At 71.6% G+C, this 54,919-nt stretch carries 57 protein-coding genes and 2 pseudogenes (2 of these 59 running past the window's edge); 22 read left to right on the top strand and 37 right to left on the bottom strand.

The genetic code is table 11. The annotated features are described in order from the left end of the window. From AB0F88_RS30710 to AB0F88_RS30700, 3 genes are all read right to left on the bottom strand, one after another. On the bottom strand, positions 1-135 hold the 5' end (the start) of the coding sequence (locus tag AB0F88_RS30710) for a BTAD domain-containing putative transcriptional regulator (RefSeq protein ID WP_362691797.1). 2,952 nt of this gene lie to the left of the window's left edge; the window shows 135 of its 3,087 coding nt (coding positions 1-135); it begins with the start codon at positions 133-135; its stop codon lies beyond the left edge, outside the window. Between the two features lie 273 nt (positions 136-408). Next, positions 409-975, bottom strand: a complete 567-nt coding sequence (locus AB0F88_RS30705) for an Ig-like domain-containing protein (RefSeq protein WP_362691794.1) — start codon at positions 973-975, stop codon at positions 409-411. Between the two features lie 341 nt (positions 976-1,316). Then, on the bottom strand, positions 1,317-2,033 hold the full coding sequence (locus tag AB0F88_RS30700) for a polyprenol monophosphomannose synthase (RefSeq protein WP_362691943.1): 717 nt from the start codon (positions 2,031-2,033) through the stop codon (positions 1,317-1,319). Positions 2,034-2,286: 253 nt separating this feature from the next. Between AB0F88_RS30700 and AB0F88_RS30695 the strand changes: the two genes are divergently transcribed. Continuing rightward, positions 2,287-3,393, top strand: a complete 1,107-nt coding sequence (locus AB0F88_RS30695) for a DUF3800 domain-containing protein (protein WP_362691791.1) — start codon at positions 2,287-2,289, stop codon at positions 3,391-3,393. A gap of 102 nt (positions 3,394-3,495) precedes the next feature. Here AB0F88_RS30695 and AB0F88_RS30690 read toward each other — a convergent pair whose 3' ends face one another. From AB0F88_RS30690 to AB0F88_RS30670, 5 genes are all read right to left on the bottom strand, one after another. Further along, positions 3,496-4,992 (bottom strand): aldehyde dehydrogenase family protein, encoded by a 1,497-nt coding sequence (locus AB0F88_RS30690; protein ID WP_362691788.1) that lies wholly within the window; start codon positions 4,990-4,992, stop codon positions 3,496-3,498. Between the two features lie 321 nt (positions 4,993-5,313). Continuing rightward, positions 5,314-6,117, bottom strand: coding sequence for a (2Fe-2S)-binding protein (locus AB0F88_RS30685; RefSeq protein WP_362691785.1), 804 nt, complete (start codon positions 6,115-6,117; stop codon positions 5,314-5,316). Between the two features lie 87 nt (positions 6,118-6,204). Then, entirely contained in the window at positions 6,205-7,578 is a 1,374-nt protein-coding gene (locus AB0F88_RS30680; protein ID WP_362691782.1) for an FtsX-like permease family protein, read from the bottom strand. Next, positions 7,575-8,237 (bottom strand): ABC transporter ATP-binding protein, encoded by a 663-nt coding sequence (locus AB0F88_RS30675; protein ID WP_362691779.1) that lies wholly within the window; start codon positions 8,235-8,237, stop codon positions 7,575-7,577. Before AB0F88_RS30675 ends, AB0F88_RS30680 begins: the two co-directional genes overlap by 4 nt. Beyond that, positions 8,230-8,754, bottom strand: coding sequence for a PadR family transcriptional regulator (locus tag AB0F88_RS30670; RefSeq protein WP_362691776.1), 525 nt, complete (start codon positions 8,752-8,754; stop codon positions 8,230-8,232). Before AB0F88_RS30670 ends, AB0F88_RS30675 begins: the two co-directional genes overlap by 8 nt. Positions 8,755-9,352: 598 nt before the next feature. On the opposite strand from AB0F88_RS30670, the gene AB0F88_RS30665 reads away from it, so the two are divergent. Next, a complete protein-coding gene (locus AB0F88_RS30665) occupies positions 9,353-10,180 on the top strand; it encodes a nitroreductase/quinone reductase family protein (RefSeq protein ID WP_362691773.1) in 828 nt (275 codons plus the stop codon). Positions 10,181-10,229: 49 nt separating this feature from the next. Here AB0F88_RS30665 and AB0F88_RS30660 read toward each other — a convergent pair whose 3' ends face one another. Beyond that, entirely contained in the window at positions 10,230-10,820 is a 591-nt protein-coding gene (locus tag AB0F88_RS30660; protein WP_362691770.1) for a helix-turn-helix transcriptional regulator, read from the bottom strand. 83 nt (positions 10,821-10,903) lie between these two features. On the opposite strand from AB0F88_RS30660, the gene AB0F88_RS30655 reads away from it, so the two are divergent. Continuing rightward, entirely contained in the window at positions 10,904-12,592 is a 1,689-nt protein-coding gene (locus AB0F88_RS30655) for an FAD-dependent oxidoreductase (RefSeq protein ID WP_362691767.1), read from the top strand. An 87-nt stretch (positions 12,593-12,679) separates the two neighbouring features. Here AB0F88_RS30655 and AB0F88_RS30650 read toward each other — a convergent pair whose 3' ends face one another. After that, positions 12,680-13,432 carry a siderophore-interacting protein gene (locus AB0F88_RS30650; RefSeq protein WP_362691764.1) on the bottom strand — a complete coding sequence of 251 codons (753 nt, stop codon included), beginning with the start codon at positions 13,430-13,432 and terminating at the stop codon, positions 12,680-12,682. A gap of 222 nt (positions 13,433-13,654) precedes the next feature. On the opposite strand from AB0F88_RS30650, the gene AB0F88_RS30645 reads away from it, so the two are divergent. Then, entirely contained in the window at positions 13,655-14,386 is a 732-nt protein-coding gene (locus tag AB0F88_RS30645; protein ID WP_362691761.1) for a TetR/AcrR family transcriptional regulator, read from the top strand. 211 nt (positions 14,387-14,597) lie between these two features. Further along, entirely contained in the window at positions 14,598-15,521 is a 924-nt protein-coding gene (locus AB0F88_RS30640; RefSeq protein ID WP_362691758.1) for an alpha/beta hydrolase, read from the top strand. 56 nt (positions 15,522-15,577) lie between these two features. On the opposite strand, the gene AB0F88_RS30635 is transcribed toward AB0F88_RS30640, so the two are convergent. Then, complete coding sequence (locus tag AB0F88_RS30635) at positions 15,578-17,104, bottom strand: MDR family MFS transporter (RefSeq protein WP_362691940.1); 1,527 nt, start codon at positions 17,102-17,104, stop codon at positions 15,578-15,580. 146 nt (positions 17,105-17,250) lie between these two features. On the opposite strand from AB0F88_RS30635, the gene AB0F88_RS30630 reads away from it, so the two are divergent. The 3 genes from AB0F88_RS30630 to AB0F88_RS30620 all read left to right on the top strand — a co-directional run bounded on the left by AB0F88_RS30630 (position 17,251) and on the right by AB0F88_RS30620 (position 18,663). Further along, positions 17,251-17,865, top strand: a complete 615-nt coding sequence (locus tag AB0F88_RS30630; RefSeq protein WP_362691755.1) for a TetR family transcriptional regulator — start codon at positions 17,251-17,253, stop codon at positions 17,863-17,865. 218 nt (positions 17,866-18,083) lie between these two features. After that, entirely contained in the window at positions 18,084-18,461 is a 378-nt protein-coding gene (locus AB0F88_RS30625; protein WP_362691752.1) for a hypothetical protein, read from the top strand. Beyond that, entirely contained in the window at positions 18,454-18,663 is a 210-nt protein-coding gene (locus AB0F88_RS30620; protein WP_362691749.1) for a hypothetical protein, read from the top strand. The genes AB0F88_RS30625 and AB0F88_RS30620 overlap by 8 nt, the downstream gene beginning before the upstream one ends. Positions 18,664-18,707: 44 nt before the next feature. Here AB0F88_RS30620 and crcB read toward each other — a convergent pair whose 3' ends face one another. The 4 genes from crcB to AB0F88_RS30600 form a co-directional block, all read right to left on the bottom strand. Further along, entirely contained in the window at positions 18,708-19,094 is a 387-nt protein-coding gene (gene crcB / locus AB0F88_RS30615) for a fluoride efflux transporter CrcB (protein ID WP_362691746.1), read from the bottom strand. Then, positions 19,091-19,432 carry a DUF190 domain-containing protein gene (locus AB0F88_RS30610; RefSeq protein ID WP_362691744.1) on the bottom strand — a complete coding sequence of 114 codons (342 nt, stop codon included), beginning with the start codon at positions 19,430-19,432 and terminating at the stop codon, positions 19,091-19,093. The genes crcB and AB0F88_RS30610 overlap by 4 nt, the downstream gene beginning before the upstream one ends. Next, positions 19,429-20,013 (bottom strand): CrcB family protein, encoded by a 585-nt coding sequence (locus AB0F88_RS30605; RefSeq protein ID WP_362691741.1) that lies wholly within the window; start codon positions 20,011-20,013, stop codon positions 19,429-19,431. Before AB0F88_RS30605 ends, AB0F88_RS30610 begins: the two co-directional genes overlap by 4 nt. Before the next feature lie 326 nt (positions 20,014-20,339). Then, positions 20,340-21,908, bottom strand: coding sequence for an acetyl-CoA acetyltransferase (locus AB0F88_RS30600; RefSeq protein ID WP_362691738.1), 1,569 nt, complete (start codon positions 21,906-21,908; stop codon positions 20,340-20,342). Positions 21,909-22,305: 397 nt separating this feature from the next. Between AB0F88_RS30600 and AB0F88_RS30595 the strand changes: the two genes are divergently transcribed. Together AB0F88_RS30595 and AB0F88_RS30590 are read left to right on the top strand one after the other, a co-directional pair. Further along, positions 22,306-22,929: an RNA polymerase sigma factor gene (locus AB0F88_RS30595; protein WP_362691735.1), complete on the top strand. Its 624-nt coding sequence runs from the start codon at positions 22,306-22,308 to the stop codon at positions 22,927-22,929. Continuing rightward, positions 22,929-23,900, top strand: a complete 972-nt coding sequence (locus AB0F88_RS30590) for a CU044_5270 family protein (RefSeq protein WP_362691732.1) — start codon at positions 22,929-22,931, stop codon at positions 23,898-23,900. Before AB0F88_RS30595 ends, AB0F88_RS30590 begins: the two co-directional genes overlap by 1 nt. A 44-nt stretch (positions 23,901-23,944) precedes the next feature. On the opposite strand, the gene AB0F88_RS30585 is transcribed toward AB0F88_RS30590, so the two are convergent. The 3 genes from AB0F88_RS30585 to AB0F88_RS30575 are packed head-to-tail and all read right to left on the bottom strand — an operon-like array spanning position 23,945 to position 26,809. Further along, positions 23,945-24,505, bottom strand: coding sequence for a GNAT family N-acetyltransferase (locus AB0F88_RS30585; RefSeq protein WP_362691729.1), 561 nt, complete (start codon positions 24,503-24,505; stop codon positions 23,945-23,947). Between the two features lie 17 nt (positions 24,506-24,522). Further along, the gene (locus tag AB0F88_RS30580) at positions 24,523-25,710 is read right to left on the bottom strand and encodes a hypothetical protein (protein WP_362691726.1); all 1,188 of its coding nucleotides are present in this window, start codon (positions 25,708-25,710) and stop codon (positions 24,523-24,525) included. Beyond that, positions 25,700-26,809 carry a helix-turn-helix transcriptional regulator gene (locus AB0F88_RS30575; protein ID WP_362691723.1) on the bottom strand — a complete coding sequence of 370 codons (1,110 nt, stop codon included), beginning with the start codon at positions 26,807-26,809 and terminating at the stop codon, positions 25,700-25,702. The genes AB0F88_RS30580 and AB0F88_RS30575 overlap by 11 nt, the downstream gene beginning before the upstream one ends. Before the next feature lie 413 nt (positions 26,810-27,222). Between AB0F88_RS30575 and AB0F88_RS30570 the strand changes: the two genes are divergently transcribed. After that, positions 27,223-27,435 carry a hypothetical protein gene (locus AB0F88_RS30570; RefSeq protein ID WP_362691720.1) on the top strand — a complete coding sequence of 71 codons (213 nt, stop codon included), beginning with the start codon at positions 27,223-27,225 and terminating at the stop codon, positions 27,433-27,435. Positions 27,436-27,558: 123 nt separating this feature from the next. On the opposite strand, the gene AB0F88_RS30565 is transcribed toward AB0F88_RS30570, so the two are convergent. The 3 genes from AB0F88_RS30565 to AB0F88_RS30555 form a co-directional block, all read right to left on the bottom strand. Next, positions 27,559-28,290, bottom strand: a complete 732-nt coding sequence (locus tag AB0F88_RS30565; protein ID WP_362691717.1) for a response regulator transcription factor — start codon at positions 28,288-28,290, stop codon at positions 27,559-27,561. A 73-nt stretch (positions 28,291-28,363) separates the two neighbouring features. Then, positions 28,364-28,648, bottom strand: coding sequence for an ATP-binding protein (locus AB0F88_RS30560; RefSeq protein ID WP_362691937.1), 285 nt, complete (start codon positions 28,646-28,648; stop codon positions 28,364-28,366). A 569-nt stretch (positions 28,649-29,217) separates the two neighbouring features. Next, entirely contained in the window at positions 29,218-30,060 is an 843-nt protein-coding gene (locus AB0F88_RS30555) for an NmrA family NAD(P)-binding protein (protein ID WP_362691714.1), read from the bottom strand. A 62-nt stretch (positions 30,061-30,122) separates the two neighbouring features. Between AB0F88_RS30555 and AB0F88_RS30550 the strand changes: the two genes are divergently transcribed. Further along, complete coding sequence (locus tag AB0F88_RS30550; RefSeq protein WP_362691711.1) at positions 30,123-31,100, top strand: YafY family protein; 978 nt, start codon at positions 30,123-30,125, stop codon at positions 31,098-31,100. Between the two features lie 358 nt (positions 31,101-31,458). Then, positions 31,459-31,662 carry a hypothetical protein gene (locus tag AB0F88_RS30545; protein WP_362691708.1) on the top strand — a complete coding sequence of 68 codons (204 nt, stop codon included), beginning with the start codon at positions 31,459-31,461 and terminating at the stop codon, positions 31,660-31,662. Positions 31,663-31,798: 136 nt separating this feature from the next. On the opposite strand, the pseudogene AB0F88_RS30540 reads toward AB0F88_RS30545, so the two are convergent. Both AB0F88_RS30540 and AB0F88_RS30535 read right to left on the bottom strand, forming a co-directional pair. After that, a pseudogene (locus AB0F88_RS30540) lies at positions 31,799-33,042 on the bottom strand (IS256 family transposase). Between the two features lie 361 nt (positions 33,043-33,403). Continuing rightward, positions 33,404-33,802 carry a helix-turn-helix domain-containing protein gene (locus tag AB0F88_RS30535; RefSeq protein ID WP_362691705.1) on the bottom strand — a complete coding sequence of 133 codons (399 nt, stop codon included), beginning with the start codon at positions 33,800-33,802 and terminating at the stop codon, positions 33,404-33,406. Between the two features lie 103 nt (positions 33,803-33,905). On the opposite strand from AB0F88_RS30535, the gene AB0F88_RS30530 reads away from it, so the two are divergent. Next, positions 33,906-34,808, top strand: coding sequence for an NADP-dependent oxidoreductase (locus AB0F88_RS30530; RefSeq protein WP_362691702.1), 903 nt, complete (start codon positions 33,906-33,908; stop codon positions 34,806-34,808). A gap of 148 nt (positions 34,809-34,956) precedes the next feature. Here AB0F88_RS30530 and AB0F88_RS30525 read toward each other — a convergent pair whose 3' ends face one another. The 5 genes and pseudogenes from AB0F88_RS30525 to AB0F88_RS30505 all read right to left on the bottom strand — a co-directional run. Next, the gene (locus AB0F88_RS30525) at positions 34,957-35,304 is read right to left on the bottom strand and encodes a hypothetical protein (protein ID WP_362691699.1); all 348 of its coding nucleotides are present in this window, start codon (positions 35,302-35,304) and stop codon (positions 34,957-34,959) included. A gap of 125 nt (positions 35,305-35,429) precedes the next feature. Next, the gene (locus tag AB0F88_RS30520) at positions 35,430-35,750 is read right to left on the bottom strand and encodes a hypothetical protein (RefSeq protein WP_362691696.1); all 321 of its coding nucleotides are present in this window, start codon (positions 35,748-35,750) and stop codon (positions 35,430-35,432) included. Continuing rightward, positions 35,747-35,887, bottom strand: coding sequence for a hypothetical protein (locus AB0F88_RS30515; protein ID WP_362691693.1), 141 nt, complete (start codon positions 35,885-35,887; stop codon positions 35,747-35,749). Before AB0F88_RS30515 ends, AB0F88_RS30520 begins: the two co-directional genes overlap by 4 nt. A gap of 822 nt (positions 35,888-36,709) precedes the next feature. Beyond that, a complete protein-coding gene (locus AB0F88_RS30510; RefSeq protein ID WP_362691934.1) occupies positions 36,710-37,042 on the bottom strand; it encodes a DUF6461 domain-containing protein in 333 nt (110 codons plus the stop codon). A gap of 292 nt (positions 37,043-37,334) precedes the next feature. After that, a pseudogene (locus tag AB0F88_RS30505) lies at positions 37,335-37,499 on the bottom strand (LamG-like jellyroll fold domain-containing protein); the annotation flags it as partial. Here AB0F88_RS30505 and AB0F88_RS30500 point away from each other — a divergent pair. Next, positions 37,465-39,027 carry an adenylyl cyclase gene (locus AB0F88_RS30500; protein ID WP_362691690.1) on the top strand — a complete coding sequence of 521 codons (1,563 nt, stop codon included), beginning with the start codon at positions 37,465-37,467 and terminating at the stop codon, positions 39,025-39,027. The pseudogene AB0F88_RS30505 and the gene AB0F88_RS30500 overlap by 35 nt on opposite strands. Before the next feature lie 110 nt (positions 39,028-39,137). Here the strand turns inward: AB0F88_RS30500 and AB0F88_RS30495 are convergent, their stop codons facing one another. Then, a complete protein-coding gene (locus tag AB0F88_RS30495; RefSeq protein WP_362691687.1) occupies positions 39,138-39,869 on the bottom strand; it encodes a helix-turn-helix domain-containing protein in 732 nt (243 codons plus the stop codon). A 279-nt stretch (positions 39,870-40,148) separates the two neighbouring features. Here AB0F88_RS30495 and AB0F88_RS30490 point away from each other — a divergent pair, with 279 nt between their 5' ends. Beyond that, positions 40,149-41,333 (top strand): globin domain-containing protein, encoded by a 1,185-nt coding sequence (locus AB0F88_RS30490; protein ID WP_362691684.1) that lies wholly within the window; start codon positions 40,149-40,151, stop codon positions 41,331-41,333. Positions 41,334-41,485: 152 nt separating this feature from the next. Here AB0F88_RS30490 and AB0F88_RS30485 read toward each other — a convergent pair whose 3' ends face one another. Together AB0F88_RS30485 and AB0F88_RS30480 are read right to left on the bottom strand one after the other, a co-directional pair. Continuing rightward, positions 41,486-41,836: a PRC-barrel domain-containing protein gene (locus AB0F88_RS30485; RefSeq protein WP_362691681.1), complete on the bottom strand. Its 351-nt coding sequence runs from the start codon at positions 41,834-41,836 to the stop codon at positions 41,486-41,488. A 157-nt stretch (positions 41,837-41,993) separates the two neighbouring features. Further along, positions 41,994-42,482, bottom strand: a complete 489-nt coding sequence (locus AB0F88_RS30480; RefSeq protein ID WP_362691678.1) for an NUDIX domain-containing protein — start codon at positions 42,480-42,482, stop codon at positions 41,994-41,996. Between the two features lie 119 nt (positions 42,483-42,601). Here AB0F88_RS30480 and cobF point away from each other — a divergent pair, with 119 nt between their 5' ends. The 3 genes from cobF to AB0F88_RS30465 all read left to right on the top strand — a co-directional run bounded on the left by cobF (position 42,602) and on the right by AB0F88_RS30465 (position 45,591). After that, positions 42,602-43,387, top strand: coding sequence for a precorrin-6A synthase (deacetylating) (cobF, locus tag AB0F88_RS30475; RefSeq protein WP_362691675.1), 786 nt, complete (start codon positions 42,602-42,604; stop codon positions 43,385-43,387). A 310-nt stretch (positions 43,388-43,697) separates the two neighbouring features. After that, positions 43,698-44,669, top strand: a complete 972-nt coding sequence (locus AB0F88_RS30470; RefSeq protein ID WP_362691672.1) for a putative protein N(5)-glutamine methyltransferase — start codon at positions 43,698-43,700, stop codon at positions 44,667-44,669. Between the two features lie 82 nt (positions 44,670-44,751). Next, a complete protein-coding gene (locus AB0F88_RS30465) occupies positions 44,752-45,591 on the top strand; it encodes a pentapeptide repeat-containing protein (RefSeq protein ID WP_362691669.1) in 840 nt (279 codons plus the stop codon). 88 nt (positions 45,592-45,679) lie between these two features. On the opposite strand, the gene AB0F88_RS30460 is transcribed toward AB0F88_RS30465, so the two are convergent. Then, positions 45,680-46,870: an MFS transporter gene (locus tag AB0F88_RS30460; RefSeq protein ID WP_362691666.1), complete on the bottom strand. Its 1,191-nt coding sequence runs from the start codon at positions 46,868-46,870 to the stop codon at positions 45,680-45,682. Between the two features lie 60 nt (positions 46,871-46,930). On the opposite strand from AB0F88_RS30460, the gene AB0F88_RS30455 reads away from it, so the two are divergent. Further along, positions 46,931-47,893, top strand: a complete 963-nt coding sequence (locus AB0F88_RS30455) for an ArsR family transcriptional regulator (protein ID WP_362691663.1) — start codon at positions 46,931-46,933, stop codon at positions 47,891-47,893. A 49-nt stretch (positions 47,894-47,942) separates the two neighbouring features. Here the strand turns inward: AB0F88_RS30455 and AB0F88_RS30450 are convergent, their stop codons facing one another. Then, positions 47,943-48,881: an NADP-dependent oxidoreductase gene (locus tag AB0F88_RS30450; RefSeq protein WP_362691660.1), complete on the bottom strand. Its 939-nt coding sequence runs from the start codon at positions 48,879-48,881 to the stop codon at positions 47,943-47,945. A gap of 189 nt (positions 48,882-49,070) precedes the next feature. On the opposite strand from AB0F88_RS30450, the gene AB0F88_RS30445 reads away from it, so the two are divergent. Then, complete coding sequence (locus AB0F88_RS30445; protein WP_362691657.1) at positions 49,071-49,979, top strand: alpha/beta hydrolase; 909 nt, start codon at positions 49,071-49,073, stop codon at positions 49,977-49,979. A gap of 17 nt (positions 49,980-49,996) precedes the next feature. On the opposite strand, the gene AB0F88_RS30440 is transcribed toward AB0F88_RS30445, so the two are convergent. Together AB0F88_RS30440 and AB0F88_RS30435 are read right to left on the bottom strand one after the other, a co-directional pair. Beyond that, positions 49,997-50,422 (bottom strand): nucleoside deaminase, encoded by a 426-nt coding sequence (locus tag AB0F88_RS30440; RefSeq protein WP_362691654.1) that lies wholly within the window; start codon positions 50,420-50,422, stop codon positions 49,997-49,999. Beyond that, positions 50,419-51,270, bottom strand: a complete 852-nt coding sequence (locus AB0F88_RS30435) for an LLM class flavin-dependent oxidoreductase (RefSeq protein WP_362691651.1) — start codon at positions 51,268-51,270, stop codon at positions 50,419-50,421. The genes AB0F88_RS30440 and AB0F88_RS30435 overlap by 4 nt, the downstream gene beginning before the upstream one ends. A 111-nt stretch (positions 51,271-51,381) precedes the next feature. On the opposite strand from AB0F88_RS30435, the gene AB0F88_RS30430 reads away from it, so the two are divergent. After that, positions 51,382-51,837, top strand: a complete 456-nt coding sequence (locus tag AB0F88_RS30430) for an Lrp/AsnC family transcriptional regulator (protein ID WP_362691648.1) — start codon at positions 51,382-51,384, stop codon at positions 51,835-51,837. A gap of 150 nt (positions 51,838-51,987) precedes the next feature. Here AB0F88_RS30430 and AB0F88_RS30425 read toward each other — a convergent pair whose 3' ends face one another. Further along, positions 51,988-53,172 (bottom strand): ice-binding family protein, encoded by a 1,185-nt coding sequence (locus tag AB0F88_RS30425; protein WP_362691645.1) that lies wholly within the window; start codon positions 53,170-53,172, stop codon positions 51,988-51,990. Positions 53,173-53,506: 334 nt separating this feature from the next. Beyond that, a protein-coding gene (locus tag AB0F88_RS30420) for a hypothetical protein (RefSeq protein WP_362691642.1) crosses the window boundary here: on the bottom strand, positions 53,507-54,919 show its 3' portion. Its footprint extends 891 nt past the window's final position; only the last 1,413 of its 2,304 coding nucleotides appear in the window; its start codon lies beyond the right edge, outside the window; its stop codon occupies positions 53,507-53,509.

Genomic DNA, 54,919 nt, shown 5'->3' with positions numbered 1-54,919 from the left:
CCGCTCCACGGTGACCACCCGGTCCGCGTCCATCAGCAGCAGGGCGAGCAGCGCGCGCAGGCTCGGCCCGCCGACGGAGACCAGGTCTCCCGCGTCGGACCGCACTTCCACCGGGCCGAGGACACCGAACAGCACATCGCAGATTATCTCCCACGGAAGGCGGCCGGACCGGAGCCTCAACGCCGTGGCGACCGTGGGCAAGGCACCCGCGCCGCCCTGAACCGACACGCCCTGGGCCGACACGCCCTGAACCGGCGCGCCCTGAACCGACACGCCCTGAACCGACACGCCCTGGGCCGAAAGGCCGATCAGGAGGAAAGGCCGACCAGGGCGGGAGACCGATCGGCGGCGAGTCCGGGTGGGGGTCGCCGCCGATCGGTGTACGGGCCGCAGGTGCCGGTCGCCCGGCTACGCGCTCCTGCCGAACACGATCCGGGTGCGAACCCTCTCCCCCGGGGCCGGGCTCCTGGTCTCCCCGTTGACCCGCACCCGGACCTGGCCCACCTGGCTCCCCGGCGTGCACGGGCAGCCGAGGCCGACACGCTGGATCAGCAGCGGCGTGTTGCTGGGATCGAACTGGGCCGTACCCGGGTAGTAGGCGACGACGCGGTACACGCCCGTGGGGAGGCTCGACATCGTCAGGGTGGCGACGCCGTCCACGAGCAGGGCCCTGCCCAGGGTCACCCCGTCGGTGGCGAAGGTGACCCTGCCCGTGGGGATGCTCCCGTCCTCCGCCGTCACCGTCGTGGTGAAGGTGATCGGGCCGCTGTCGTTCCCCGCGCCGCACGTCGAGACCAGCCCGCTCGTGGTGACCGTTCCGCACACCGCGGACGCGGGCGAGACGGCCGTGCCGGGGTCGGGACTCGGGCCGGCGTCGTTGTGGGCGGCGGCCGCGGCGGCCGCGGCGCCGGGGACGGCGGCGACCCCCATCGAGATCAGGGCCGCGAGAATCCCGGCCAGCCCCGAACGCGCCATGTTCCGCACCGTCACACGAGATCGATTGGTATATATCATAATATCGTTCTTTTCTTTGGTTATTGTGCCGTCCAGACGCATTGGGATGATGCGCCACACCTTTCGACATTACTGATCCGCGGCACGACACTCGCCATATGACATACCGATGGATCCCAGCGGAGCGAATTCGTCCATGACGAATGACAGCCCGCCCGACGGAGCAGGATGATCGTGAATGAAGACGGCATCCGATGCGTTCCCCGACCCGGCGGCGCGCTCTTCGCGACCGCCGAGGGAACCCTCGCCCCCGGCCCCCGGGCGCGGAAGGCGCGCGGAACCGGTGCCCCGCGCGGGCTCCCTCAACGTTTGAAGATCAACCGCCACGGCATCAGGGCCGACTCCAGTTGCACCCGAAGGCTCATCTTCGAACTGCCCGCCCGGCGGTCGGAGAAATGGATCGGGATCTCGATGATCGTCATCCCCGCCCTGACCGCCCGGTAGTGCATCTCCACCTGGAAGCTGTAGCCCCCCGAGGAGATCGCGCCGAGATCCAGAGCGGCGAGGCTTTCCACCCGCCAGATCTTGAACCCGGCGGTCACGTCCCGCAACCCGACGCGCAGGATGGTGCGGACGTAGAGGTTCGCCCACCTCGACAGGGCCCGCCGCCGCAGGCTCCACTCGACCGCCAGCGTCCCGCCCGGTACGTACCGGCTGCCGATCACGCACGCCGCCCCCGTGGCCAGCGCGGTGTCGAGCAGGCGCGGCACGGCGTCGACGGGATGCGAGAAGTCGGCGTCCATCTGCACCACGAAGTCCGTCCCGGCCGCGAGGGCGGTCTCCATGCCGTCGACGTAGGCGCGCCCGAGCCCTTCCCTGACCCGCCGGTGCACCACGCCGACCCGGCCGGGATGCGCGGCGGCCAGCTCGTCGGCCACCTTCCCCGTGCCGTCCGGGGAGTCGTCGTCGACGACCAGGACGCGCAGGCCGTCGAGCGGCAACGCCAGCAGCGCCTCCGCGATCGGCGGAAGGTTGCCCACCTCGTTGAACGTCGGGATCACGACGGTGACGGTGGCCATGTTCGAGGTCAGGGCCTTCCGGGCTCGGCGGTCGGATGTTCTCACCGCGGAACGGTGCGGCGTTCGCGTCCGGTGATCTCGAACACCGGAAGCGGCAAAGATCACCCCATGCTAGCGGCCGGCGGGGCGGCCGTGCCGGTCTCCTCCGAGATGGAGGCCACCGGCGCGGCACGGCGTACCGCCGGCGGCGCGGACCGGAAAATCCGTTGCGCGGATATCAAGGTGACGTATCCTAAAGAATCGTCCATTGAGTATGGAACCGGGCACTTACCAATATCGCAAGGACATTATGCGGGCACAATTCGTATCGGCCGATCAACCCGTAGAAATCAGCTGCGATGAGTCCGGCTCGGAGGGCGAGAAACTCATCGGTGGAAACACCGATGTCTTCACCCACGCCAGCCTGTGCATGGACGTCGAGTCGGCGGCGAGCTGTATTCGGGGAATACGGGCCAGGGGCCCCTCCCCGGCAGAGGAATACAAGGCGAACGTCCTGCTCCGCGAGAAGAACAGGTCCGCCCTCACGTGGCTGCTCGAGCCGTCGGGGCCGATCCACGGGAAAGCCCACGTGCATCTGACCGACAAGACGTTCCTCGTCGTCCGCAGACTCGCCGGACTGGTCGCCGGGGAGACCGCTCACGTGCCGGACACGGGCCCGCGACGGGACCGGCAGGCCGGCGACATGGCCGGCGACATGGCCGCCGTCCTGTACCGCGAGGGCCGGCGCACGTTCGGGCACGAACGGTGGCAGCCCTTCCTGTCCTCGTTCAACGACCTGATGCGCGCCGGGAACGGCCGGGGCGCGGGGACGTCCGCCGAAGCGTTCTTCGACATGGTCGACGTCCTGTGCCTCGCCGGCGCGGGGAGCGAGGTCGGCGAGATCATGGGGCTGCTCCGGCGGGCCAGGCCCCGGGTGGAATCGTTCCTGACGCGGCTCCTCGACGATCCGCGGGTGATTCCGACGCTCGATCCCCTGATCCCGGCCATCGTCCGGGCCGTCGACTTCTGGGGTGAGGGCACCAGGCCCGTCTCGATCGTTCACGACCGGCAGACCACGCTGACGGAGGAGCGCGTCGCGCGGATCAGGGAGATGCTGGGCGAGCCACGGCCCGACGGTCTCCCCCGGTCGCAGGGGAGCCGGCTGGCGGGCCTGAGGTTCGTCGCCTCGCACTCGGACGCGCGGATCCAGGTCGCCGACCTCCTCGCCGGAGCGGCGAGGAAGATAGCGTCGGACGAGCTCAACGGCCGGGGCGACGCGGAGCTCACCGCCCTGCTGCGACCGTACGTGGACGCGTTCTCGATCTGGGGAGACGACCGGAGCCGGTCCCTGCTGGAGTCCGCCTCCTGCACCCGGCCATGAGGCCTCCGCGGCCGCCCCGCGCCGCCCCGCGCCGCCCCTCGCGAACCGGCGTCACCCGGCGCGCGGGGCACGGCGCGGACACCTGCCCGGTGTGTGGCGTGGTCAGGTCTGCAGCTGGGTGCAGACGGACTTCACCTCGGTGTAGGCGTCGAGTGCCTGGTGGCCCATCTCGCGACCCCAGCCCGACTGCTTGTAGCCGCCGAAGGGCAGGGCGGCGTCGAAGACGTTGTAGCAGTTGATCCAGACGGTGCCCGCGCGGATCTTGCCGGCGAGCGCGTGCGCCTTGGAGATGTCCCGGGTCCAGATGCCGGCCCCCAGCCCGAAGTCGGTGGCGTTGGCCTGCGCGGCGATCTCGTCCAGGTCGGAGAACGGTGAGGCGACCACCACCGGCCCGAAGATCTCCTCCCGGACGACCTTCATCTCCGGGCGTACGTCGGTGAGCACGGTGGGCTGGACGAAGTAGCCCCGGTCTCCGTGCCGGTTGCCGCCGGCCAGCGTCTGGACGCCGTCCTCGCGCCCCGAGTCCAGGTAGCCGGTCACCCGGCGCAGCTGCTCGTCGGAGACCAGGGGACCCATCTGCGTGTCGGGTTCCATGCCCGGACCGAGCCTGATGCCCCGGGCGATCTCGGCGACGCCTTCCACCACCTGGTCGAACCGGTCGCGCTGGACGAACAGCCGGGATCCGGCCACGCAGCACTGGCCGTGGTTGAAGAAGATCGCGTTCGCCGCGCCCTGGATGGCGATGTCGGGGTCGGCGTCGTCGAAGACGATGTTGGGGCTCTTGCCGCCGAGCTCCAGGGTGACCTTCTTCAGGTTGCCCGCCGCGGCATGCACGATCAGCTTGCCGACCTCGGTGGAGCCGGTGAAGGCGATCTTGTCCACGCCGTCGTGCGCGGCGAGCGCCGCACCGGCGGTCTCGCCGTACCCGGGCAGGACGTTGACCACGCCGTCGGGCACCCCGGCCTCGGCGATCAGCTCCGCCAGCCGCAGGGCGGACAGCGGGGTCTGCTCGGCGGGCTTGAGGATCACGACGTTCCCGGTCGCGAGGGCGGGCCCGAGTTTCCAGGCGGCCATCAGCAGCGGGAAGTTCCACGGGATGATCTGGCCGACCACACCGACCGGCTCGCGCAGGGTGTAGGCGTGGAACGCGGCGCCCGGCATGTACGGCACCGACAGCGCGATCGTGTTGCCCTCGATCTTGGTCGCCCAGCCCGCCATGTAGTGGAACAGGTCGGCCGCCAGCGGAACGTCCGCGGCCCGTGCCACGGCCACCGGCTTGCCGTTGTCCAGCGATTCGAGCTGGGCCAGTTCCTCGACGTGCTCCAGGATCAGGTCACCGATCCTCCAGATGATCCGGCCCCGCTCGGAGGCGGTCATCCGTGACCAGGGCCCCTGCTCGAAGGCCTTGCGAGCGGCGCGCACCGCCCGGTCGACGTCCTCGGCGTCGGCTTCGGCGACGTGCGCCAGGGTCTGCCCGGTAGCGGGGTTGGGAGTCGCGAAGGTCTTTCCGGACGCCGCGTCCACCCATTGCCCGCCGATGAACAACTTGTGCGGGGTGGTGATGAAGTCCTCGACGCTCTTTTCCAGGGTCACCGTCATCAGCGTCGGCTCCCTTCCTGTTCAGAGACGCTGTGCCGGACCGCGCACCCGCCCGCACCGCGAAACCGCCCGGGGTACGCGAACGCTCGGCCCGATGAACAATTCCTCCCAATCAGACTACGGACGAAGTGAGAGCACAAGGACTCTCCTCCGCCCGGCCTCGGTCGCGTGGCGTCCTTCGTGCCGCCGTCGTCCGCGGGCCGCCCGTAACCTCTCATGGCTGCTTCCCCGCCTCGTGGTGAACCGCCCGGCCGGTCCGCGGCGCAGGCGATCCCCGTACGGCAGGTCCGCAAGGCGAGGGTCCGGAGGGCACGACTACGGTCACCGGCCGGACTCACGTACGGCTCGCGCCCACCGCTCGCGACGGATCCCGGGATCGACCAGAACGCAGTCGCCGCACATGCCGCCGCCGGGCAGGCGGTAGAACAGGCAGCAGCTGCGCCGGGTGAAGACGGGATGGCCGGGGGCGGGTTCGGCCAGCTCGCCGGTACCGCGCAGCAGGCCCGTGTCCAGCAGTTCGCGGCCCAGCGCCACGGCCTTGGCGGCGAGCCCGGGGCGGCGGCGGCCCAGTTCGAGGAGGGTGCCCGCCAGGGCGGAGGCCGCGTTGCCCCACAGCAGGCCGGGGGCCGTCGGCACGATCCGCCGGACCGTCCCGGCGAGTGGCTCCAGCAACCCGGTCACCACGGTGCGGTACAGCGGTGCGGCGATCCGCGCGGGACCGCGGACCTCCCACCCTTCCAGGTGGGCGGCCCGCAGCGGCAGCGGGCCCTCGGCCGCCGCCCGCCAGCGCACGTGCCGGGGGGCCAGGTCGATGAGCAGGTCGTGGGCGACCGCGGCGCCGAGGGCCGGCGACCAGAAACGGGCGGCCAGACCCTGGAAGAGGATGGAGGCGGCCACCCGTGTCTCCGCGGTGCCGAGCCGCCCGGCCGTGTCCGCGATCCGGGCCTCCACGGTGGCGGGGTCGGCGAGCAGGTCGGCGAGCGGCCGCCAGCCGGGCTCGCGGGGAACCGGGCCGAGATCGAGGCCGAAGTAGCCCCCGATGGCGGCCACGTCCGCGACCGCCGCGGCGACGACGGCCGGGGAGGCGGGAAACGGTCCCGGCGCCCCGGGCCGGACGGACGGCACGGCGACCACGTCCTCTCTGGAAGAGCCCGGGGAGACTCAGGGAGCGCCTCCCCCGCCCCCATGTTCACACAACGACCCCGCTCCCCCTCACTCGTCCCGGAGTTCCTCCGGCCGCAGCGTCCGGCGCAGGATCGGCCGGGCGGCCCGCGCCACCAGCGCCGCGGCCAGCACCCCGATCCCCACCATGAGCACCGCCCGGACGGCGGCGACGGCGAGCGCCTGCGGCACCTCGCGGTAGATGTCCCACCCCGTCGAGAGGACCACTCCCACCCCGGCGACGGCGGCCACGACGCACACCGGCAGCGCCGCGATGAGCGCCTGCCGGGTGAGGACCCGGCCCAGCGCGGGACCGGACGCGCCCGAGGCCGCCAGTGCCGCGAACGAGTGCCGGTGATCCAGCAGGTCCTCCGCCTGGTGCACCACGAGGGCGGCGGCAGAGGTGACCAGCGCGACCAGCAGGGCGAGGTCCACGAGCAGGTAGGCCACGGCCCAGGAGGGATCGAGGTCGCCCCGGAGAAAGATGGGCCCCTGCTGGGCCCCGACCCCGGCGCCGAAGAACACGGTCAGCCCCACCACCGACAGCGCGCGAGCCCACCCCCGGGGGTCGGCCCCGACCATCCGGGCGGCCAGCAGGGTCTCCGCCGTCCCGGTACGGTCACCGACCCGCCGGGCGGCCACCCTGATCAGCCACGCGGCGCCGAGGACCAGGCCGAACAGCAGGAGCACCATGCCGGCCGTCATGGACAGCACCGCGGCGTACGGCCCGCCGGGGAGCCTTCCCTTGCCGGCGAGCCCGGCGACGAGCAGCCCGGCACCCACCGCGACCAGCGCCAGGTCGCGCGCCCTGGGACCGGCGGCGGGCGTCCGCCGGACCACGCCCAGCGGGGAGGTCACCACGTGCCGCCCCGCCGTCAGCCCGGACACCGTCCCGGCGAGCGTCACCGCGACGAGGATCGCCAGGATCTGCGCCGGCGGGACCAGGGGCACCGGGCCCTCCAGCGCCCCCGCCAGCGCCAGGTTCGCCGCCAGGTACAGCGCGACGCCGCACACCCCGCCCAGCAGGGTCCGCCACCCGCTCTCGTACGCCCCGAGCAGGCGCACCTCGCGCGGTGTGGCCCCGGCCAGCCGGAGCGCGGCCAGCCGCCGCTCCCGCGTCGCGGTGGCCAGGCGGCTCACCTGGTAGACGAAGGCCATGGTGGGCACGACCAGCAGGGCCAGCGCCAGCGCGGTGATCAGCCGCGCGTCCCGTCCGGAGAAGAAGCCCAGATAATCGATCCGCGTCTGGACGAGGAAGCCCTCGGGGTGAACCGAGAAACCGAGCCCGAACGCCAGCAGGTTCGCCGCCACGCACAGCAGGAAGGTCGCGAGCGCCGCCCCCGCGGTCATGAGACGCCCCCGTACCCGCTCGCGCCGCGAACCGCCCCTGGCGAGCATCCGCATCACGGTGATCACGGCGATCACACGGTCACCCCGGACAGCCTGCCGTCGCGCAGCGCGATCTCCCGGTCGGCGTAGGCGGCCACCCGGTTGTCGTGGGTGACGATCACCAGCGTGGTGCCGTCCGCGCGGGCCGCGCCGACGAGCTCGTCCATCACCCGCTCACCGGCCAGCGAGTCGAGCGCGCCGGTCGGCTCGTCGGCGAAGACCACCCGCGGACCGGTGACCAGAGCGCGGGCCACGGCGACCCGCTGCAGCTGGCCGCCGGACAGCTCGCCGGGCCGCCGGTCCGCGCAGCCGGCCACGTCCAGCCTCTCCAGCCGGGACCGGGCGGCCAGCATCGACTCCCGGCGCCCGTGCCGGTTGAACAGCAGCGGCAGCGCCACGTTCTCCTCGGCGGTCAGTTCGGGGACCAGCCCGCCCGACTGGAAGACGACGCCGAAGCTCTGCCTGCGCAGCCTCGTGCGGTCGGCGTCGCCGAGGGTGTCGACGCGCCGCCCGTCGAAGTGGACCTCCCCCGACTCGGGACGGATGATCCCGGCCAGGCAGTGCAACAGCGTCGACTTGCCCGAACCGCTCGGCCCGGTGATCGCGACGATCTCCCCGTCGCCGATCTCCGCGGACACGCCGTCCAGCGCGACGGTCCTGGCGAAGGTCTTGCGCAGCGCGCGTGCCTCAAGCATCCATCTCCTCCTTAAGATCCGCGAGTCGTTCCATGGCCGTCTCGATCCAGCGCAGGTCGGCGTCGAGGTGCTGGAGCGCGTAGTCGGCGGCGAGCACCTGCGCGGGCGACCCCGAGGCCCGTTCCGCGGTGAGCTCGCGCATCCGCGCCAGATGGGCGGCGCGCTGCCCGGCCAGGTAGCCGTCGGCGGCGCCCCCGGCGACGATCGCCACCACCACGCGCGAGACGAGCGCGCTGGAGACGTGCGGCGCGGGCGTCTCCACCTGTTCCAGCCATCGGGCCAGCTCGGCCAGCCCCTCCTCGGTGATGGCGTACACCGTGCGCTCGGGACCGCCCTCCCGCACGGTCTCCGCCACCTCGGCGAACCCGTCCCGCTGCAGGCGCTGCAACGTCGCGTAGACCTGTCCGTACGCGAGCGGCCTGGCGCCCGGCAGGCGCTGGTCGTGCTCGCGTTTGAGCTCGTACCCATGTTTGGGCCGCTCGGAGAGCAGCCCGAGCATGACGTGTCCGGTAGACATGATCGGGACTATACATCCGGTATATACATCAAGCGAATAGTCGGATGCCGATCATCCCGGCATCGCGGGGCATGACCGGGCGCGGCAGGGGCGAGCCCGGCGGCTCGCCCTGGCGTCGCGACGTTGCCCTGGCGCGTTCGTGGCACTACGGTTGAGTTTGTGACTGCCGGGTCGGCCTTGGGCCAACAGCGAGTAGGGCACCCGGCCGAGGCGTGAGCCCCGGGCGGGCCAGAGGCCCCCCTTTACTCTTCTCTTCCGCGCGTTCGGCGCGACGTTTCTCCGTGGATCTCCCCTCCGTGGTCTCCACGTCTCATGTGACTTCCGCGTGTGGTCTCCACCTCCCCGTGGCTTCCACGCCCGCGTGACGCCCGCATGCCTTCGCGGTGCCGGTCGTCGCCGGTCACCGCGTGTTTCGCGCCTTTCACGAACCGGCCCCGGCGGTAGGTCGCCGGCCCGGCCGGTCGTCCGGCGTACCTTTCCCCGTTTCCCGCACCACGGTCGCGGTCGCCCCGTGGTGATTTCGTTCTGCCCTCAGGCGGCCCTTCGTCATGCCCGCGAACAATCGCGGGACCATCGATCCTGGAGAAGAAAACAGAGAATGCCCAATGAATTCAACCAGCAGATCATCGAGGAGTTCCGCGCCAACGGCGGGAAGGTCGGTGGTCCCTTCGAGGGAGCCCGGCTGCTCCTGCTGACCACCGTCGGGGCGCGCTCCGGCGCCCGGCACACGACCCCGCTCGGCTACCTTCCCGACGGCGGCGGGCGGGTCCTGGTCATCGCCTCGGCCGGTGGCGCGCCGAACCACCCCGCCTGGTTCCACAACCTGGTGGCCAACCCTCTCGTCACGGTCGAGGACGGCCTCTTCACCTACGAGGCACGAGCCGCCGTCCTGGAGGGCGCCGAACGCGACCGCGTCTTCGCCCGAGCGGTCGAGGCCGACCCCGGGTGGGCCGACTACCAGGCCAGGACGGCGCGCGTCATCCCCGTGGTCGCCCTTCAGGGGGTCGACGGCGGGCCGCCGAAGGCGTCGTCGGCGGGCGAGACCCTCAAGCTGGTCCACGACGTGTTCCGGCGGGAGCTCGCCCTGATCCGCAAGGAGGTCACCGAGTCGGGCGCCGGCCTGGGCGCCCAGCTGCGGGTGAACTGCCTCACCCTCTGCCAGGGGCTGCACAACCACCACACCGGCGAGGACATCGCGATGTTCCCCTTCCTCGCCGGGCACCGTCCCGAACTCGCCCCGGTCCTGGAGCGGCTGGGCCGGGAGCACGAGAGGATCGCGGTCCTCATCGAGGAGCTGCGGGAGGTCCTCTCCGCCGAGGGCGCGGATCCCCCGCTCGTGCTCGCCGAGGTCGAGCGGCTCACCGACGAGCTCGAAAGGCATCTGACCTACGAGGAGGAGCAACTGCTCCCGGTCCTCGGCACGTAGGCCCCCGCCGCCCGCGTACCGGTGACGGCCACCGCCACCGGTGCGCGGGTCACCTGCCGGCGATGCCGGCCCGCACGCGGATTCGCTCGCCCTGCGGCCCGAACAGGCCAAGGAGCTCGACCGGCTCCGGACCGGCGGCGGCCCACCCGTGCGGGGTGCGGGTGTCGAACTCGGCCACCTCGCCGACTCTGAGGACGAGGTCGTGCTCGCCCAGGCGCAGCCGCAGCCGGCCGGACAGGGTGTAGAGCCACCCGTAGCCCTCGTGCGTCCGCTGTTCCAGCGGCGCGTCCCCGTCCGGCCTGCCGGGGATTATCTGCTTGTAGGAGCGCAGGCCGCCGAGATGGCGGGCGAGCGGCACGAAGGTCATGCCGTACCGGGTGAAGGGACGCATGTGCACGCGGGGGTCACCGGTCGCCGGCGCGCCGACCAGCTCGTCCAGCTGCACGCCGTACGCCTTCGCCAGGGGCAGCAGGAGTTCCAGGGTCGGTTTGCGCTGCCCGCCCTCCAGGCGAGAGAGGGTGCTGAGCGAGATCCCGGTCGTCTCGCTCAGCTGGGCGAGGGTGGTGCCGCGGGTGCGGCGCAGCGCCCGCAGCCGTGGGCCCACGGCGGTCAGCACACTCGCGAAGGTGTCGTCTGCCATGCCTCTATTTGCTGTTCCGGCAAGGAATTTTGTCAAATTCGGGGGTGGGGGCGGACCATTTGCGGTGAACGGAGGTATCCCACATGACCGAACGAACGGAACAGACGGTGGCCGCCACCCCCTCGGCGTCCTCGGCCTCCCCGGACGGGGAACGGCGTTACGAGGTGGTGGTCGTCGGCGGTGGCGCCGCCGGGTTGAGCGGGGCGCTGACCCTGGCACGGGCACGGCGCTCGGTGCTGGTGATCGACGCGGGCCGGCCGCGCAACGCTCCGGCGGCCCACGTGCGTTCCTACCTGACGCGCGACGGCGTGCCCCCTGCGGAGCTGCTGGCCACGGGGCGCGCGGAGGTGACCGGCTACGGCGGTGAGGTCGTGCGGGGCGACGTCGTGGCGGCCGAGCGGCTGGAGGCCGGGGACTTCCGCGTCGTCCTCGAAGACGGTTCCTCGGTCATGGCGGACCGGCTGCTGGTGACCACCGGCCTGGTCGACGAACTGCCCCGTGTGGCCGGGCTCGCGGAACGGTGGGGGCTCGACGTCCTGCACTGCCCCTACTGCCACGGCTGGGAGGTGCGCGACCAGGCGATCGGCGTCCTGGCCACCGGACCGCTCGCGGTCCACCAGGCCCTGCTGTGGCGGCAGTGGAGCGAGGACGTCACCCTCTTCCCGCACACCGCGCCCGGATTCGGCGCCGAGGAGTACGAGCAGCTGGCCGCCCGCGGCATCGCCGTGGTGGAGGGGCGGGTGGCGGCGCTGGAGGCGGCGGACGACCGGCTCACCGGCGTACGCCTGGCCGACGGCCGGGTGATCTCCCGCCAGGCCATCGTGGTGACCCCGCGCCTCACCGCCCGCTCCGGCCTCCTCACCGGCCTGGGTCTTGAGACGACCGACCAGGAGATGGGCGGGCACGTGGTCGGCAGCCACATCGCCGCCGACCCGTCCGGGGCGACGGCTCTGCCCGGGGTGTGGGTGGCCGGAAACGTCGCCGCCCTGACAGAGCAGGTCATCGGCGCCGCCGCCGCGGGCGTGCGCGCCGGCGCGGCGATCAACGCCGACCTGGTCGCCGAGGAGACCCGCCGGGCCGTGGCCGCCCGCCGCTCCGGCCGGCACGAGCACGAACACGCGCGGGGCGGTACCTCCACGAAGGACGGCGCCCTCCCGGAGGAGGAGTTCTGGGACCTCCGCTACGGTGAGAGCGACCAGATCTGGAGCGGGAACCCCAACGTCGTCCTGGTCCGCGAGATCACCGGCGTGGAGCCGGGCAGCGCCCTGGACCTGGGATGCGGCGAGGGAGCCGACGCGATCTGGCTCGCGCGGCAGGGATGGCGCGTCACCGCCACCGACATCTCCGGCGTCGCCCTGGAGCGCGCCGCCCGGCACGCCGCGGCCGCGGACGTCGCCGGCCGCGTCGACTGGCAACGGCACGACCTGGGAGCCTCCTTCCCCGACGGCGTCTTCGATCTCGTCTCCGCCCACTTCCTGCACTCCCCCGGCGACATGCCGCGAGAGAAGATCCTGCGGACCGCCGCCTCGGCGGTCGCGCCCGGCGGGACGCTCCTCGTCGTCGGGCACGCGGGGTTCCCCGCCTGGGAGCACAATCCCCACCCCGACGTGCACCTCCCCACGCCGGAGGAGGTCCTGGAAAGCCTGGAGCTCCCGGAAGGGGAGTGGGAGGTGCTGCTCTGCGAGGAACACGACCGGATCCAGAACGACCCCGACGGGCGGCCCACCACCCGCAGGGACAACGTCCTCAAGGTCCGGCGGTCGAGCGGATGAACGGCTGAGCCCGCCGGGCCCGGGTTCCGTACGGCGACCTGGCGGGGCGGCCTCCGGCGGGCCGGCGGACTCCACCGGTGCGGCGCGTCAGTGCAGCCCGCGCTTGCCCGGTGTCCAGAACGGCTTGACCTTGATCGAGGTACGCGGCCAGTTGCGCTCGCGCACGAGGTGGTCGCGGACCATCTGGCAGGTCCTGGCCTCCCCCGCCACGTAGGCCGCCCCCGCGCCGCCGGGAAGGTCGAGACCGGCCACCGCCGCGAGCAGCGTCCGGGAGGCGGCGGCCGGCGCCCCGGCACGGTGTACGCGGCGCAGCCGGTGGGGGCCGGGCACCGACACGTCGTGCTCGGCGGACTCGCTTTCCAGCACACCGTGGACCCGCGCCGAAGGCCCCAGTTGCCTGATCATCGGCCCGAAGGCGGCGCTCGCGGTCTCCTCTCCGACGAACAGGTGGAAGGGGGCGTCGCGGACGAAGAAGTCTCCCTGGGGCCACCAGAACGTCACCGGCTCGCCCGGACGTACCTCGCGAGCCCACTTCAGGCCGATGCCCTCGCCCTCGTACAGGTGCACGCGGAGCTCCAGTGCCCGCTCCTCGGGAACGAACTCCCAGATCGTATAGGTGCGCAGCGTCTCCGCCGGGCGCAGGATCCCGTACACCGACAGCGGGTCGTTGATCTGGATCCTGATGTGCTGGCCGGGGGCGTAGGGGAAGGTGATCGGCCCGTCGGCGACGAGACGGATGCGGCGCAGCGTGGGGGTGACCGGTTCGGCCTCGGTGACGGTCGCCTCCGCGACGTACTTGGCGAAGGCGCTCGCCAGCGGGTTACGCGTTCGCCGGCTCATGTCAGGACCCCTCCCCGCGCCCGCCGTGCCGCACGTGGGCGGACCCGGCGATTCCCCACCGCGCGCACCCCGCGATCGGGATCGACAACGCGCGGATGATCCACCGTCGACGCTCCATCACCATCTCCCTTGATGCTCTAGTTTTGTTTAGAGGCTCTAAGGAAACATAGATGGCCTAGAGTGTCAACGTCGCCGGGTCACCGGGAAGAACGAGGGGGAACGATGGCCGCGCGGACCACCGATCGACGGGACAGGCTCAGGCGGGCCACCGTGGCGGAGATCCACTCGGCCGCGCGCACGTTGCTGATCACACACGGGGCCGCGGCCGTGACGATCAACGCCGTCGCCCGCGAGATGGGGATGAGCGGCCCCGCCCTCTACCACTACTACTCCAGCCGCGACGAGCTGGTCGGAGCGGTGACCGCCGACTTCTTCCGGGAACTGACGGCGACGTTGCAGGCCGCGCGTGACGCCCACGCCTCGTCGTCTCCCGCCCGCCGGCTGCTCGCCACGAGCCGGGCCATGCGGAACTGGGCGATCACCCATCCCGCGGAGTTCGGCTGGGTGTTCGCCAGCCCGATCCCGGCCTCGCAGGAGCGGCGCCCCGGCTCACCCCGGTATCTGGCCGGGCGGGACTTCGAGGAGGTCTTCCTGGAACAGGTCGTCGACCTGTGGGAGACCGCGCCGTTCCCGGTGCCGCGGCCGGAGGACCTGGCGCCCTCCCTGCGCGCGCAGGCGCGCGACTACGCGGCCGAGATCGGCGGGCGCCTGCCCCCCGAGGCCGTGCACGTCTTCCTGTCCTGCTGGATCCGGCTGTACGGGCTGCTGTGCATGGAGGTCCTGAAGCAGCTGGACTTCGTCTACTCCGACCTCGAACCGGTCTTCGAGGAGTGCCTGCGGGACATCTGCCCCACGCTGGGCCTGGAGTACGAGCCCCCGGCACCCGCCCGGTGATCCGCCCGGTCCCCGCGGACCGGCCGCCGCCGATGAGCCGCGAACCAGACATGACGATCACGACCTACCGCCGGAGTACCGGACCGTGGCCTGTGAGGGCACGCGGGATCTCCCGGGAAATCCTGCGCGAGGATGTCGAGAACGCGGCCGCGACTCCGACCCCTCGGTGACCGGCCGAACCGAGACCGGCGATTTTCGAGGAGACACGAGCATGCGGCCCACGAAGACGAGCACCCTGAAGGTGCCCGGCGCGACCCTTCACCACGAGATCCGCGGCTCGGGCCCGATCCTGTTGCTGATCTGCGGCGGGGTCTACGACGCCGCCGGATACGCCGAACTGGCCCGGCGGCTCGCCGACCGCTACACGGTGGTGACCTACGACCGGCGCGGCAACTCGCGCAGCCCCCTGGACGGGCCGCCGGAGCCGCAGAGCATCGAGACGCACGCCGACGACGCGCACCGCGTGCTGGTGGAGGCGGGCGTCACCGCCGGCGAGCCTGCGTACGTCTTCGGCAACAGCTCCGGTGCGATCATCGGGCTGGAGCTGGCCGCCCGCCACCCCGAGCAGGTGCGCGTCCTGGTCGCCCACGAGCCGCCGCTCTTCGAGCTGCTGCCCGACCGCGACCGCTGGCGCGACGTCGTCCGGGACGTGGAGGAGGCGTTCGCCAAGGAGGGGGCCGGCGCCGCCATGCAGGCCCTCTCCGCCGCGTTCGCGGCGAGCGACGACGAGCGGGCGGAGAGCGAGCGGACGGAGGACGCGCCGGCGGGGGGTGACCCGGCGGCCGAGGGGCCGGAACGCGTCCCGGGAGGCGCGCAGGCACCGCAGGGGGCACCGGACCAGGAGACGATGGAGATGCTGGCGCGGCTGGAGAGGAACGCGGAGTTCTTCATCGGCTACGAGGTGCCGCCGTTCTCCCGCTACACCCCCGACGGCGCGGCGCTCGGGGCGTCCTCGGTGCGCGTCGTGGCCGCGGTGGGCGAGGAGTCGCAGGGCGAGCCGCCGTACCGGGCCACCGCCGCCGTGGCCGACCTGCTGGGCACGCGGCCCACGGCGTTCCCCGGCGACCACGGGGGCTTCGGCTCCGAGCCCGAGGCGTTCGCCACCAGGCTCCACCAGGTGCTCTCGACCACCTGAGAAGGCCCGCGCGACGATCGCGGCGCCGTCCCGTGCCCGGGCCGGCGGATCCCGGGTCAGTCGACCAGGGCGTCGCTTCCCCGCGTGTCCGGCAGGTCCAGGCTGTCACGGAGCCCGGTCGGCTTGAGGAAGAGCGCGGCGACGACGCCCACCGCGGCGATCCCCGCGGAGACCAGGAAGATGTGTCCGGTGGCGTCGCCGTACGCCACCCGCACGACGGTCCTCGCGGCTTCGGGCAGTGCCTGGAGGTTGAGGGTGCTGCCCCCCGAGCCGGACGGCCGGATGCCCGCCTTCGCGAAGCCCTCGGCGATGCCGGTGGCCACCCGGTTGGCCAGGATCGCGCCCAGGACCGAGACCCCGATCGTGCCGCCCAGCGAGCGGAAGAAGGTGATGGCACCGCTGGCGGCGCCCAGTTCCCGCAGCGGGACGACGTTCTGGATGACCAGCACCAGGTTCTGCATGGACATGCCGACGCCGATGCCGACCAGCAGCATCGCGGCCGACACGAGCACCAGCGAGGTCTCGTGGTCGATCACGGACAGGCCGAGGAATCCGACGGTGAGCACGACGGCACCCGCCACGATGTACGGCTTGACCTTGCCGCTCCTGGACACGAGCGCGCCGGAGACCGTCGAGGACAGCAGCACGCCGAGCATCAGCGGGATGGTCAGCAGGCCGGCCTCGGTGGGGCCGTACCCGCGGCCGATCTGGAAGTACTGGCCCAGGAAGACCGATCCGCCGAACATCGCCATGCCGACCGCGAGGCTGGCCAGGATGGCCAGGGCGGGGTCACGCCTGCGGACGATGTGCAGCGGCACGACCGGCTCCTTGACCCGCGACTCCACCAGCACGGCGACGGCCAGGACGACGATCCCGCCACCGACCATGGCCCCGGTCTGCCAGGAGATCCAGTCGAAGGAGTTGCCGACGAAGGTGATCCAGATGAGCAGGACGCTCACGCCCGCGGCGATCAGCGTGGCGCCCGCGTAGTCGACCTTGGCGTCCGGCCGCCGGACCGTGACCACGTGGAGCGTCTTGTGCAGCAGGACGAAGGCGACGACCGTGAACGGCACCGCGACGAAGAAGCACCAGCGCCAGCCCAGCCACGAGGTGTCGGCGATCAGGCCGCCGAGGAGCGGGCCCGCCACGGTGGCCACGGCCATCACGGCGCCGAGGTAGCCGTTGTAGCGTCCCCGTTCCTTGGGGGTGATCATCGCGGCGATGATGACCTGGACCAGGACCTGCAGGGCGCCCATGCCGAGGCCCTGAACGGCGCGGAAGGCGATGAGCTGGCCGGTGTTCTGCGCGAATCCGCAGGCCAGCGAGCTCACCATGAAGATGACAATGGAGATCTGGATGAGCAGTTTCTTGCTGAACAGGTCGGCGAGCTTGCCCCAGACCGGGGTGGACGCGGTCGCGGCGAGCAGCGACGCGGTGACCACCCACGTGTACTGGGACTGGGTGCCGTCGAGCGCGCCGATGATCTGCGGCAGCGCCACCGACACGATCGTGGCACTGATCATCGCCACGAACAGGGCGAGAAGCAGACCGCTCAGTGCCTCGAGGATCTCGCGATGGGTCATCGGTTCCGCGCCGGATGGCGCGACCGCTTGCGTGCTCACGCACGACCTCCGATACAGATAATCAGGACAGACCGTGACAAGATACATGCCCACTGAGAAACTTTGCGCACTGGGCATGGTTATCCGAGCAGTAGGCTGTTCCTGTCATGGAGATCACAGCGGGGTTGCGCGAGCGCAAGAAGGCCGAGACGCGGCTGGCGGTCCACGAGGCCGCCCTACGGCTGACCGCCGAGCACGGCCTGGAACACGTCACCGTCGAGGCCATCGCCGACGCCGCCAACATCTCGCGGCGGACCTTCTCCAACTACTTCGCCAGCAAGGAGGACGCCGTCCTCTACGGCGACGAGCAGCGCATCCGCCTCCTGGTCGAGCGGATCCGCACCCGTCCCGCCGGGGAGCCGGCCTGGCGGGCGCTGCACGCGTCCGTCCACGACTTCTACTGCGAGCTGGGCGGGCCGGACAGGCAGTGGGCGATCCGCGCCAGGCTCGCCAAGAGGCACCCCACGCTCCTGGCCAGGCAGCTGGCCAACCACACCAACCTCGAACGCGAGCTCGCCCAGGTCATCGCCGAACGCGACGGCGGCTCCGGCCCGCGTCCCCAGGTGATGGCCGCGGCCTTCCTGGTCGCGCTGCGCATCGCCACGCACATGTGGACCGACGAACACGAGTCACGCCCGCTGAGCGAGATCATGGACGACGTTCTCGGCGAGATGGCCCGGCCCTTCGACAGCGAAGAAAGGCCCGCGCGACAGGACGCCTGACGCGGCGGCACGACCGGCACGACCAATGCAGGCAGGCACGACCGGTGCGGCCGGTGCGGCCGGTGCGGCCGATCGTGGCAATTCGGCTGCCCGGTCGGGGCTGATATCGGCCGAACAGCCGATGCACCGGATTCCGCCGCCGGGAAATCCTCGGGAAGCGCGCCGGACGGCGCGCTCACGCCCTCGGCCCATCCCTGGAGGATCCGTTGAAATCGCCCGTGACGACGCGCGTTCTGGTGTGCTGTGCGATCACCACGCTGATCGGCGGCCTGACCGCCTGTTCGGTGAACGCCAAGAACGCGACCCCCGAGGAGAAGACCTTCGCCTTCAGCGGCAGGACGCTGAACGTGAAGTCGCACGAGATCCCGACGGACCTGGTCGCCACCGACCGCGAGGACGTCAAGGTCACCCGCTGGTTCGACACCAAGGCGGGCAGCTCGAAAACGCTCCGGTGGGATCTCAGGGGCGGCGTCCTCGATCTGGAGGCGGGCTGCACCGGGCTCGCGCTCTGCGACGCCCGGTTCAGGGTGGAGGTGCCGCGCGGCGTCAAGGTGCTGCGCGACGGTCGCAGGACGGACCTTCGAGGCGGTGGGTGACGGCGTCCGCCCGCGCGAGCCCGGGCACCGCGAGCCCGGGCACCGCGAGCCCAGGCACCGCGAGCCCGGGGTGACCGAGGTGACCGAGGTGACCGAGGTGACCGAGGTGACCGAGGTGACCGAGGTGACCGGGGTGACCGGGGTGACATCGCACCGGTCCTCCCCCTCCTCCCCCGCCTTCCGGGACCGGGCGCCTTCCTGACCTCCGTTTCCTGACCTCCGTTTCCGGACCTCCCCGGAAGGAGGTCACGCGAAGATCGTCTGAGCGAGGGCGAGACCGAGGAACACCGCCCCCAGGCCGGTGACGATCGAGGCGACGACGTTGGTCACCGCGAAGAGGATCGCGCCGGTCTCGGCCAGCCGCAGCGTCTCGTAGGAGAACGTCGAGTACGTGGTCAGCGCCCCGCAGAACCCGGTGCCGAGCAGCAGCCGCACGTCGGCGCCCACAGCGCCGGACAGTGCCGCCCCGGTCAGGACGCCCAGGATCAGCGAGCCGGCCACGTTGACGGTGAAGGTCCCCCAGGGGAAGACCGTGTCGTGGCGAGCCTGCACGGCCCGGTCGGTCAGATAGCGCAGTGGTGCCCCGACGGCACCGCCGAGCAGCACCGGAAGCCAGTTCTGCGGCCCGCTCACGCCGGCCGCCCGCCCCGGTGGCGAACGACCTCGACCTCGTCCAGGATGGCCAGCCCCTCGGTGAGGAGGTCGTCCAGCTGCGGCAGGAAGGCGCGGATCCGCTCCTCGGTGTCGACGATCGTGACGGCCACCGGCAGTTCGTCGGCCATCGACAGCAGCCGGGTGGTGTGCACGATCGAGGTGGTGCCGAAGCCCTCGAGGCCGTGGAAGACCGACGCCCCGGCCAGCCCGGCGGCGTGGGCACGGTGCACGATCTCGGTGTACAGGGGCCGGTGGTGCCAGGTGTCGGTGTCGTCGACGAAGATCGTCAATCGCAGCGCCCGTCCGGCTGGAATCATCGCGCTCTCCTCCTCGCGCTCCTCGTTCTCGCCGTCCCGGTCGTCCTCGCCCTTTTCGCCAGGAGCCGGCGGGTGGTCCACGTGCCGGCCACCACCGCGGCCAGCGCCGCCAGGACCGTCGCCACCAGATAACCGAACGCCAGGCCGGGCCGGCCGGCGGAGACCAGGCGCTCGATGTCCAGGCAGTAGGTGGAGAAGGTGGTGAAACCCCCCAGCACGCCGGTGGCCAGGAACGGGCGTACCCAGGTCGGCGCGGCCCACGCCTCGGTGAGCACGACCAGGAGAACGCCGATGAGCAGGCAACCGGCCGCGTTCACCGCCAGCGTGGTCCACGGGAAGGAACCGTCCGCGGCCGGCCACAGCAGGATGGCGCCGTAGCGGGCCCCCGTGCCGATCGCGCCTCCGGCGGCGACCACCGCCAGGACAGCGTGACGGGAGCGACGCGACCCGCCGCGCCCGCGTACACCGGCCGGACCGGGTGAACCGGCCGGACCGGCCGGACCGGGTGGATCCGCCTCGGGGTCGACGTCGGGGTCGATGGGCTCGGTCGCCACCGTGAACCTCGCCTGGTTCGTACGCATGCCTCTCCCTACACGCGGTGGGTGCCCGGCACGGCTGCGCGGGCACGACCTGTCACGGGTAGGGACCGTTGGCGGCAGCGGGTGCCGCGGTCGGGTGCGGCGGGCCCCACCGCCGCGGGGACCCCGGCATCGGCGGGACCCTCGCCACTCAGCCTAGCGCGGCCGCTCCACGACCACCTCGGCCGCTCTCCGGAACCCGCGGCCGCGGGAGACGGGACGACGGGACGACGGGACGGAGGCGCGGTTCCGGGAAACACGCCTCGATGGAGCCTGTTCCCGATCATGAGCTCGTCCCGTGCCCCCGGCGGCGGCGATCGTGCCCGCTGTCAGCCGCCCGTCCCTGCGTCGCCGGCGGTCACCCGGTTGCCGAACTCGAAGGAGCGGGCGTGGACGCGCCGGCCGATGGGCTCGCCGTCGCCGAGCAGGGCGAGCGTCTCCTCGTCACCGTCGGCGGTCGTCGCCAGGAAGCGGCGGCCGTCGGCCTCCAGCCGCCCGATCACGATGCCGAAGCGGGTGCCGTCACGCCGGTGCCTGACGGTGTAGGTCTCGATCGTGCCCCACCCGTCGGCCCGGACGGCCTGCCGGACGGCGGGCCAGGCGTCGATCTCGGCCTGCAGCGCGGCGCTGCGGTCCTGGCGCCACCCAGCGGGGGTGGTCGAGTAGACGCCGACCGAGTACTTGCTCAGCATCCCGCCGTTGGCCCCCACCATGCCGTACGAGCCGGGCCTGGCGCGGAGCCGCTGGACGATCTCGGCTATCGCGTGCGCCGAGTAGTTGTTGCCCGCTCCGCCGAAGAAGGGCAGGCCGCCGGTGACCGTCAGCCCGCGCGGGTCGTCGGCGGCCAGGCCGAGGCCGTCGCAGATGTTGGAGACGGCGATCGGGAAGCAGCTGTACAGGTCGATGGCGCGCAGGTCCTCCACCCCGATGCCGGCCAGGTCCAGGGCGTGTCCGGCGGCCATGACGGAGGCCGGCCCCCTGCTGAGGTCGGCCCGGTCCAGCAGGTCGCGCTCGCGCAGGTCGGCGTGGCCGTGCAGGAAGACCCACTTCTCCCCGGGGACGCCGAGACGCCGGGCGCCGGCCACGGACATCAGCAGGACGGCCGCCCCCTGGTTGACCTTCTCGCGCGCGACGAGGTAGCGGGTGTAGGGCTCGGCGATGAGCCGGTTGCCCCCGGTCGGGGTGACCAGTTCCGCGGGGCCGCGCTCGACGGGGGCGGCGGCGTGCGGGTTGGCGGCGGCGATCCTGGTGAAGGGGGCGAACAGCGCCCCCATCCCGGCCGCGTACTCCTGCCTCGTCTGCCCGAGGCGGGCCCGGCGCGCGTTGTCGAGCAGCGCGTACTGGCTCGGCGCGCCCGCCAGCCCGTGCGCGGCCAGGAACGGGGAGACCATGCCCTCGAGTCCGTGGCCCCGGTCCTCCAGGTCACCTTCGACCGTCTCCCTGAAATCGGGCCTGTCCTCGGCTCCGGCCAGGTGCCGCACCGTCGAGATGGCCTCGGACCCGACGACGAGGGCCACCCGCGAGGATCCCGCCGCGATCGTCGCGGCGAGCTCGTTGACCAGGTGCTGGGGCGCCTGCCCGCCCGCCACCTCCAGGATCGCCCGGCCGGGGTCCGCCCCCACCCGGCCGGCGACGGAGCGGGGGTAGTTGGTGGACCTGCCCAAGGGTGCGGGGACGCCGGGCGCGGAGATCTCGAACTGGCGCACCCCCGCCACGGTGTCGACGGCGGCGGCGACCCGTGCGGGGTCCGCCCCGGTGTCGGCGAAGGCCTCGCGGACCGCGGCCGCCGCGAGCTCCACGGGCGACAGCCGCCGGTAGCCGGGCTCGCCGATCCGCTCGGACGACTGCCCGACGCCCACGAGCACCGGCGTGCGGGGATCGAGGCCCTCGAAGGTCATCTTCACGCTCCAGCGGAGTCGGGGACGGGGTCCGTCGCCGCCCCGGGCGGATGATCGTCCTGGTCATCCGCGAAAGATGATGCGAACAGGTGCGATTCGTGGCCGAATATTGTTCTTGAACGGGATGGAGCGTATCCCCGTCTTCCGCGGCCGGGCAAGCGCCGAACCGCCACGGTGGCCGGACGAGCACCGCAACCCCCGCCGTGGCGGGACGCGCACCGGAACCCCCGCCATGGCGGGACGCGCACCGCAACCGCCACCATGGCCGGACGCGCACCGCAACTCCCACCGTGGCCGAGCGGTCCGAGAACTCGATACGCCCCTTCGGGAGACAGTCAGGTGAATGTCCGACTCTCTCCCGGAGGAAGCACACGATGAGACTCCCGCGGGGACCGGCGTGACCTTGAGCGATCGGGAGCACGACGCCCTCGATTCGGCCGAACATGACGACGCCGAACTGATCCGCCTGTCGTGGGACGACCCCGAGCAGTTCGCCGCGCTGTTCGACCGCTACGCCCATCAGATCCACCGCTACGTCGCCCGGCGGCTCGGCACCCAGCCGGCCGACGACATCGTGGCCGAGACGTTCCTCGCCGCGTTCCGCCGCCGGGACACCTACGACACCGCGCAACGGCTCGCGCGCCCCTGGCTGTACGGCATCGCCACCACGCTCGTCGCCAGGCACCGGCGCGACGAGGAACGTTTTCTCCGGGCGCTGAGCCGTACCGGCGTGGACCCCCTGCCGGAACCGATGGCCGACACCGTGATCAGCCGGGTCGCCGCCCAGCACGAGACTCGCCGGCTCGCGGGGGCGCTGGCGAGACTCTCGCGCGGCGACCGCGACGTGCTGCTGCTGGTCGCCTGGGGGGACTTCGGCTACGAGGAGGTGGCCCAGGCGCTCGGCATACCCCTGGGAACCGTACGGTCCCGCCTGCACCGCGCACGTAAGAAGACCAGAGCCGCGCTCGACGGCGCTCCGGCACCCACGACGGATCCGACACCGACAGGGGAGGAACGATGATGGACGATCTGGACTCGCTCCGGCGGATGCGCGGCTCGACCCCGGCGATCACACCGGCGGCGGAGGAGGGGGCCAGGGCCCGGCTGCTGAACGCGCTGCACCGGCCGGTTCCGGCACCCCGGCGACGCGTCCGCCGCCTGGCCTGGCGGACGGGGACGGCGGTGGCTCTCACGGCGGCTCTCGCGGCGGCGATCACCGTCGGCCTTCCCGTGCTGCGGGCCACGGACATGAACCCCATCGCCAGCGTGCGAGACCTCGGCGAGCGGGCCGCGCGGGCCGCCGAGACGGAACCGGCCCCGGAGATCCGTGCCGACCAGTGGCTGTACGTGAAGCAGATCGAGGCCCCGCCGCGCGACGAGGAAATGGGCGTCGACACCGGCAGGCGGATCACCTCGGAGCGGTGGACGAGCCTGGACGGCGGAAGGGTGGCCTGGTACGGGGACGACGGCCAGATCATCACGCACCACACCTTCTTGGGGCTGGGCGAGATCAGCCTGGCACTGCCACCGGTCACGCCCGAGACGCTGCTCGCCCGCATCGACAAGGCCATCCCCGAGAACGTCGGGTGGAAGGTGCCGGAAACGCGAGAACAGCGGCTCTTCCAGGGGATCTACCAGTTGATGACGGAACAGTCCCTCTCCCCTCCGGTACGGGCCGCGCTGTTCCGCGCGCTTCCCATGATCGACGGTGTCTCGGTCAGGCAGGACGCGGCCGACGCGGACGGGCGGCGCGGCGTGGCCTTCTCCTACACCGGGGAATGGGCGCGGTACGACCTCATCCTCAACCCGGACGACTACGACTTCCTGGGCACCTACGGCGTCAGCGTCCAGGACCGCACCTTCGGCGGCGTCTTCGACCGCGCGGCTCCCGAGAAGAACCTGGGGACCATGCACGTCAAGGCGGGCACCCCGCTTACGCTGACCGCCCTCGTCGACAGAGCCGTCGTCGACAGGCCCGGTCAGCGCCCCTGAGCCGCCGGGGGATCGGCGGCGGGTTCGCCGAAGGACCACGACGCTCACCGCCAGGGACTCCCGTACTCCGGGCCGAGTCGCCTGACCATGATCCGGCAGGTTTCCGGGCGGAGTTCGCGCTCACCGCCGGGGTGGTAGACGACCTCCGTCGTGGCCACCTGGCCGTGGGGCCACTCGGTGTAACCCAGGCGGGCGTACAGCCGCTGGGCGTCGCGGTTGTCCAGGCCGACGCCGAGGGCGACCTGCTTGCGGCCCAGATCCCAGAGCCGGTGTTCGGCGGCCCTCAGGAGTTCGGTGCCGATCCCCTCGTTGCGCCGTCCGGCGACGACCTCCAGGTGCGTGATCAACGCGACGTCCGGCAGGTGGGCCCGCAGTTCCGGTTCCTCGGCGGCCGCCAGCCAGACATAGACGTCCCCCACCGCCACGCCACCCGCCACGCCACCCGCCGCGTCGCCTGTCACGTCGTCCTGCCAGGCGACGAGGAGCAGCCCGTGGCCGCTGTCCTGCAGGATCAGCCGGTCGCTGAAGTACTCCTCCTGGCCGAGCGACCTGACCATGGCGGGAAGGTCCCCGCCGGTGGCCTGGCGTATGTCGGCTGTTCCCACGAACAACACATTCCCGGCTAAACGTCTGGTAAATCAAGAGCCATTTCCATCCGGCATTTCCAGGGCAGCGGATTCCGGCCGTCTTTGACCAACCACTTCATGGCGCCCGCGACGTCGGACCCGAGTACGGGAAACCGGTGCAGGTGGTCCGCCCATCGCCGGCGGTCTTCGGCCCAGGCCTTGACGTAGGCGACGCAGAACCCGGCCTCGATCCGGCTGAGGCGGCCGAGAGCGGCCAGCAACGAGGCCTCCATGGCCCTGCGGTCCGGCTTCGAACCCTCGGGGAGGCGCCTGACCCGCCGCAGCACGTTCTCGAGGAACTCCTTCCTCGCGAGCAGGAAGCGGCTCCAGTGCCGGACGTCGGTCGCGCCTCGCCAGCCCGTACCCGTCCGCTCGTCGAGGAGCCAGTAGATGCCCTCGGCGAGCACGTCCCCGAGTTCCTGGTCCCGGGCCCGGGCAGGCCGGTCGAAGGGGTCGTACGGCCGCTGCTTCACCATTCCCGTCACCGCGAGCCGGCGCAGCGACGTCTCCCCCAGCAGGTAGAACCAGTCCTCGTTGTAGATGTTCGGAAAGAAGGAGGGGAGACGGGTCGTCTCGACCGCGAGAGCGCCGCCCCCCACGAACGAGTCCTGGCGCCCTTTGGTCTCCCTGTACGCGTGACACACCACCGAGTTGTCGGGATAGCCGCCGATGTGCATGCCCACCACGTCGTAGGTGTCCAGCAGCGCGGCGGCCCGCGCGACCTCCTCGTGCCCCCCGACCTCGATGTCGTCGTCCAGGAAGACGATGCGTTCCCAGCCCATCAGGCGGGCGAGGAGAAGCCCCGCGTTCCGCTTCGCGCTGAGATCGGTCGGCCGGTCGAACGGCGTGTCCCGGAGCAGGGCCGTCGTCATGAGGTCGGGCAGGTTCAGCCGGCCCACGTCGTCGACGTCGACGGCGAGGAACTCCACGTTGATCGGCATGGCGGTGGCCGCGAGCCTCGCGCTGCTCCACCTGCGGCTGTGCAGGGAGACCAGGGGGCAGCCCAGCGCGACCGCCAGGCGGGTCGCGTGTCTCAGCCAGCGGGGATGCCGGATCGTGGGGACCACGATGGCGTCGACCGTGCCGAGCGCCCCGGAGGAGGGCCCCACCTCGAGGATGTCGGCCAGGTGCCGGTGGGAGCCGTGATGATGCTCCGTCGTGACCCGCTTCGTCTCAGTCCTCATCGGCGGGTTTCGTCCACTCGTGCAGCCTGACCGTGTCGAGGGTCCAGTCCGGTGTGACGACGACCTGGCCCTGGATCCTGACCCGGGTGAGGATGCTGTACGACTTCGCGTCGCCGAAACGCGTCCGCAGGAACATGGCGTTCCTGTCGCGGAACCGTTCGTCGGTCAGTGCCCGGACGGCTCCGTACACGCCTCGGGCGTACATCCCGTTGCAGATGGTCAGCGTGCGCCGGACGTTGTCGGGATTCACCCCGCGATAGAAGAACGCGACGTCCTCCAGCAGTTGCAGGCCCTCGTCCGACTTGCGGGTGAGGGGGTGGTGCCTGCGCGTGTCGCCGCCCTCGTCGACCTCGAAGTAGGGCCCTTTCTCGCCGGCCCAGTCGGGCACCTGCCGGACCGGCAGTTTGATTCTCGCGAGCATGGACGCGGTCACCCTGTTCCAGTCCACACCGCCCAGCAGCACCAGATGGGTGGTGAGGTCGTCCGACTTCAGCTCCTCGGTCACCCGGACGGTCACCAGGCTCTGGGGGTTCGCGGCCCGGAGATGGCCGTGCAGTTCGAACAACGAGTCCAGATCCGAGTATTTGTAGAGCTCGATGTAGTCGGCACTGGCGGGATTCGCGTACGGGATCCTGGCCCGGTCCGTTTCGGGGACCTGCGAGCAGATGATCGTGATCGGCCGGCCGTCCGCGAAATGCCAGGGGCCCTCGCGAAAGGCGTCGACCTGCGCGGCCCTCTCCCCGCTGAGCGTGACGGCGATCTGCGATCGCAGCGCCTCGTTGCGCAGGCGTGTCAGCTCCTCCAGCAGCTTGGCACGCCGGTCACGCTCCTCCGCGGTCAGCTCGGACAGCGGCAGCACGCGGGCCGTTCCGTCCGCGACCGACCGCCTGGTCGCGAAGAAAGCCGCGTATCCCTCGATCCTGGCCAGGGGCGGGATCCTGGGGGTGTGAACGGACTCCCACGACGAGATCAGCGGGGCGCTGACTCCGAGGGCCTCGCGTAGCTGGGCCTGCGTGATCCGCGTGTCAGGCCACCGGTTGTCACGAAGTTCGCGCAGCCGGCGCGCCAGCGCGGTCGACGCGGAGTGGTCACCCTTCATCTCAGCCTCATTCATCTGAACTTCAGTCACCCCACTAAACACCAATCCGGGTGCGGGGTCGATGAAGAATCCGCAGCTGAGACATTACAAAGCGGTCCGACATGCGAAGACGCATGTGCAAGAAGACGTCATTCTAGTCAGCTTCCTATGGCCATCGGGGCAGCATTGAGAACTTCAGTGGGGGAATTAACCGTACAAGGACAATTTCCGTTAATTAGCTGAAGTTAACTGAAGCAGATCTGAAGGAGGTGGCCCATGCCGGGCGGCCGAGACGGCCTCCGACGCGGTGGCCGATGGCACACCGGCGGGAATGACCGCGAACACCCCTCGACGAGCCCGATCGTCGATTCAGCAGCGGAGGTGTCCGCACGTAAGGCATCTGACCGAGCAAGGCTTCACACCAGGGAACCCCGATGACACATCTCATTGCGATAACGCCGAGTTCCGCCGACAGCGGGAATCTGACACTTCTCATCCTCGCGACCACGATCACGCTGGTGTTCGCGGCGATCCGCTGGACGGCCCGGCGGACGCACGTCCTTGTCGTGATCAGCGGCACGGGCGTGCTGCTCGTGATCCTGACCGTCCTGGTCATGGCCTACCTGGCCGCCCTCAAGATGTCCTGAGGTGGCGAACGCGCGGTGGTTCGCTCGCGGCCGCACCGGAATCCGGCGGGCCGAAGCGCCGGGAGGCCCCACCGGCCCGGCCCACAGGTTCCGAGCCCCACGGCCCGCGGTCCTTCCACTTCGTCACGCGCGCTTCGGCGCACGGCTTCCCGCACGATCGGGACGTACCTCGTCATGGCCCGGGACTCCCGAGGCCACGGCCGGGGACGGAACAGGCGCAGAGCCCGCGACCCGTTCGCCGCGAGCCTCGGGGCAACACGTCTGGGACGCGGTGGTCAGGCCTGACTCGTAGGCGAAGATGACCAGTTGGGCGCGGTCTCGGAACTCTGTTTTGGCGAGCAGGTTGGTCAGGTGGGTTTTGATCGTGCTGGTGGCCAGGACCAGGTCGGCGGCTATCTCGGCGTTGGACATGCCTCGGGCCACTCGGGCCAGGACGTCTCGTTCCCGGTCGGTGAGGGTGGCGAGGACCTTGCGGGACGGGGCGGACTCGAGGAGGCGGTCGGCGGGGGACGCGGGTGTGGCGGTGAAGCGTTCGATCAGGCGGCGGGTGGCCGCCGGGGTCAGCAGGGCATCGCCGGCCGCGACCACGCGGATCGCCGTCAGGAGGTCTTCCGGGGGTGAGTCCTTCAGCAGGAAGCCGCCGGCGCCCGCGCGGAGGCCGGCGAAGACGTACTCGTCCAGGTCGAACGAGGTCAGGATGATGACGCGGATCGACGGATCCTCGGTGATCTTCCGGGTGGCGTCTATGCCGTTCGTTCCCGGCATGCGCACGTCCATCAGCACCACGTCGGGGCGGAGGGCCGCGGCCAGGTCCACCGCCTCGGCGCCGTTCTCCGCGGCGCCCACGACCCGCATGCCCGGTTCCGTGTTCAGGAGGGCCGAGAGGGATCACCGGGGAGGGCCTGGTCGTCGGCGAGCATGACGCGGATCATTGATGCGCCTCGGCCAGGGTGAGGGTCGTCTCCTCGCAACCGTAGGGGAGCCAGGCTTCCACCTGCCAGCCGTCCGGGGATGTGGGCTCGGCACTCACCGTGCCGCCGTAGAGGCGGGCTCGTTCCTTCATGCCGGGGATGCCCTGGCCCTCGCCGTACGCGGCGACCGGGCCCAGGTTGGACATCCGCAGGCGGACGCCGTCGGCCTCGTGGGTGACGTCGATGGTCGCCGATCTGGCGGCGGCGTGCTTCACGGCGTTGGTCAGGGCCTCCTGGACGATCCGGTAGGCGGCCAGGTCGGCGCCGGCGGCCAGCGGACGCGGGGTGCCGTGGATCGCCAGTGCGGCTCTGGCGGACGGCGTCGGCCAGCACGCACGGCGGCAGCGTGACGATCAGCGGGACCACGACCAGCTGGAGCGGGGTCATGTCGTCCTGATGGAGGACGATCCCCTGGGCCAGCAGCCAGGTGCCGGCGCCGGTGAGGACGGCCGCGCGTCTCGACCGGACGGCGACCGAGTAGGAGGCCAGCATCCAGGCGGCGGGCTGCGTGGTGGCGTCCAGCTTGAAGACGAGCATGTAGGTGATGGCGTTCGTCCAGATCAGGGCGGGCACCGGGTACTTGCGACGGATCGGTCACGGCGGCCTCCTCCTGCCCCGGCAGGGGTTCGAAGAGCCGGACCACCAGCGTCGCCGTGGCCCTGTCGACACCCTGTCGACCCTGTCCCGTTCGACGCTCCAGAGCCCGGTTTCCACGGTGTCCTTCCACTGCTCACGATCGGCCGTTCAAGAGTGCCCGCCGGCGCGAGGGCGCGCACGGCGCGGACGCCGGCGGGCGGGCCCGGTGCCGCCGTCAGGCGCCGAAGGCGGCGGCGTTCTCCTGTACCCACTCGGCGAAGGTCCTGGCCGGTTTCCCGGTGACCTTCTCCACGGTGGGGAGCACGGTGTAGCCCGCCTCGGGCGGGTCGGTCCGCATGGCCAGGAAGAACTCGACGTCCTCGTCGGAGTAGCCGGTCCGGCGCCACTCCGCGACGATCTCGTCCCTGGTGAGCTCGATGTAGCGCACCTCACGGCCGAGGACCTCGCCGATCACGCGTACCTTCTCCGGCGGGGTCAGCGCCTGCGGCCCGGTCAGCCAGTACTCCTGGCCCGCGTGGCCGTCGGCGGTCAGCGCGGTCGCGGCGACCGCGGCGATGTCCGCCTCGTGGATCATGGCGCTCCTGGCGCCGGCGAACGCCTCGCGGACGACGCCCTCGTCCCGCACGGACTCCGCCCACTCCAGGGCGTTGGACATGAACTCCACCGGCGCCAGGTGGGTCCACTCCAGGCCGCCGACCTCGACGGCCTCCTCCAGCGGGCTCTTCGTCACGTCCCCCTTGAGCACCGTCACCTTGCGCACGCCGGCCTTCCTCGCCAGGTCCACGATCTCCGCGCCGTTGGTCAGCGGTGCGAAGTCCTCCCCGCTGAAGCCGATCAGGTGCGCGGCGCCGACACCGGAGAAGGCCCCGGGCAGGGTCGCGGTGTCGGCCAGGTTGCCCGCCACCACCTCGGCGCCCGCGGGGAGGTTCGCCGTGGCCGGGTTCCGGGTGAGGGCGCGGACCCGGTGTCCGGCGGCGAGCAGCTGCTCGACGAGGGGGCGGCCGACGGTGCCGGTGGCGCCGGTCACGAGAACGGTCATCGGATTTTCTGTGGTCATGGCGCAGACGTTAGGAGCATTCGCGGTCAACTCCTGTCCGCGATAGCTGGAAAAATCATCTTATGTTGGAAACTTCGGCTCGGTTGCTCCGCCTGCTGGCGCTGTTGCAGGCCCGTCGGGACTGGTCGGGCGCGGAGCTGGCCGGGCGGCTGGAGGTGAGCCCGCGGACCGTGCGCCGCGACGTCGACAAGCTGCGGGTCCTGGGGTATCCGATCAACGCGACCGGCGGCGTCGGCGGCGGCTACCAGCTGGCCGCGGGTGCCTCGCTGCCCCCGCTGCTGCTCGACGACGAGGAGGCGGTCGCGGTGGCGGTCGGGCTGCGGACGGCGACCGCGGGCGCGGTCACCGGCATCGCCGAGACCTCCGTACGGGCGCTGGCCAAGCTGGACCAGGTGCTGCCCCCGCGGCTGCGGTACCAGGTCGGCACGCTGAGCTCGGCCATGGTGGCCATGCCGATGCCGGGCCCCACCGTCGATCCCTCGACGCTGACCGCGATCGCCTCGGCGGTGCGCGACCACCGGCGGCTGCGGTTCGACTACGTCTCCCACGACGGCTCGGAGAGCGTGCGGGACGTGGAGCCCTACCGCCTGGTCAGCGGCGGGCGGCGCTGGTACCTCTTCGCCTGGGACACCGAGAGGTCGGACTGGCGCAGGTTCCGCGCGGACAGGCTGTCCCCGCGCGTCCCCTCCGGCCCCCGCTTCATCCCCCGGCCGCTTCCCTCCGACGACCTGGCCGGGTACTTCGCCCTGGGCATGACCACGGACCGCCACCGCTACCGGGCCGTGCTCACCATGCACGGCCCGGCCGAGGCGGTGGCCGAGGAGGTCCCCCCCACCATCGGCGTGGTGGAACCCGTGGACGACGACACCTGCCTCCTGCGCATCGGCTCCGACAGCCTCGACCACCTCGCGGTCTGGGTGGCCGCGTTCGGCTTCGAGTTCGAGGTCCACGAGCCCCCCGAGCTGGTCGAGCACCTGCGGACGCTGACCGCCCGCCTGCACCGGGCCGCGTGGCGGCACCCGTCCGGGTCTCCCGCATAACTACTGTTTGTAAACTTTCCTATTGACAAGCCTCCCGCCCCCGTGTTTGATCCGATTTAATTTAAGAGCTGAAGTTACCGGGACGCTCCTTCGAGCCGAGAGAACGGATCCCGGGCCCGTCAACCTCGCCGCACGGGCCGGCGGTGTCCGGCGCCAGGAGCGCACGCATCGCGGCACGGGAATCGCGGCACAGGAAGAGAACACCACAGAGAAGAGCCACCGTGACCCCGCAGCACCCCCCACCGCCGCCTCCGGGCGCGGTCGCCGCGCCGGCCCTGGACACCACCGGTTCCGCCGGGACACCGGTCCGACAAGCCCGTACCTCACCCGCGTCCCGGCAGGATTCCAGGAGGACCGGATGAGGCGCATCCTCATGGCGCTCGCCGTGGTCGCGGCGTTCCTGGTCGTGCCGCCCGGCACGGCGCAGGCCGCCCCGCCCACCGGGCTCACCACCGTGATCAGCCGCAACGGCGGCAAATGCGTGGATGTGAGTTCCGGCAGTAAATGGCCGAGATTAGTCGGAGCTATCTGGCCGGGCGTGGCCGCTCCGCAGGTTGGTTGAATGAACGGACGACTGAGGGGCCGGGGTTTCGTCACGCGAACGTGTACGGCCCACAATCGAGGGGGCGATTGGACGGAAGGTCACGTCCAGCGAAGTGGTGTATGAGTTGACCTTCGCGTGATCCTGTTTCTGCAGGTCAAGCGGTAAGTGTCTGCGGGATCGGGTTCTGCTGCGGTGTGTCGCCGACGATGACGCGCATCCGGGTCTTGGCCAGGACGTCCAGTCCCATGCAGCGGCGGGCCTTGGTCCACTCATCACTTTGCTCGGCCAAAACCGCACCAACGAGACGGACGATCGAGGGCCGGTCGGGGAAGATCCCCACCACGTCGGTGCGGCGGCGGATCTCCTTGTTCAACCGCTCTTGAGGATTGTTCGACCAGATCTGCCGCCAGACCTCCCGCGGGAAGGCTGCGAAGGCCAGGAGCTCCTCGCGGGCGGCGTCCAGATGCTCACACGCGGCTGGATACTTGGCCTCCAGCGCGTCGATCACCCAGGCGTGCTGGGCGCGCACCTGCTCGGCGGTTGGCCGGTCGAAAACGGTGCGCACCAAGGTCGCCACCCACGGCTGCGCCGATTTGGGCACCGTGGTCAGCAAGTTGCGCAGGTAGTGGGTGCGACAACGCTGCCAGGACGCGCCCGGCAACGTCGCACCGATCGCCGCCACCAGCCCGCCATGGGCATCGGAGATGACCAGCTGCACCCCGCTCAGCCCGCGCGTCACCAGGCCGCGCAGGAACGCCGGCCAGCCGGCGCCGTCCTCGGCCGAGGTGACCTCCAACCCCAAGATCTCCCGGTTGCCGTTGGCGCTGACCGCAGTGGCCACCAGCACGTGCACGTTGATGATCCGCCCGCCTTCGCGGACCTTCTGCGTCAACGCGTCCAGCCACACGAACGCATACGGCCCCGCATCCAACGCGCGACTGCGAAAAGCCTCAACTTGAGCATCCAGGATCTGGGCCATCTCGCTGACCTGGCTCTTTCCAGATGTGCTTGATGCCCAGCTGCTCCACCAGCTTGTCCACCCGCCGGGTGGAAACCCCCGGCAGGTAGGAGGTGGCCACCACGCTGATCAGCGCTTGCTCGGCCCGGCGCCGGCGCTCCAGCAGCCACTCGGGGAAGTACGAACCCGAGCGCAGCTTGGGAATCGCGAGTTCGACGGTGCCGGCGGGGGTGTGCCACTCGCGACTGCGGTGGCCGTTACACCGGTTGGTGCGCTCGTCGCTGCGCATGCCGTACTCGGCACCGCACACCCCGTCGGCCTAGGCCGACACAGGCGTCTCGGCCATGGTCTTCACCATGGATCGCAACAGATCCGGATCGCCCTGCCTGATCTGCTCCGCCAGCCAGCTCGCGGGGGTCCACACTGTCGGGTACGGCCATCGCTCTGTGCTCCTTCGATCTTGGTTTAGCAACCTGAAGGATCACGCGACGGCCGTCCTCATTTCACGGCGCCACGCCCACTACCTGGGAAAACCCGTACACCACCTCCGTGGACGCAACCCCGTCCTCTTGCCGTCAAGAGATTACGTTTGGCCAAATAGCGCCGGAGATCCCAGCCGTTTACCGCCGGCACTTACAGGCTGATCTACTTCCGGAATCGAGTGATTCCGGAAGTAGCACCTGACGTGCTGACGACGCCTTCATAACCGGCGACCATACTTTGAGCGTCAACGGATGTGACACCAACCCGGGCTCACCGTTCCATTCCTACCGGACCCCCAGATAGTCGGCGTCCTGTGTTTCAGGGGCGTGCGTCGAATTGGGCGCGAGCTTCGAAGACGCGGTCCATGTGCGTCTCCGCCCAGCCCTTGATCGCGATCATGACCGGGAACAGTTCATGGCCGAGCGGGGTGAGCGCGTAGTCGACGCGGACCGGTACCGAGGCGGTGACCGTACGGGTGACCAGTCCGTCGCGCTCCAGCGTCCGCAGGGTCTGGGTGAGCATCTTCTGGCTGACGCCGGCGATGCGGTGGGCGAGCTCGCCGTGCCGCTGCGGGCCGCTGGCGAGCGCCGGGATCACCAGCGCGACCCACTTGTCGGTGAGTCTGCTCAGCAGCTCACGGGTCGGACAGCCTTCCAAGAACGCGTCGTAGTCGCGTTTGGCCTGTTCACGGCGTTGTGCCGCGGTCGTCGTCGCCATCTTCCCCCCTGCGGTGCCCTAGGCACTTCACGGTACCTACTTTCTCACAGTTCCTTTGATTCGTACGGTCGTGTGATTACGAGATCCCACGAAGGAGACGGCGATGCGCGCAGTCAGCTATTCACAGTTCGGAGGGCCGGAGGTCCTGCACGTGGCCGACGTGCCGGTGCCCGAGCCCGGGCCGGGGCAGGTGCGGGTGCGGGTCGCCGCGTCCGTTGTGCACCCGGTCGACCTGATGGTCCGCTCCGGCCGGTTCCCGGCCCCGCTGCCGACCGGTTTGCCGTACACGCCCGGCTGGGACGTGGCCGGCACCGTCGACGCTGTCGGCCCATCGGCCGAGGAGTTCGCGATCGACGACGAGGTCATCGGCTTCTCGCCATGGCTGCAAACCACGGTCGGTGCCCACGCGGAGTACGTGGTGCTCGATGCTGCCTGGCTGACCTCCGCACCCACCGGCGTCCCCGCTACCGAGGCGGCGACTCTGCCGACCAACGGCCTCGCCGCCGCCCAGGCTCTCAACCTGCTGGCGCTCCCGGCGGGTTCGACCGTGCTCGTCACCGGCGCCGCCGGACAGGTCGGCGGGTTCGTCCTGGCGCTGGCCCGGGCGAGCGGCCTGCACGCCACGGGACTCGCCGGAGCCGACGACCGTGAGTTCGTCGAGGCGCTGGGCGCGGCTTTCCTGCCGCGCTCCGGTGATCCGATGGGGACGTTCGACGCGGTCATCGACCTGGCGGTGATCGGCCCCTCGCTGCTGGACGTCATCCGCGACGGCGGCGGCTACGTGGCCGCGTCACCCCCGCTTCGCCCGGAACCGGTGCGGGGAATCCGGACATTCGCGCTGGAGGTGCGACCCGACGGGTCCCGGCTGGGCGAACTGGTCAAACTCGTCACCAGTGGCGACATCCCGCTCCGGGTTGCTGGCGTGTATCCCTTCGCTGACGCGGCGGCCGCCCACGACCGGCTGGCCCAAAGTGGCGTGCGCGGCGGCGTGGTGATCGTCCCTTGACCCGCAGCGACACCAGGCCCTCGCGATCATGCTCGCGGGCCGCCCGAGCACCTGAATTACGACACAGTCCAATACGACAGGGCACCAGGCTGGGGTTGCGCAGGCCCGTCCGGACGGAGGCCGGCGGTGTGGTCGGCCCCGTCTTCGTTCACGAGGACTCTTCCTGTTCGGCGGCGGTCTCGGCGGGGTCGACAAGGTCGACCAGGGTCAGCACCTGATCGAGCATGCGCCTGGTCTCGGCGGCCAGGGCGGCGCGGACGGGGTGGCCGGCGGGCAGGAACTCAAGCACCTCGTCCTCGATCCTTGCGGAGAGGCCGTTGAGCAGCCCAGCGGTGCCGCATAGGGCGTCAGCGATGCAGTTGTGGTCCTGAAGTTCGAGGCCCGGCACGAATCCCTCCCATCCGTCAGGGTAGGCGGGCCCGGCCGCCCACTCGATCGGGTCGAGGTGGGCGCCATCGTGGCCGGCCTCCAACTGGCAGTGAACTCGGTCAAGCACGATCAAGCATCCGCCGCGCACCGCATGAAACGCTCACCGCTCCGCGCGGGTCAGCAGCTGCACCGCGCCGCAGTCGGGGACGGGCTCCTCCACAAGCGGTCTCTACCCATGGGCCCCGCAGTGTTCTACGCGCTCGCCGACAGGTCCCCGGACGCCTGGCATCGGCAGGGTGCCATCACCAGCGTGCGGGTGCTCGCATCCAGGTGCGCCACCGTCTTCGATCCCAGGCAGTAGCGGCATCCCAGGACGGCGGCGGTCGCGGAGTCGGACCAGATGCGGTGCTCCCACGCCGGGGGCGGCTCGGCGGGCGGTGGGGAAGGTTCGGCGGGCTCGTGCTCGGCGCCGACCCAGCCCCGGCCGTGGCAGAACCGGCAGGCGATCCGCAGACGGCCCAGCCGCTGGCCGCCCTCGCCCTCGCATTCGGGGCAGGTGATCGGGTCGCTCATCGCCGCCCCGTCCCGGCGCACGCGGTACACGCCACCCAGACGCTCTGCTTCTTGCTACCGCCGTTGCGGTCGATCCATTCGCCGCCCGCGCCCAGGCAGGTACCGCAGATCGGCGGGTCCCGTTGCTCCTCGGCCATACCTCGACGCTACGCCGCTCCGAGAACCGCGTCAGGTCCTTCCCGGCCCCCTTGCCCGCTTTTCTCCCCGTTGTGAAGCGCAGGGGACTGTTCCACCCCCTCGCCTTTACGACGTAGATTCATTTCCTCGTTCCGGGCCGCGTGGTCGTCGTGGTGGCCCGGAAGGCGGTCGGCGATTGCGGCGGTCAAGACCACGGGGCGAGCGCGGCGAGGACCCGTGGCCTTGAGGGCCGCGGAGCCGACCGCCATACTTCGGGCCGCGACAACCACCGCCCTGCTCCTGGGAAAGCCGGCCGACAGCCATCGTCGGGCCCAGCGCAGCGCCCCGCCCAAAACGAGCGGGTTCCAGACCGGTTACCTCATCCGATCCGGCCCTCCCAGCGCCCTGATTGACCTGGGACGACGCGAAATCAAGGGGTGCGCCCCCCTGCGCGCCCCCTTGCCGCTCACGGAAATCACCGACCTCGACCACCCGCGGATACACCGTGCTCTCTAGCACCGTGACGGAGTGCGGGTGTGGCAGAGCGACGGAGGCATCGTGCTGCTCGGGCGAGGGGTGGCGGGCCGCTGGGAGATCGCCGTCGAGGTCGAGGACGCCCACCGTGGCCACGACCTCGGCCGGCGACTCGCGCGAGCGGGACGACACCTCCTCGGCGCCGGGCAACGCCGCCAGCGTACGGGCTTTCCTGGGCGCAGTTTTCCTTCCAGTCGGCGCCAAGACCCTGCTCGCCCAACAGACAACGACGAGCACTTCCCAGGACGCACAGAATCACCGCGCCGATGGCTTGGCGGGCGGTGCGCTCTGGGCCTGGACGCGAGCCGTCAGGAGGTGGGTCGGATGCGCGAGTGCCGCGCCAGGAACCAGTCGGTGGCGAGGTCGGTTTCCGTGACACGTCCGATCAACGTCAGAGCCGAGCTGATGCTCTCTGGCGCCTCCACGGGATCGTCGAGGACGTCGTCGTCGCTGGTCTGGAAGCGCAGCCCGTCCATCAGGTGATCGAGCGCGTGCGGGTCGTCGCCGGACCGCTCCGGTGGCCAGGTCGGGTCGAAGGAGACGATCATGTGCCCGTCGCGGGCGTAATCGAAGAAGGCATCGCCATTGATGTCCAGGCGGAGGCCGAGGACCTGTCGGCCGCCTTCGGTGATGGATCGCAGAAAACGGACCTGGAGGAAGCCGCGGTGACGCGGAAGGACGAGACGTCGGATCGAGAGCTGGTCGGCCGGCTGGTCGACCAGGCCCGCGCCGAGGGCTTGGAGTTGGTGGGCGAGAACGGGCTGCTGGGCCAGCTGACCAAGCTGGTGCTGGAGTCGGCGTGGGGGTGGGGGTCGGCGTGGGGGTGGGGGTCGGCGTGGGGGTGGGGGAGCCAACGGGGGTGTTCATGTCGGTCTGGATCTCGGTCGCGCTCTGGGCGCGGTTGTAGACGCGTACCTCGTCGATCAGACCGTTGAAGAACTCACGCCAGGCCGCGTTGCCGCCGATCCGCAGCGGGCTGCCGTCATTGTAGAGGCTGCCGGTGAGCGCGCCCTGGGCTGCTTGCTGACCGTTGACGAACAAGCGCAGGACGGCGCCGTCGTAGGTGAGCGCCACGTGGCTCCAGGTGCTGACCTGCATCGGCGGCAACCGCTTCGCCCTGCTGTTCAAGCCGGGCTCGTACTCGGTGGACGCCAACATCGGCTTCTACACGCAGATCGCCGGTCTCGGCCTGTCCCCCGACAGCGTCACCATCAACGGCGGCGTGCACGTCGAGGCCGACTGGTTCCAGGGCAACGCCACCCACAACTTCTGGCGCGGCGCCGAGAACCTGTCGGTCAACCCGCCGTCGGGCACCGACCGCTGGGCGGTCTCGCAGGCCTCCTCGTACCGGCGGATGCACCTGCGCGGCAACCTGCAGCTAGACGACGGCGGCTGGTCGAGCGGCGGTTTCATCGCCGACTCGAAGATCGACGGCCAGGTGAGGTCGGGCTCGCAGCAGCAGTGGCTGTCGCGCAACGCCGAGTGGAGCAGCTGGACCGGCTCCAACTGGAACATGGTGTTCGTGGGTGTCGACAACCCGCCCGCGGGCAACTTCCCCGACCCGCCGTACACCAGGGTGGCGACCACGCCGATCGTGCGGGAGAAGCCGTTCCTGTACGTCGACCAGGCCGGCGCCTACCAGGTGTTCGTGCCGGCGCTGCGGACCAACTCCGTCGGCACGACGTGGGCCGGCGGCAACCCGGCGGGCACCTCGATCCCGATCAGCCAGTTCTTCGTCGTCAAGCCCGGCCACACCGCGGCGGACATCAACGCCGCGCTCGCGCAGGGGCTGAACCTGCTGTTCACCCCCGCCGTCTACCACCTCGACGACACGATCAGGGTGACCCGGGCCAACACCGTCGTGCTCGGTCTGGGCCTGGCCACGCTGATCCCCGACAACGGCGTGACCGCGATGACCGTCGCCGACGTGGACGGCGTCAAGGTGGCCGGGCTGCTGATCGACGCGGGTCCCACCAACTCGTCCATGCTGATGCAGGTCGGCCCCGCGGGATCGTCGGCGAGCCACGCCGCCAACCCGACGTCGCTGCACGACGTGTACTTCCGGGTCGGCGGCGCGGCCGTCGGCAGGGCCACCCAGAGCCTGGTCGTCAACAGCGACAACGTGATCGGCGACCACCTGTGGATCTGGCGGGGTGACCACAGCTACGGCGTCGGGTGGAACGTCAACACCGCCGCCAACGGGCTGACCGTCAACGGTGACGACGTCACGATGTACGGCCTGTTCGTCGAGCACTACCAGCAGCACCAGACCGTCTGGAACGGCAACGGCGGCCGGACGTACTTCTACCAGAACGAGATGCCCTACGACCCGCCCAACCAGGCCGCCTGGATGAACGGGAGCACGCAGGGTTACGCCGCGTACAAGGTGGCCGACTCGGTCACCACGCACGAGGCGTGGGGCCTGGGCAGCTACTGCTACTTCAACGTCAACCCGGGCGTCGTGGCGGCCCGCGCGTTCGAGGTGCCGAACACGCCGGGCGTCCGTTTCCACAACATGGTGACGGTCTCACTCGGCGGCGTCGGCACGATCCGCAACATCATCAACACCACGGGCGGCCCGTCCAACTCCGGCACCAACGAGGCCAACCTGGTCAACTACCCCTGACCGGATCTCCCGCCGCGTTCCGGGACCGCTTCGAGGTCTCGGAACGCGGTGTCCGGTCCCGCGGGGAGAAGGCCTCGGAGCCCCGGCCGATCACTTAACGTAATGGTTTTTCACTTTTCATCACGGATCGCCGTGAGATGCGCGAGGCACAGGTCGGGCTCGGCGAACGGCTCGAGCCGGTCCACGGTCACCGGGGAGCCGAGTGCCGTCATCGTCCCCTGCATGAGCCCGAGGTGCAGCGGGCAGACGACCTTGCCTTGGGTCTTGACGAGCTCGAGGAACGGGCAGTGCCGCAACCCGATCTGCTCGCCGCCACCCGCCGATCGCTCCTCGGGGGCGAACCCGATGTCGTCGAGCAGGTTCACCAGCTCGCGCACCGCCTCCTCCCGCGTGGGATCGGCCGCCGGAGCCGGCCGGCCGGCCGCCAGGGCGGCCCCCCACGCCCGTCCGGCCTCGGTCGCCCTGGCGGCGGGTTCCGGGCCGGCGGCCAGGCTGCCCGCCAGGATCTCGGCCAGCACGCGGTAGTTGCGCGGCCCGGCGAGATCCATCCCCGGCCGCGCCCGGAACACCAGCGGCGGCCGGCCGGGACCGGCCGGTGCCGCGTGAACCCGCTCGATCCGGCCGGCGTCGGCCAGGGCGTCGAGATGGAACCGCACCGTGTTGGGATGGACGTCGAGCCGCTCGGCGATCTCGACCACGCCCAGCGGCGTCTCGGACTCGCGGAGCATCGTCAGGATGAGCCGCCGGCGGCCGGTCGGCGGCGCGGGCCGCTCGGCGGCCCGCGCGGACGCGGCACCGCCCGTGACGTCATCGGTCCCGCGCGGCCCTCCTGGCTCGGCCATGGCCGGCTCACCTCCCCTGCGGCAGTGCCGCGACGCGCTCGTCCGGGTGGACGCGAAGACTCCGGCCGCCATCGTAGACGCGGCCGGCCGGGCACTCCCGCACGAACACCCGGCCCAGCGGGTCCGCGCGAGGGAGCCCTATCTCACATCCCCTCGAGTTGAGTTTACACAAAATGTGCTTGTATAAATAGAGACGACGGGAGGGAAACCGCGTCTGACCAGGAGTTGGGCGTACCCACTCACATCCGGCTTAAAGATCATCTAGTAGTTGGAGGACCTGTGCTTTCCCCAGATTCGGCCGTGATCGTCCGTGCCACCCTGCCGGCGGTCGGGGGCGCCATCCAGGACATCTCCGCGCGCTTCTACAAGATGATGTTCACCGACCACCCCGAGCTGCTGCGCGAACTGTTCAATCGCGGCAACCAGGCCAACGGCGAGCAGCAGAGCGCCCTCGCCGGGTCGATCGCCGCCTTCGCCACCGTCCTGGTGCAGCGCCCCGACGACCGGCCGGACGCGATGCTCTCCAGGATCGCCAACAAGCACGCCTCGCTCGGCATCGCCCCCGAGCAGTACGTGGTGGTCCACAAGTACCTCTTCGCCGCCATCGCCGAGGTGCTCGGCGACGCCGCCACCCCCGAGGTGGTGGCGGCCTGGGACGAGGTCTACTGGCTGATGGCCAACGCGCTCATCGCCCTGGAGGCGGTTCTCTACCACGACTCCGCGGCGCAGGGCTGGCTGCCGGCCACGGTGCTCGAACGGCGGAGCGAGACCCCGGACTCGGTCTCCTTCACCCTGCGGCCGCGGATCCCCCTGTCCTTCAAGCCCGGCCAGTACGTCAGCGTCGCGGTCACCCTGCCCGACGGCGCGCGGCAGATCCGGCAGTACAGCCTGTCGTGCGCCCCCGAGCGGGACGACTGGCGGATCACCGTCAAGCGGGTACGCGGCGGCGACACCCCCGAGGGGGAGGTGTCCAACTGGCTGCACGCCAACGTCCGGGCCGGGGACGTGCTGACGGTCTCGGCGCCGTTCGGCGACCTCACCCTGCCCGCCGACGGCCCCCCGCTGCTGCTGGCCTCGGCGGGAATCGGCGCCACCCCCATCTTGTCGATGGTCGAGCACCTCGCGGCGAACGGCTCCACCCGCCAGGTCACCGTCGTCCACGCCGACCGCAGCCCCGCCGACCACGCCCACCGGGAGGAGCTCGGGCAACTGGTCGCCGCCCTGCCCGGCGCCACCCTGCATCGGTGGTACGAGGAGGTGGGCGACTGCTCCTGCCGGCCGGCGCCGAACGTCGGCCAGGTCGACCTGACCGGGATCGACCTTCCCGACCCCCTGGTCGCCTACCTGTGCGGGCCGCTGCCGTTCATGCGCGGCGTGCGCACCGAGCTGCTCCGGCGCGGGGTGCCCGCCTCCGACATCCACTACGAGGTGTTCGGGCCCGACCTCTGGCTCGGCCAGAACTGATCCGAGGTCTCCGCTCCGGGCCAGGGGCGCAGGACTGCGGGGCGCACGTGCCGGCCGCTCCTCCCCCGCCGCCGCGGAGGGCGTACGAGACAGGGCGGATATGACAGACGAGCCCCTCCCCGGGCGGGGAGGGGCTCATCGAGGATCAACGGTTACCGCGCGCCGGGGCCGTAGTAGCCGCCCAGCTTGTCGCGGTAGTCGGGCTCCTTGTAGGTCGCCTCGTCGAACTCCGGCGCGTCCTTGATCTCCTGCTTGGTGCGCGAGACGTAGATCTTGCGCTCCTGCGGATCGATCTGGTGCACGGTGCCGGCCGGCAGCACGACCTTCTTCCCGAAAATCCAGAAACCGGTGTCGACGACGATATAGCTGTCACCCACCGTGTTGCTCTCCTCGTCCACCGAACCGATCTTGCCGTCGGTGGCCTCCACGTCGAATCCCACGAGGTCCAGCGTCTGCTCGCCGCTGTAGGCCTCGGGGCGGTAACTCCACACGTTCTCCGTCATGGCGTTTCTCCTCGTCAGCGAAGGTAGGACACCTGCCTCCTACCCGTCGCCCCCGCGCTAAACGGACCGCGGGGGACAGGGAGCCGTACCGGGGAGGTCATGTCGCGCCTCCCGCCGAGGTCGGAGCGCAGATTACGGCCGCCGGCACTCACCGTAATCATTTCCCGACGAAGTACTCCGCCACGATCCGGGTGTGCAGCGGGAACGCCAGCTCTCGCGGCCCGTCGATCAGCAGCCACTCCGTCGTCTCGGCCGTCGGCACGACCGGCGGGAGGTCCGCCTCCGCGGTCCGCGGCCCCAGGGCGAAGACCAGCACGGTGCCGTCGGGAGCGCTGAGCACGTCGAGGAGCCGCACGCCGTCCGCGTCGACGACGACGCCCGTCTCCTCGCGAAGCTCCCGCACGGCCGCCTGCTGCCAGGACTCGCCCATGTCGACGAAGCCGCCGGGCAGGGCGAGCCCGCCCCGGTGCGGTTCGACGTCACGACGGACCACCAGCAGGCGGTCGTCCACCGGCAGCACCATCACCGCGACCGGCAGCGGGTTGAGGTAGGAGGTGTTCCCGCAGCCGGAGCAGGTGCGCGGCCAGGGCCGGTCGGGGGCGAAGGCTTCGCCGCAGAAGGAGCAGTGCGAGTTCCTGATCGTCACGATCGCGAGACTAGACCAGGACGAGGCCCTACCTCATGTTTTCACCGCTCCTGCCGGGAATCGGGTCAAGGCCCGGCCCGGCGCGGCGTCCCCTCGGCTCAGGGGGCAGACTTTCCCGCGTGAAGCGAATCCTCATCATCGGCATCGGCGCGGGAAACCCCGACCACCTCACCCTTCAGGCGGTCAAGGCCATCGCCGCGGCCGACGTGTTCTTCATCCTCGACAAGGGGGAGGCCAAGCACGACCTCGTCCAGCTCCGGCAGGACCTCGTCGACGCGCACGCCCGCGCCCCGTACCGGCTGGTCGAGGCCCGCGACCCCGACCGGGACCGGACCACCCCCGCGTACGCGGGCGCGGTGGAGGACTGGCGATCGCGCCGGGCCGACATCTACGAGCGGCTCGTCCGCGACGAGCTCGGCGACGACGAGACCGGCGCGTTCCTCGTCTGGGGCGATCCCTCCCTCTACGACAGCACGCTGGCCATCGTCGAGGAGGTCCTCGATCGGGGCACGGTCCGGTTCGAGTACGACGTCGTGCCCGGCATCAGCAGCGTGTCCGCGCTGGCCGCCCGGCACCGCACCAGCCTGACCCAGGTCGCGCGGCCCCTGCACATCACCACGGGCCGCCGCCTGTCCGAGGAGGGGCCCGGCGAGTCCGACGACATCGTCGTCATGCTCGACGCCCGCCACGCCTTCACCTCCCTGCCCGACACCGCCGGCTTCGAGATCTACTGGGGCGCCTACCTCGGCACCCCCGACGAGATCCTGGTGGCCGGGCCGGTCGCGGAGGTCGCCGACCGGATCCGCGACGTCCGCGCCGAGGCCCGGGAACGCAAGGGCTGGATCATGGACACCTACCTGCTGAGGCGGGTTCCCCCTGCGGAGCGCCCCGGGTCTCCCTCCTGAGCCGGAGACCCCGGCGTCCCAGGTTCTCACGGGACCGGGCACCGCGGTGTGCCACCGCGGGAGGCCACCGCTCTCACGGGTGCCCCCCGGAGCGGTGGCACACCGCGCTTCCGGCTCGCAGCTTCCGGCTCGCCGTGAACGTGTTCGCACCGGGGATCGGCTCGGGTAGTGTTGCCCTCCAGCAATGGACGTGATCGAGGAGGTGAGACCCATTACCGCTGTGTCAGGTCGGGTGCTCCCGTCTCACGGCCGCGTGGTCCTTCCGACCTAGGTGGCCGAGGGAGCCCCAACGGCATCCCGAAAGGCTCCAATGTCGGCTTCACCGTCATCTCTCTCCCAACCCGCCATCGTCACCAGGCTGCGGGCCGCAGGCTGTGTCTTCGCCGAGGACGAGGCACGGTTGATCATCTCCACGGCGCGGACGCCCTCCGACCTCGCCGCCATGCTGGACCGGCGGGTCGCCGGCCTGCCCCTCGAACACGTTCTCGGCTGGGCGGAGTTCTGCGGGCTGCGGGTGGCGGTGGACACCGGGGTCTTCGTTCCCCGCCGCCGTACCGAGTTCCTCGTCCATCAGGCCGTCGCCCTCGCCCGCCGGACCGCGGTGCCCGTCGACCGGCCCGCCGGCCGCTCCCACCCGGCCGCCGCCCCCTCCGCTCCCCCCGGCCCTCCCGGCCCTCCCGGCTCCGAGGAGCTCGCCGTCCCCGCCGGTCAGGCCCCCGACCGGCCACGGGTCATCGTCGATCTGTGCTGCGGTTCCGGCGCGGTGGGCGCCGCGCTGGTCGCGGCCCTGGGCCGGGTGGAGTCGCACTCCGTCGACATCGACCCCGCCGCGGTGCGCTGTGCCCGGCGCAACCTCGCAGCCGCCGACGGCCTGGTGTACGAGGGCGACCTCTACGAGCCGCTGCCCGCCACGCTGCGGGGCCGCGTCGACATCCTGACCGCCAACGCGCCCTACGTGCCCACCAGGGCGATCGGGCTGCTGCCTCCGGAGGCCCGCGTGCACGAGCCTCGGGTGGCGCTCGACGGCGGCGCGGACGGGCTCGAGATCCAGCGGCGGGTGACCGCGGCGGCGGCACTGTGGCTGGCGCCGGGCGGCCACCTGCTGATCGAGACGAGCGAGCGCCAGGCGCCCCAGACCGCGGAGGCCTTCGCCCGCAACGGGTTGATCCCGCGGGTGGTCGAGTCCGGCGAGCTGGACGCCACCGTCGTCGTCGGGACCATGCCCGCCCCCCGTCCGCGGCCCGGTCCGGCCCGCGATCGGGAGATGGGCGGATTCGGGTAGGGTTCACTGGTGAAATCGCTGTTCACAGCCGTTTCTGATGGCTGTGAACAGCATGGCCGCCCGGTACAGGAGGTCCCGCGCATTGTCCGAGAGACGCGAACACGCAGCCGCCTCCCCCGGGGGAGATCGCGCCGATCTGCGCGCCGACTGCGAGAGCTGCTTCGCGCTGTGCTGTGTCGTGCCCGCCTTCTCGGCCTCGTCGGACTTCGCGATCGACAAGAAGGCCGGGCAGGCCTGTCCCAACCTGCGGACGGACTTCCGCTGCGGCATTCACACGCGTCTCAGGGACAAGGGCTTCCGGGGCTGCACCGTCTACGACTGCTTCGGCGCCGGGCAGAAGGTCTCCCAGGTCACCTTCGGCGGGCAGGACTGGCGGCGGGCGCCGCGGACCGCGAAGCAGATGTTCGAGGTGTTCCCGATCATGCGGGATCTCCACGAGCTGCTCTGGTACCTGACCGAGGCGCTGACGCTGCCGCAGGCCCTCCCCGTCCACGGTGAGCTCGGCCTCGCCCTGGAGAGGACCGAACGCCTCACCCGCGACACCCCCGACGCTCTCGTACGGCTGGACGTGGCGGCACACCGGCGGGAGGTCAACGCCCTGCTGCTGCGCACGAGCGAGCTCGTGCGCGCCGGAGCCGGGCGCGGGAAGAAGGACCGCAGGGGCGCCGACCTCATCGGGGCCAAGCTGAGAGGCGCCGACCTCAGGGGCGCCAACCTGAGGGGGGCCTATCTCATCGGGGCCGACCTCAGGGGCGCCGACCTGAGGACGGCCGACCTCATCGGGGCCGATCTCAGGGGCGCCGACCTCTCGGGCGCCGACCTGACCGGGAGCATCTTCCTGATCCAGTCCCAGCTGGACGCGGCGAAGGGTGACGCCAGGACCACGCTGCCGCCGTCGCTCACCCGACCGGCTCACTGGTAGTCCCCGCACGCACCCGCCCGGCTCACCGGAAACCGCCGTCACTCTCCCGCCCGGCCCGCTCGGCCGCCCGCTTCCCCATGGCAGCGGGTCAGCTCCGTACGGGAGCCGGCTCCGTACGCCGGGTCAGCGCGGTGTACAGGCACGCGGTCGCCACCAGTGACGCCGCCCCCGCCAGCGCCATCGCCGCGGAGACCGGCACGAACTCGGCCAGCGTCCCCGTCCCCGAGGCCGCCAGCGCCTGTCCGGCCATCGTGCCGCTGCCCGCCAGCCCGAGCGCCTGCCCCCTGACGCGCTCGGGCACCGCCGCCACGTAGCGCTCCTGCGTGCCCAGATGCCCGGCGAAGCCGAAGGAGGCCACCGCCACCAGCACCGTCGCGGCCCACGCGCCCGGCGACAGCGCGAAGAAGAGGTACGGCACCGCCATCAGCGTGAACAGCGGCACCGCCAGCCGGACCCGCTGCTCGGGCGTGGTCCACCGGGCGACCAGGAGATCCCCTGCGAGCATGCCGCCGGCCGCCGCTATGAACAGTGTCCCCGCCGCCCCCGCCGAGCCGCCCGCGTACGGCACGTAGAGCGCCTCCGCCCCGACGATCAGGCCGTTCGGCACCCACTGCGCGAGCAGCAGCCCGCGGATCCGCCGGTCGCCCAGCAGCTCCCCGTTCACCGCCCAGACCTGCCGCCAGGCCGGCCGCCCCGGCGCCCTCGGCGGCCCGGCCCGCAACCCCAGCCACTGCGTGAGCGCCACCAGCGCGCCGAGCGCCGCGCCCGACCACAGCGCCGCGTACGGCCCGGCCCAGGCCAGCAGCGTCCCGCCGAGGGCGAATCCGGCGATCTGCGTGGCGCCGACCGCGATGTTCAGCGCCGAGCGGCCCAGCACGTAGCCGTTGCCCGGCAGCAGGTCGGCGAGCAGCGCCTGGCGCGCGCCGCCCGCGACGGCGTCGAACAGCCCGCACGCCATGACCAGCGCGATCATTCCCCACACCGGCAGCACCCCGAGGGCGAGCGTCGCGACCGCGGCCGCCCTGGCCAGATCCCAGGAGACCAGCAGCGCCCGGGGCGGCAGCCGGTCGGCCAGCCCGCCGAGCGTCAGCGCTCCGACGGCCTGCGGCAGGAAACCCGCGAGGTAGGCCAGCGCGGCCAGGAACGGCGAGCCGGTGTGGGCGTACACCAGCGTGGACAGCGCCAGGCTCTCCATGGTCCTGCCCATGACGCTCGCGGCCTGCGCGGCGAACAGCGTCCTGAACGGTCCGACGGCGAAGATCTCCCGATAGGTGTTCACCCACCGGAGCATGCGGGCCGGCCGGCACGGCGGGCTATTGTTTCGTCAGGAGGCGAAACGTTGTCCTATCTGGAGTGCACCCCCGAGGACCTGGCGCGCACCCGTTTCGTGATGTCGCCGATGGCACAGGTGGTCACCGCCCTGCCGCTGCTCGCCGGGGCCCGGCTCCCGCCGGGGATGTCGCGGTGGACGGCCGGGGTGCGCGACCGCTACGAGGCGCTGGTCGCCGCCGACCCCGTCCTGCGGGCCCTGGCCGACCTGCTGACGGTCACCGACTACGTGCCCGACTTCTTCTGCGTTCCGCCGCCGCGCGTGGATACCACCTTCTCCGAGGAGGCGCTGGCCGTGCGGCGCACGCCGTACGGCAAGGCCCGCGCCGACCTGGAGCTGAGCTACCGGGGCCGGCCGACGGCCGCGGCGCTGGACGTGCCCGACGTCGCCGAGCGGGTGGCCCGGAGCCTGACCGCCGCGTGGAGCGAGCTGATCGAGCCCGACTGGCCGAGGATGCGCGCGCTGCTGGAGCGTGACATCGTGCAGCGGGCGGGGCGGCTGGCGGTGTACGGCTGGGCCGAGGTGTTCGACGGGCTGGACGTGCACATGTCGCTGGAGGGCGAGCGGATCCTGCTCGGCCGGGTGACCGGCGCCTCGCACCGGCTGGGCGGTGTCGGCCTGGTCCTGATGCCCAACGCGTTCGGCGGGAGGATCGTCTACCTCGACCCGCCGCGCGCCTTCGGGCTCACCTACCCCGCGCGGGGGGTGGCCGCGCTGTGGGAGAGCCGGGTGCCCGCGCCGGAGAGCCTGGCCGCGCTGCTCGGCGGGGGCAGGGCCGCGGTGCTGCTGGAGCTGGCGGCGCCCGCGAGCACCAGCCAGCTCGTCGCCAGGCTGGGCATGACGCTCGGCGGCGTCGGCGACCACCTCGCGGTGCTCAGGCGGTCGGGGCTGGTCTCGCGCGGCAGGAGCGGGCGGTCGGTGCTCTACACGCGCACCCCGATGGGCGACGCCCTGACGGAGTGGAACGCGTGAACGCGGCGCGGTGCGGGAGGCGCGCGCCGCGGCCCGGCGAGGCGCCCGGTCAGCCCGCCGAGACCCTGAGGACGATCTTTCCTCGCACGTGACCGGTCTGGCTCAGCCGGAACGCCTCGGCCGCCTCGGACAGGTCCAGGACGGTGGTGACCTCGGGGACGGCCAGGCCGTTCTCGATCATCCGTCGCAGCTCGTCGAGGTCCTCGGCGCTCGGCCGGGCGAACACGAAGGTGCCGCCGTGCTCCAGCACGCCGTCGTTGGCCAGCGAGACGACCCGCCCCCGCGCGTCCCCGCGCAGCAGGCCGAGGGAGGACACCAGCTCCTCGCCGCCGTACATGTCCATGATCGCGGTGACTCCGGCCGGCGCGAGCGAGCGCACCCGCTCTTCGAGGCCGGGGCCGTAGGCGACGGGCTCGGCGCCGAGGCTTCGCAGGTGGTCGTGGTTGCGGGCCGAGGCGGTGCCGATGACGCGCGCTCCGAGGGCGGCGGCGATCCGCACGGCGAACGATCCGACGCCGCCCGCCGCGGCCTGGACCAGCACGGTGTCACCGGCTCCCACCCGCAGCGCGTGGACGAGCGACTGGTAGGCGGTGAGGCCGGCGATCGGGACGGTGGCCGCCTGCTCCCAGCTCAGGCCGGCCGGCTTGCGGGCGATGGTGCGCACCGGCGCGGCCACCCGCTCGGCGTAGGTTCCCCTCCCGATGGAGTCCTCGCGCACGTACCCGATCACCTCGTCCCCCGCCGCGAAGCCGGTGACCGTCGGGCCGGTCTCCACGACCACCCCGGCGACGTCCCAGCCGGGGATGACGGGGAAGTGGACGTCGAAACGGCTGTCCAGATGCCCGGCGGCCGTCTGCCAGTCGACGGGGTTGACCGACACCGCCCGCACGTCGACGAGAACGGACTCCGGGCCGAGTTTCGGCTCGGGAACGTCCGCCGTCTCCAGGACCTCCGGCCCGCCGTAGCGCCGGTAAACGATCGCCTTCATCCCCTGGCCTTTCGAAGCGCGCGCCGGCCCGCGGACAGCGCGGCACCGTGGGCCGTTCTACAGCATCGGACGGCTCCTTTCAACGGCCCGGGTCCCGGGCCGGATCCGGGTATGCAGACAGGGACCGACCGGAGCCGCGAGGCGACCGGCCGATCCCGCAGACCCGTCGCGCCCATCGGAGACACCACCGTGAGCATCCCTCTGCCCGCCTCGTTCGCCCACCACGTGATCGACGCCGACGGCGTGCGCGTCAACACGTACGTCTCGGGTGAGGGCCCCCCGGTCCTGCTGCTGCACGGCTACCCGCAGACGCATCTCATCTGGCATCGGGTGGCGCCCGTGCTCGCCCGCGAGCACACCGTGGTCCTCACCGACCTGCGGGGGTACGGGGACAGCGACAAACCCCCCTCCGCGCCGGACCACGGCCCCTACTCCAAGCGGGTGATGGCGCACGACCAGCTGCTGGTCATGCGCTCACTCGGCTTCGGCCGCTTCGCGGTGGCGGGCCACGACCGCGGGGCGCGGGTCGGCCACCGCCTGGCCCTGGACGAGCCCGAGGCGGTGACCAGGCTGGCCGTGCTGGACATCGTGCCCACCCGCCACGCGTTCCGGCACGCCGACGCCGCGTTCGCGCTCGGTTACTACCACTGGTTCTTCCTCGCCGCGGGCGACGGCGTCCCCGAGCGCATGATCGGCGCCGACCCCGGCCACTGGGTCCGCGCCCACATGAAGGTCCAGCACGGCGGGACCTCGTTCGACCCTGCGGCCGAGGACGAGTACGTCCGCTGCTTCTCCGACCCGGCGGCCGTCCACGCCTCCTGCGAGGACTACCGGGCCGCCGCGAGCGTCGACCTGCGCCACGACGACGCCGACGCCGAGGCGGGCAGGCGCGTGACCTGCCCCGTGCTGGCCCTGTGGGGCGAACGCGGTTTCGTCGGGCGCAGCTACGACGTCCTGGACGTCTGGCGGCGTTACGCGGACGACGTGCGCGGCCAGGCGGTGCCCGGCGGGCACTACGTCCCCGAGGAGGCTCCCGAGATGACGGCGGAACTGCTCGGCTCGTTCCTCTCCGGGAGCCCGGTCACGACGGCGCGGTAGCGATCGGGGCGGACCGATCAGACGTAGTAGCCCTCCACCGGGACGCGCGCCTCGTCGAACAGCGCGGGGCCCTCCTGGGGCACGTGCGGCCAGCCGCCTCCCGGCTTGAGGCCCGCGAACTGCTCGTTGGAGAGCGCGAACACGACGCGGCCGAGGCCGGAGCGTGCGATGGCGCCCGCGCACATGGGGCAGGGCTGGCAGCTGGTGTACATGGTCGTGGCGGCCGCGACGCCGGGGTCGAGCTCGCGGGCCGCCCACCTGGCCAGCTTCAGCTCGGGATGGGCGCTGATGTCACGGTCGCCGAGGACCGTGTTGTGGTCCTCGGCGAGGACGGTGCCGTCCGGGCCCACCAGCAGCGACCCGAACGGGGCCTCTCCGCCCGCCCGCGCCCCGGCGGCGAGCTCGATGGCCCGGCGGAGATACTTCTCGTCGTCGTTCGTCATGATTGTCCTGTTCTTGATTGACGGGTGCGCAGATCCCAGCGGGCGGCCACGGTCGCGAGCGCCTGCCAGGCCACCTCCGGGTGGCGCGTCTCCTCCGGGTCGCCGTCGAACGGGTCGAGCACGACGGTGTCGGCGCCGAGCAGGCGCAGCCGTTCGAGGTCGTCGAGGACCTGGTCGATCGTGCCCTCGCCGGCGAGCCGCCCGGGATCGGTGATCGGGGACTCGGTGAGCCGCAGCGCGATGCGGGGCGCGAAACCGGGCACCGGCCGGCTCTCCTCGTCCGCGATGACCTTCAGCCGGTCCAGCGCCTCGCGCATCCGGCCGAGGGTGAGGCGCAGCGGGTGCCAGGCCTCACCGAGGCGCACCGCCCGGCGCAGGCCGGCGTCGCCGTTGCCGCCGACCCAGACCGGTATCCGCCCGGCCCCGTAGTCCGCCTCGTCGTCCCAGGCGGAGCGCATCGCCCGGAGATGGTCGTCGGTCAGCGCCCCGCGCCGCTCGAACGGCACCCCGAGCGCCTCGAACTCCTGCCGCGCCCAGCCGATGCCCACGCCGAGGACGAGCCGCCCGCCGCTGAGCCCGTTGAGGTTGGCGGCCATCCGGGCGACGAGCAGCGGGTGGCGGTACGGCACGATGAGCACCGTGGTGCCGAGCCGGATCCCGTCGGTGACTCCGGCCAGCCAGGCGAGGGTGGTGAAGGGCTCGTAGAACGGCGCCGGGTACTGCTCGGCGACATCGGGGGTGATCACGACGTGGTCGGAGACCATGAGCAGATCGAAGCCCAGGCCCTCCACCGTCCGCGCCCAGTCGCGCAGCGTCCCGGGGTCGGTGCCGGGTCCAAAGTTCAGCACGTTAACGCCTATTTTCACCCTGTCAGGCTATCGAGTGATCATCCCCGGCCGGAAGGGATTCATCCCGGTGTACGGCGCCGTATGCCGTTGATATGCCGGTATCTTTGCCGGATGGCCGAGAGTCTTGACGCGACCGACTGGTCGATCCTGGTCGAGGTCCAGCGGGACGGCCGCATCCCGATCACCGAGCTGGGGCGGCGGGTGAACCTCAGCGCCTCGGCCACGACCGAGCGGGTCAGGCGGCTGGAGGCGACGGGCGTCATCACCGGCTACCACGCGAACGTCGACCTGGAGAAGGCCGGTTTCCCCGTGCTGGCCGTCGTGCGCCTGAAGTATCCGGGCAGCCGGCACCAGCCGCTGCACCGGCTGCTCGACGAGCGCCCCGAGATCCTGGAGTGCCTGCGGACCACCGGCGACGACTGCTACATGCTGAAGGTGGCCGCGACCTCCATGGGCCACCTCGAAGAGCTCGTCAACGAGCTGGCCCTGCTGGGCAGCACCACCACCAACCTCGTCTACAGCCGGACGCTGCCCTACCGCGGCCCGCGGGACCCCCGGCCGGGCTGACCGGGGCGCCGGCGCCGTCGACCTCCTCGCTCTGGCGAGCGGGAGACTCCCACGGCGCTGGTCGGGGCGCCGGCGACCTTCTCCCCTTGTCGAGCGGGAGACTCCCGCGGCCGCCCGTGCCGGTTCCCGCGTCGCCGCCGCCCGGGAGGGCTAGGAACGGCGGGCGCCGCAGCCGGTCGCGACGGCCGTGATCCGGGTGCGGCCCTTCCTTTCCGCCGCGGGGCCTGCGTGGTCGTCGCGGCGGGCGCCGTCTTGCTCACCGCTTCCCACCGGCAGGGGTCCCAGGCAGGGACATCCGAGGTCCGCGCGCTGGATCAGTACCGGTGAGCTGCTGGGATCGAGCTGGTCCGTGCCCGCGTAGGTGGCGACGACACGGTTCACCCCCGCGGGCAGGTCCGAGACGGTCAGGGTGGCGACGCCGCCCGCGCCGAGCTGGGCCGTGCCCAGCTTCGCCCCGTCGGTGGCGAAGCCGACCTGCCCCGTGGGAACGGTCGCGTCCGAGGAGGTCACCCTGGCGGTGAAGGTGATCGGGCCGCCGTCTCCCGAGGGACACGTGGAGGTCAACGTGGTCGTGGTCGTCGCCGTCCCGCAGAGCTGCGCGAAGGGCCGTACGACGGTGTTCGTGTCCAGGGTGATCGCGCCGCGGCTCAGCAGGCGGCCGACCACGGTCGCACCGGTGGTCGCGGTGATCGCGCTCAGCGCGAGGACGTTCCCGGAAAAGGCGGAGCCGGTTCCCAGCGTGGCCGAGGTGCCGACCTGCCAGAAGACGTTGGCCGCCTGGGCGCCGTTGACGAGGGTCACCGTGCTGGCGGGCGCGGTGACGAGGGTGGAGGCGGCCTTGAAGATGAAGACGGCGTCCGGGTCGCCCTGCGCGTCGAGGGTCAGGGTGCCGGTGAGCCGGAAGGTCCCCGAGGCGGAGGCGTAGACGCCGGGCGTCACGGTGGTCCCGCCGAGCTCCGCCGGGACGGTGGCGTCGGCGGGCCGGCCCGCGGTGTCGTCGTAGGCGGCGGTCAGATCCGTCTGGGCCTGCTGGGCGGTGGCGTCGGCCTGCGGGACGGTGCCGGACGGGAAGCCGCTCAGCGTCGCGCCCGGCCGCGCCCCGAGGCCCCCGGTGACGACGGTGGGACCGGTGTTCCTGACGACGTCGCGGCCCAGGACCACGAAGTTCGCGGCCGCGCCGAGCGGCACCGGCACCGGCACCGGCGCGCCCGCGGCCGCCGGGGTGAGAGCCACCGCGCCCGCGCTCACCGGGGCCACCGGGGCCACCGGGGCCACAGCCGCCGCGCTCGCGGCCGCGGGGGTCACGGCGACGGCCACCAGCGCGACCACGGCCACGAGGACCCCCGCCGGCCGGGAACGAACGGTGTTTCGCGGCGCCACACGAGGTCGAACGGCCTCCATCATGATGTTTTCCTTTTCTTGTAAAACTGCCCCGTCGAGGCGCATTTCCAGCGATGCACCACTCCTTCCGACCTTACCGATCGACGAAGCCGCACTCGTTATACGACATACATGCGATTGCCCTTGACGCCGGCTCGCCTTCCACCAGCGATGATGGTCGTTTTAGCGGTAAATAAAAACGTTTGACACACTTATAGGAAAGTGCAGCTGTAAATCACTTCCCGGGTTCGAGGAACCGGGCGGCCGCGGACATCGCCCGTACGCGTGATCAGGATTCCGCCGCCCGGTCGGTCGCGACCTCCCGCCCTTCGGGGCAGCACCTTCGGCACCCGTCTCCTTTCCCGGCGAAGGCCACTCCGCAGGTGCCGCACGACGGGCAGAGGAAGATGGAGGGGCGCAGCCTGCAGGGCATCGAGACGATGTGGCTGCCGAGCAGCCGGTCGACGCCGTCACCGTCGAATTCGACGCCCTCCGGCACAGGCTCGGCACTGATGACGGGATAGGGCCGGGTGCACGACGCGCACCGCCGCAGTTCCCAGCGGGCGTGGCCCTGCGGGCACTCGCACGAGTAGGTGCCGTCCCGCCTGGACCGGTACGCCCGCCAGGGATCCGTCCTCCGCTGCAGGCAGACCGGGCACCTCGTGTACTCGGCGAGGGTCTCGGCGGCCGCGGTCAGCTCGTCCGCCACCCGGTCCAGGAGTTCCGCCTCTCCGGCGCCGTCCGGGCGACCGGCGACCCGGGCCTTCAGCGACTGCAGCCTCGCGCGGGCGGCGGCCAGTTCGCCGGGCGCGGGGGGCCGTGTGACGAGGAGTCCGGCCTGCTCGACCCGAAGCCAGTCCGCGCCATCGCCGACCTCCCGCGCGTACGCCTCGCGGCACCGTACGGAGAGCGGGTGGTCGCGGTGCCGCTCCCGGGCGAGAACGCTGTACAGGCTCCGGGCGAGCCTGACCACACTGTCGATCTCCATCGGCGAGACCGGCAGCAGCCCCACGTCGCCGCGCCTCCAGGGCACAGGCGCGTCGCAGCCGGAGAAGACCTCCAGGCGTAGCCGTTCCGGCAGCGCCCGCCGCTCCTCGAGCGTACCCGGGTAGACGATCAGGGTGGGGATCCCGGGTTTCTCGGTTATCAGCCGCTCCGTCTCGTCCCGGGTGGCCGACGTCCGGCCATGACCGGTGAGGGCGTGCGGGAGAGCCAGGACGCGGAGCACCGGCCGCCCTCCGACGGCTAGCTCGAAAACCTCTGTGGGCAGCCACGCGAGGGTCACAGCCGCGCCCGTGGCCGCGACGTCCCCGGCGCCCAGCCGGATCGGCGGTCCGCCGCGGGTGAACGGCGACGCTCCCCCCGTCCCCGCGGGCTCACCTGACCCGCCCGGCCCGCCGAGCAGGCCGAGGTGGTCGAGCGCGTGGAGGAGCAGCAGACCGGTGTAGACGGTGAACCCCCGGCACCAGTCCTGGATCCGGGCCGAGGGGGCGTCCTCCCGGTCCCTCCCGGTACGGTCGTTCACCCACGCCTGCCACAGGTCGCGCACCCGGCGGTAGCGTCCCTCGTTGACGAAGAGGTTCGTGGCCCGAAGCGCGGTCCCGATCTCGGCCTGCCGGTTGACTCCCGGCAGGACGCCGCCACCGCGCAGCGCGACGAGGGCGTCCCTGACCGCGCCGAGCTCCTTGCGTCTCCCCGCGGC

Source organism: Streptosporangium sp. NPDC023963 (genome assembly GCF_040639135.1).
Lineage (GTDB): Bacteria > Actinomycetota > Actinomycetes > Streptosporangiales > Streptosporangiaceae > Streptosporangium.
The sequence above is the reverse complement of the archived record's forward strand: the minus strand, read 5'-3'. Positions and strand labels throughout refer to the sequence as shown.

Excerpts from the sequence above, each read along its gene's own strand:
- AB0F88_RS30705 (WP_362691794.1), bottom strand. The coding sequence starts at position 975 with ATGGCGCGTTCGGGGCTGGCCGGGATTCTCGCGGCCCTGATCTCGATG.
- AB0F88_RS30700 (WP_362691943.1), bottom strand. The coding sequence starts at position 2,033 with ATGGCCACCGTCACCGTCGTGATCCCGACGTTCAACGAGGTGGGCAAC.
- AB0F88_RS30695 (WP_362691791.1), top strand. The coding sequence starts at position 2,287 with ATGGAACCGGGCACTTACCAATATCGCAAGGACATTATGCGGGCACAA.
- AB0F88_RS30690 (WP_362691788.1), bottom strand. The coding sequence starts at position 4,992 with ATGACGGTGACCCTGGAAAAGAGCGTCGAGGACTTCATCACCACCCCG.
- AB0F88_RS30675 (WP_362691779.1), bottom strand. The coding sequence starts at position 8,237 with ATGCTTGAGGCACGCGCGCTGCGCAAGACCTTCGCCAGGACCGTCGCG.
- AB0F88_RS30670 (WP_362691776.1), bottom strand. The coding sequence starts at position 8,754 with ATGTCTACCGGACACGTCATGCTCGGGCTGCTCTCCGAGCGGCCCAAA.
- AB0F88_RS30665 (WP_362691773.1), top strand. The coding sequence starts at position 9,353 with ATGCCCAATGAATTCAACCAGCAGATCATCGAGGAGTTCCGCGCCAAC.
- AB0F88_RS30660 (WP_362691770.1), bottom strand. The coding sequence starts at position 10,820 with ATGGCAGACGACACCTTCGCGAGTGTGCTGACCGCCGTGGGCCCACGG.
- AB0F88_RS30655 (WP_362691767.1), top strand. The coding sequence starts at position 10,904 with ATGACCGAACGAACGGAACAGACGGTGGCCGCCACCCCCTCGGCGTCC.
- AB0F88_RS30650 (WP_362691764.1), bottom strand. The coding sequence starts at position 13,432 with ATGAGCCGGCGAACGCGTAACCCGCTGGCGAGCGCCTTCGCCAAGTAC.
- AB0F88_RS30645 (WP_362691761.1), top strand. The coding sequence starts at position 13,655 with ATGGCCGCGCGGACCACCGATCGACGGGACAGGCTCAGGCGGGCCACC.
- AB0F88_RS30640 (WP_362691758.1), top strand. The coding sequence starts at position 14,598 with ATGCGGCCCACGAAGACGAGCACCCTGAAGGTGCCCGGCGCGACCCTT.
- AB0F88_RS30635 (WP_362691940.1), bottom strand. The coding sequence starts at position 17,104 with ATGACCCATCGCGAGATCCTCGAGGCACTGAGCGGTCTGCTTCTCGCC.
- AB0F88_RS30630 (WP_362691755.1), top strand. The coding sequence starts at position 17,251 with ATGGAGATCACAGCGGGGTTGCGCGAGCGCAAGAAGGCCGAGACGCGG.
- AB0F88_RS30610 (WP_362691744.1), bottom strand. The coding sequence starts at position 19,432 with ATGATTCCAGCCGGACGGGCGCTGCGATTGACGATCTTCGTCGACGAC.
- AB0F88_RS30605 (WP_362691741.1), bottom strand. The coding sequence starts at position 20,013 with ATGCGTACGAACCAGGCGAGGTTCACGGTGGCGACCGAGCCCATCGAC.
- AB0F88_RS30600 (WP_362691738.1), bottom strand. The coding sequence starts at position 21,908 with ATGACCTTCGAGGGCCTCGATCCCCGCACGCCGGTGCTCGTGGGCGTC.
- AB0F88_RS30590 (WP_362691732.1), top strand. The coding sequence starts at position 22,929 with ATGGACGATCTGGACTCGCTCCGGCGGATGCGCGGCTCGACCCCGGCG.
- AB0F88_RS30580 (WP_362691726.1), bottom strand. The coding sequence starts at position 25,710 with ATGAGGACTGAGACGAAGCGGGTCACGACGGAGCATCATCACGGCTCC.
- AB0F88_RS30575 (WP_362691723.1), bottom strand. The coding sequence starts at position 26,809 with ATGAAGGGTGACCACTCCGCGTCGACCGCGCTGGCGCGCCGGCTGCGC.
- AB0F88_RS30570 (WP_362691720.1), top strand. The coding sequence starts at position 27,223 with ATGACACATCTCATTGCGATAACGCCGAGTTCCGCCGACAGCGGGAAT.
- AB0F88_RS30565 (WP_362691717.1), bottom strand. The coding sequence starts at position 28,290 with ATGCGGGTCGTGGGCGCCGCGGAGAACGGCGCCGAGGCGGTGGACCTG.
- AB0F88_RS30555 (WP_362691714.1), bottom strand. The coding sequence starts at position 30,060 with ATGACCACAGAAAATCCGATGACCGTTCTCGTGACCGGCGCCACCGGC.
- AB0F88_RS30550 (WP_362691711.1), top strand. The coding sequence starts at position 30,123 with ATGTTGGAAACTTCGGCTCGGTTGCTCCGCCTGCTGGCGCTGTTGCAG.
- AB0F88_RS30545 (WP_362691708.1), top strand. The coding sequence starts at position 31,459 with ATGAGGCGCATCCTCATGGCGCTCGCCGTGGTCGCGGCGTTCCTGGTC.
- AB0F88_RS30535 (WP_362691705.1), bottom strand. The coding sequence starts at position 33,802 with ATGGCGACGACGACCGCGGCACAACGCCGTGAACAGGCCAAACGCGAC.
- AB0F88_RS30530 (WP_362691702.1), top strand. The coding sequence starts at position 33,906 with ATGCGCGCAGTCAGCTATTCACAGTTCGGAGGGCCGGAGGTCCTGCAC.
- AB0F88_RS30520 (WP_362691696.1), bottom strand. The coding sequence starts at position 35,750 with ATGAGCGACCCGATCACCTGCCCCGAATGCGAGGGCGAGGGCGGCCAG.
- AB0F88_RS30515 (WP_362691693.1), bottom strand. The coding sequence starts at position 35,887 with ATGGCCGAGGAGCAACGGGACCCGCCGATCTGCGGTACCTGCCTGGGC.
- AB0F88_RS30495 (WP_362691687.1), bottom strand. The coding sequence starts at position 39,869 with ATGGCCGAGCCAGGAGGGCCGCGCGGGACCGATGACGTCACGGGCGGT.
- AB0F88_RS30485 (WP_362691681.1), bottom strand. The coding sequence starts at position 41,836 with ATGACGGAGAACGTGTGGAGTTACCGCCCCGAGGCCTACAGCGGCGAG.
- AB0F88_RS30470 (WP_362691672.1), top strand. The coding sequence starts at position 43,698 with ATGTCGGCTTCACCGTCATCTCTCTCCCAACCCGCCATCGTCACCAGG.
- AB0F88_RS30450 (WP_362691660.1), bottom strand. The coding sequence starts at position 48,881 with ATGAAGGCGATCGTTTACCGGCGCTACGGCGGGCCGGAGGTCCTGGAG.
- AB0F88_RS30440 (WP_362691654.1), bottom strand. The coding sequence starts at position 50,422 with ATGACGAACGACGACGAGAAGTATCTCCGCCGGGCCATCGAGCTCGCC.
- AB0F88_RS30430 (WP_362691648.1), top strand. The coding sequence starts at position 51,382 with ATGGCCGAGAGTCTTGACGCGACCGACTGGTCGATCCTGGTCGAGGTC.